The organism is Paenarthrobacter sp. NPDC057981 (genome assembly GCF_042886835.1).
Classification (GTDB): domain Bacteria; phylum Actinomycetota; class Actinomycetes; order Actinomycetales; family Micrococcaceae; genus Arthrobacter.
Window position 1 is genome coordinate 1 of sequence record NZ_JBHVQI010000015.1, and the last position, 57,478, is coordinate 57,478.

The 57,478-nt window shown below is 63.3% G+C and carries 49 protein-coding genes and 3 tRNA genes (1 of these 52 cut by a window edge); 27 read left to right on the top strand and 25 right to left on the bottom strand.

The window, feature by feature from the left end:
- Positions 1 to 50 precede the first annotated feature (50 nt).
- The gene (locus tag ACFVSI_RS14150; protein WP_144659948.1) at positions 51 to 1,163 is read right to left on the bottom strand and encodes a branched-chain amino acid aminotransferase; all 1,113 of its coding nucleotides are present in this window, start codon (positions 1,161 to 1,163) and stop codon (positions 51 to 53) included.
- 117 nt (positions 1,164 to 1,280) lie between these two features.
- The gene (locus tag ACFVSI_RS14155) at positions 1,281 to 2,333 is read right to left on the bottom strand and encodes a 3-isopropylmalate dehydrogenase (RefSeq protein WP_387824674.1); all 1,053 of its coding nucleotides are present in this window, start codon (positions 2,331 to 2,333) and stop codon (positions 1,281 to 1,283) included.
- Positions 2,334 to 2,456: 123 nt separating this feature from the next.
- Here ACFVSI_RS14155 and ACFVSI_RS14160 point away from each other — a divergent pair, with 123 nt between their 5' ends.
- The 4 genes from ACFVSI_RS14160 (at position 2,457) to ACFVSI_RS14175 (ending at position 7,699) form a co-directional block, all read left to right on the top strand.
- Positions 2,457 to 3,641 (top strand): sensor histidine kinase, encoded by a 1,185-nt coding sequence (locus ACFVSI_RS14160; RefSeq protein WP_387824677.1) that lies wholly within the window; start codon positions 2,457 to 2,459, stop codon positions 3,639 to 3,641.
- A 2-nt stretch (positions 3,642 to 3,643) separates the two neighbouring features.
- On the top strand, positions 3,644 to 4,357 hold the full coding sequence (locus ACFVSI_RS14165) for a response regulator (RefSeq protein ID WP_387824679.1): 714 nt from the start codon (positions 3,644 to 3,646) through the stop codon (positions 4,355 to 4,357).
- A gap of 90 nt (positions 4,358 to 4,447) precedes the next feature.
- A complete protein-coding gene (locus ACFVSI_RS14170) occupies positions 4,448 to 5,236 on the top strand; it encodes an ABC transporter ATP-binding protein (protein ID WP_387824681.1) in 789 nt (262 codons plus the stop codon).
- Positions 5,237 to 5,239: 3 nt separating this feature from the next.
- Entirely contained in the window at positions 5,240 to 7,699 is a 2,460-nt protein-coding gene (locus ACFVSI_RS14175) for an ABC transporter permease (RefSeq protein ID WP_387824684.1), read from the top strand.
- A gap of 118 nt (positions 7,700 to 7,817) precedes the next feature.
- On the opposite strand, the gene metG is transcribed toward ACFVSI_RS14175, so the two are convergent.
- From metG to ACFVSI_RS14220, 9 genes are all read right to left on the bottom strand, one after another.
- Positions 7,818 to 9,377 (bottom strand): methionine--tRNA ligase, encoded by a 1,560-nt coding sequence (gene metG, locus ACFVSI_RS14180; protein ID WP_387824687.1) that lies wholly within the window; start codon positions 9,375 to 9,377, stop codon positions 7,818 to 7,820.
- 34 nt (positions 9,378 to 9,411) lie between these two features.
- Positions 9,412 to 10,167 carry an ABC transporter ATP-binding protein gene (locus ACFVSI_RS14185; protein WP_144659941.1) on the bottom strand — a complete coding sequence of 252 codons (756 nt, stop codon included), beginning with the start codon at positions 10,165 to 10,167 and terminating at the stop codon, positions 9,412 to 9,414.
- Entirely contained in the window at positions 10,164 to 12,974 is a 2,811-nt protein-coding gene (locus tag ACFVSI_RS14190) for an FtsX-like permease family protein (protein WP_387824691.1), read from the bottom strand. Before ACFVSI_RS14190 ends, ACFVSI_RS14185 begins: the two co-directional genes overlap by 4 nt.
- Positions 12,975 to 13,179: 205 nt before the next feature.
- Positions 13,180 to 14,775: a phosphoglycerate dehydrogenase gene (gene serA / locus ACFVSI_RS14195; protein ID WP_387824694.1), complete on the bottom strand. Its 1,596-nt coding sequence runs from the start codon at positions 14,773 to 14,775 to the stop codon at positions 13,180 to 13,182.
- 291 nt (positions 14,776 to 15,066) lie between these two features.
- On the bottom strand, positions 15,067 to 16,092 hold the full coding sequence (ilvC, locus tag ACFVSI_RS14200) for a ketol-acid reductoisomerase (RefSeq protein WP_144659938.1): 1,026 nt from the start codon (positions 16,090 to 16,092) through the stop codon (positions 15,067 to 15,069).
- An 80-nt stretch (positions 16,093 to 16,172) separates the two neighbouring features.
- Positions 16,173 to 16,685, bottom strand: coding sequence for an acetolactate synthase small subunit (gene ilvN, locus ACFVSI_RS14205; RefSeq protein ID WP_021470923.1), 513 nt, complete (start codon positions 16,683 to 16,685; stop codon positions 16,173 to 16,175).
- Between the two features lie 2 nt (positions 16,686 to 16,687).
- Positions 16,688 to 18,592, bottom strand: coding sequence for an acetolactate synthase large subunit (locus ACFVSI_RS14210; protein ID WP_387824699.1), 1,905 nt, complete (start codon positions 18,590 to 18,592; stop codon positions 16,688 to 16,690).
- A 287-nt stretch (positions 18,593 to 18,879) separates the two neighbouring features.
- Positions 18,880 to 20,598 carry a dihydroxy-acid dehydratase gene (gene ilvD, locus ACFVSI_RS14215; RefSeq protein WP_387824702.1) on the bottom strand — a complete coding sequence of 573 codons (1,719 nt, stop codon included), beginning with the start codon at positions 20,596 to 20,598 and terminating at the stop codon, positions 18,880 to 18,882.
- Between the two features lie 107 nt (positions 20,599 to 20,705).
- On the bottom strand, positions 20,706 to 21,638 hold the full coding sequence (locus ACFVSI_RS14220) for a LysR family transcriptional regulator (protein ID WP_387824705.1): 933 nt from the start codon (positions 21,636 to 21,638) through the stop codon (positions 20,706 to 20,708).
- Positions 21,639 to 21,815: 177 nt separating this feature from the next.
- Here ACFVSI_RS14220 and ACFVSI_RS14225 point away from each other — a divergent pair, with 177 nt between their 5' ends.
- From ACFVSI_RS14225 to ACFVSI_RS14240, 4 genes are all read left to right on the top strand, one after another.
- Positions 21,816 to 22,787, top strand: a complete 972-nt coding sequence (locus ACFVSI_RS14225) for a hypothetical protein (RefSeq protein WP_387824708.1) — start codon at positions 21,816 to 21,818, stop codon at positions 22,785 to 22,787.
- Between the two features lie 38 nt (positions 22,788 to 22,825).
- The gene (locus ACFVSI_RS14230; protein WP_387824711.1) at positions 22,826 to 23,980 is read left to right on the top strand and encodes a PQQ-dependent sugar dehydrogenase; all 1,155 of its coding nucleotides are present in this window, start codon (positions 22,826 to 22,828) and stop codon (positions 23,978 to 23,980) included.
- Between the two features lie 117 nt (positions 23,981 to 24,097).
- Positions 24,098 to 24,173 (top strand) — tRNA-Lys (locus ACFVSI_RS14235).
- A gap of 172 nt (positions 24,174 to 24,345) precedes the next feature.
- Positions 24,346 to 24,421: transfer RNA gene (locus tag ACFVSI_RS14240), tRNA-Lys, on the top strand.
- 97 nt (positions 24,422 to 24,518) lie between these two features.
- Here ACFVSI_RS14240 and ACFVSI_RS14245 read toward each other — a convergent pair.
- Positions 24,519 to 24,986, bottom strand: coding sequence for a MarR family winged helix-turn-helix transcriptional regulator (locus ACFVSI_RS14245; RefSeq protein ID WP_387824714.1), 468 nt, complete (start codon positions 24,984 to 24,986; stop codon positions 24,519 to 24,521).
- A gap of 85 nt (positions 24,987 to 25,071) precedes the next feature.
- Between ACFVSI_RS14245 and bcp the strand changes: the two genes are divergently transcribed.
- The 7 genes from bcp (at position 25,072) to ACFVSI_RS14280 (ending at position 34,148) form a co-directional block, all read left to right on the top strand.
- On the top strand, positions 25,072 to 25,545 hold the full coding sequence (gene bcp / locus ACFVSI_RS14250; RefSeq protein ID WP_387824717.1) for a thioredoxin-dependent thiol peroxidase: 474 nt from the start codon (positions 25,072 to 25,074) through the stop codon (positions 25,543 to 25,545).
- Positions 25,546 to 25,599: 54 nt separating this feature from the next.
- Positions 25,600 to 25,681, top strand: a tRNA-Leu gene (locus ACFVSI_RS14255).
- Positions 25,682 to 25,891: 210 nt separating this feature from the next.
- Positions 25,892 to 27,553, top strand: a complete 1,662-nt coding sequence (locus ACFVSI_RS14260; RefSeq protein WP_387824921.1) for an ABC transporter substrate-binding protein — start codon at positions 25,892 to 25,894, stop codon at positions 27,551 to 27,553.
- 79 nt (positions 27,554 to 27,632) lie between these two features.
- Positions 27,633 to 29,138, top strand: a complete 1,506-nt coding sequence (locus ACFVSI_RS14265; protein WP_387824720.1) for a malate:quinone oxidoreductase — start codon at positions 27,633 to 27,635, stop codon at positions 29,136 to 29,138.
- A 66-nt stretch (positions 29,139 to 29,204) separates the two neighbouring features.
- Positions 29,205 to 32,423 carry an efflux RND transporter permease subunit gene (locus tag ACFVSI_RS14270; protein ID WP_387824723.1) on the top strand — a complete coding sequence of 1,073 codons (3,219 nt, stop codon included), beginning with the start codon at positions 29,205 to 29,207 and terminating at the stop codon, positions 32,421 to 32,423.
- Between the two features lie 139 nt (positions 32,424 to 32,562).
- The gene (locus ACFVSI_RS14275) at positions 32,563 to 33,687 is read left to right on the top strand and encodes an LLM class flavin-dependent oxidoreductase (protein WP_144659928.1); all 1,125 of its coding nucleotides are present in this window, start codon (positions 32,563 to 32,565) and stop codon (positions 33,685 to 33,687) included.
- Complete coding sequence (locus tag ACFVSI_RS14280; protein ID WP_387824727.1) at positions 33,687 to 34,148, top strand: MarR family winged helix-turn-helix transcriptional regulator; 462 nt, start codon at positions 33,687 to 33,689, stop codon at positions 34,146 to 34,148. The genes ACFVSI_RS14275 and ACFVSI_RS14280 overlap by 1 nt, the downstream gene beginning before the upstream one ends.
- Here the strand turns inward: ACFVSI_RS14280 and ACFVSI_RS14285 are convergent.
- Together ACFVSI_RS14285 and ACFVSI_RS14290 are read right to left on the bottom strand one after the other, a co-directional pair.
- A complete protein-coding gene (locus tag ACFVSI_RS14285; protein WP_387824730.1) occupies positions 34,145 to 34,951 on the bottom strand; it encodes a transglutaminase family protein in 807 nt (268 codons plus the stop codon). The genes ACFVSI_RS14280 and ACFVSI_RS14285 overlap by 4 nt on opposite strands.
- A 72-nt stretch (positions 34,952 to 35,023) precedes the next feature.
- Entirely contained in the window at positions 35,024 to 35,890 is an 867-nt protein-coding gene (locus ACFVSI_RS14290) for a hypothetical protein (RefSeq protein ID WP_387824733.1), read from the bottom strand.
- A gap of 54 nt (positions 35,891 to 35,944) precedes the next feature.
- Here ACFVSI_RS14290 and ACFVSI_RS14295 point away from each other — a divergent pair, with 54 nt between their 5' ends.
- A complete protein-coding gene (locus ACFVSI_RS14295; protein WP_387824736.1) occupies positions 35,945 to 36,613 on the top strand; it encodes a DUF1684 domain-containing protein in 669 nt (222 codons plus the stop codon).
- On the opposite strand, the gene ACFVSI_RS14300 is transcribed toward ACFVSI_RS14295, so the two are convergent.
- Positions 36,610 to 37,803 carry an SLC13 family permease gene (locus tag ACFVSI_RS14300; RefSeq protein ID WP_387824739.1) on the bottom strand — a complete coding sequence of 398 codons (1,194 nt, stop codon included), beginning with the start codon at positions 37,801 to 37,803 and terminating at the stop codon, positions 36,610 to 36,612. The genes ACFVSI_RS14295 and ACFVSI_RS14300 overlap by 4 nt on opposite strands.
- Before the next feature lie 115 nt (positions 37,804 to 37,918).
- On the opposite strand from ACFVSI_RS14300, the gene ACFVSI_RS14305 reads away from it, so the two are divergent.
- The 3 genes from ACFVSI_RS14305 (at position 37,919) to ACFVSI_RS14315 (ending at position 39,948) form a co-directional block, all read left to right on the top strand.
- A complete protein-coding gene (locus ACFVSI_RS14305) occupies positions 37,919 to 38,506 on the top strand; it encodes a DM13 domain-containing protein (protein WP_387824742.1) in 588 nt (195 codons plus the stop codon).
- A gap of 89 nt (positions 38,507 to 38,595) precedes the next feature.
- Positions 38,596 to 39,444 (top strand): fumarylacetoacetate hydrolase family protein, encoded by an 849-nt coding sequence (locus tag ACFVSI_RS14310; protein ID WP_387824745.1) that lies wholly within the window; start codon positions 38,596 to 38,598, stop codon positions 39,442 to 39,444.
- A gap of 18 nt (positions 39,445 to 39,462) precedes the next feature.
- On the top strand, positions 39,463 to 39,948 hold the full coding sequence (locus ACFVSI_RS14315) for a GtrA family protein (protein WP_387824748.1): 486 nt from the start codon (positions 39,463 to 39,465) through the stop codon (positions 39,946 to 39,948).
- Between the two features lie 10 nt (positions 39,949 to 39,958).
- Here the strand turns inward: ACFVSI_RS14315 and ACFVSI_RS14320 are convergent, their stop codons facing one another.
- The 6 genes from ACFVSI_RS14320 to ACFVSI_RS14345 form a co-directional block, all read right to left on the bottom strand.
- Entirely contained in the window at positions 39,959 to 41,125 is a 1,167-nt protein-coding gene (locus tag ACFVSI_RS14320) for a cysteine desulfurase family protein (RefSeq protein WP_387824751.1), read from the bottom strand.
- 14 nt (positions 41,126 to 41,139) lie between these two features.
- Complete coding sequence (gene nadC, locus ACFVSI_RS14325) at positions 41,140 to 42,018, bottom strand: carboxylating nicotinate-nucleotide diphosphorylase (RefSeq protein WP_387824754.1); 879 nt, start codon at positions 42,016 to 42,018, stop codon at positions 41,140 to 41,142.
- On the bottom strand, positions 42,011 to 43,777 hold the full coding sequence (gene nadB / locus ACFVSI_RS14330) for an L-aspartate oxidase (RefSeq protein WP_387824757.1): 1,767 nt from the start codon (positions 43,775 to 43,777) through the stop codon (positions 42,011 to 42,013). Before nadB ends, nadC begins: the two co-directional genes overlap by 8 nt.
- A 38-nt stretch (positions 43,778 to 43,815) precedes the next feature.
- Positions 43,816 to 45,123 carry a quinolinate synthase NadA gene (nadA, locus tag ACFVSI_RS14335; RefSeq protein ID WP_387824760.1) on the bottom strand — a complete coding sequence of 436 codons (1,308 nt, stop codon included), beginning with the start codon at positions 45,121 to 45,123 and terminating at the stop codon, positions 43,816 to 43,818.
- A complete protein-coding gene (locus ACFVSI_RS14340; RefSeq protein WP_144659915.1) occupies positions 45,120 to 45,839 on the bottom strand; it encodes an NUDIX domain-containing protein in 720 nt (239 codons plus the stop codon). The genes nadA and ACFVSI_RS14340 overlap by 4 nt, the downstream gene beginning before the upstream one ends.
- Before the next feature lie 112 nt (positions 45,840 to 45,951).
- Positions 45,952 to 46,425: an Lrp/AsnC family transcriptional regulator gene (locus tag ACFVSI_RS14345; RefSeq protein WP_141282652.1), complete on the bottom strand. Its 474-nt coding sequence runs from the start codon at positions 46,423 to 46,425 to the stop codon at positions 45,952 to 45,954.
- A 173-nt stretch (positions 46,426 to 46,598) separates the two neighbouring features.
- Between ACFVSI_RS14345 and ACFVSI_RS14350 the strand changes: the two genes are divergently transcribed.
- The 5 genes from ACFVSI_RS14350 (at position 46,599) to ACFVSI_RS14370 (ending at position 51,356) form a co-directional block, all read left to right on the top strand.
- Positions 46,599 to 47,984 (top strand): amino acid permease, encoded by a 1,386-nt coding sequence (locus ACFVSI_RS14350; RefSeq protein ID WP_387824765.1) that lies wholly within the window; start codon positions 46,599 to 46,601, stop codon positions 47,982 to 47,984.
- 138 nt (positions 47,985 to 48,122) lie between these two features.
- Complete coding sequence (locus ACFVSI_RS14355; protein ID WP_387824768.1) at positions 48,123 to 49,175, top strand: thiamine pyrophosphate-dependent enzyme; 1,053 nt, start codon at positions 48,123 to 48,125, stop codon at positions 49,173 to 49,175.
- Positions 49,168 to 50,202, top strand: coding sequence for an alpha-ketoacid dehydrogenase subunit beta (locus tag ACFVSI_RS14360; protein WP_387824771.1), 1,035 nt, complete (start codon positions 49,168 to 49,170; stop codon positions 50,200 to 50,202). The genes ACFVSI_RS14355 and ACFVSI_RS14360 overlap by 8 nt, the downstream gene beginning before the upstream one ends.
- A complete protein-coding gene (locus tag ACFVSI_RS14365; protein ID WP_018776287.1) occupies positions 50,195 to 50,524 on the top strand; it encodes a biotin/lipoyl-containing protein in 330 nt (109 codons plus the stop codon). Before ACFVSI_RS14360 ends, ACFVSI_RS14365 begins: the two co-directional genes overlap by 8 nt.
- 1 nt (position 50,525) lies before the next feature.
- Entirely contained in the window at positions 50,526 to 51,356 is an 831-nt protein-coding gene (locus tag ACFVSI_RS14370) for an alpha/beta fold hydrolase (RefSeq protein WP_387824775.1), read from the top strand.
- A 26-nt stretch (positions 51,357 to 51,382) separates the two neighbouring features.
- Here the strand turns inward: ACFVSI_RS14370 and ACFVSI_RS14375 are convergent, their stop codons facing one another.
- Entirely contained in the window at positions 51,383 to 51,796 is a 414-nt protein-coding gene (locus ACFVSI_RS14375) for a MarR family transcriptional regulator (protein WP_387824778.1), read from the bottom strand.
- Between the two features lie 71 nt (positions 51,797 to 51,867).
- Here ACFVSI_RS14375 and ACFVSI_RS14380 point away from each other — a divergent pair, with 71 nt between their 5' ends.
- On the top strand, positions 51,868 to 52,554 hold the full coding sequence (locus ACFVSI_RS14380; RefSeq protein ID WP_387824781.1) for a phosphoribosyltransferase: 687 nt from the start codon (positions 51,868 to 51,870) through the stop codon (positions 52,552 to 52,554).
- A gap of 58 nt (positions 52,555 to 52,612) precedes the next feature.
- Here the strand turns inward: ACFVSI_RS14380 and ACFVSI_RS14385 are convergent, their stop codons facing one another.
- Positions 52,613 to 52,981 (bottom strand): hypothetical protein, encoded by a 369-nt coding sequence (locus tag ACFVSI_RS14385; RefSeq protein WP_387824784.1) that lies wholly within the window; start codon positions 52,979 to 52,981, stop codon positions 52,613 to 52,615.
- Positions 52,982 to 53,008: 27 nt separating this feature from the next.
- Complete coding sequence (locus tag ACFVSI_RS14390; RefSeq protein ID WP_387824787.1) at positions 53,009 to 54,343, bottom strand: MFS transporter; 1,335 nt, start codon at positions 54,341 to 54,343, stop codon at positions 53,009 to 53,011.
- 122 nt (positions 54,344 to 54,465) lie between these two features.
- On the opposite strand from ACFVSI_RS14390, the gene ACFVSI_RS14395 reads away from it, so the two are divergent.
- Both ACFVSI_RS14395 and ACFVSI_RS14400 read left to right on the top strand, forming a co-directional pair.
- Entirely contained in the window at positions 54,466 to 55,212 is a 747-nt protein-coding gene (locus ACFVSI_RS14395; RefSeq protein WP_387824925.1) for an IclR family transcriptional regulator, read from the top strand.
- A 125-nt stretch (positions 55,213 to 55,337) separates the two neighbouring features.
- On the top strand, positions 55,338 to 56,132 hold the full coding sequence (locus tag ACFVSI_RS14400; protein ID WP_387824790.1) for a MoaF C-terminal domain-containing protein: 795 nt from the start codon (positions 55,338 to 55,340) through the stop codon (positions 56,130 to 56,132).
- Positions 56,133 to 56,195: 63 nt separating this feature from the next.
- Here ACFVSI_RS14400 and ACFVSI_RS14405 read toward each other — a convergent pair whose 3' ends face one another.
- On the bottom strand, positions 56,196 to 57,478 hold the 3' portion of the coding sequence (locus ACFVSI_RS14405) for an APC family permease (protein ID WP_387824793.1). The gene runs 193 nt beyond the window's last position; the window shows 1,283 of its 1,476 coding nt (coding positions 194-1,476); its start codon lies beyond the right edge, outside the window; it ends in the stop codon at positions 56,196 to 56,198.

A 57,478-nucleotide genomic window follows, 5' to 3' on the forward strand; every position in this document is an offset into this window, starting at 1 on the left:
GTCACCTTTGCGAATCAAAGGTGACCGGCCGCCGTCGTGGGTTCGGTGTGCTAGACCAGGCGGGTCAGCCAGCCGTGGGTGTCCTCGACCGTTCCGGTCTGGATACCCAGAAGCTTCTCGCGGATGGCCATGGTGGTTTCTCCAGCCTTGGCATCTTCGGCGCCGATGAATTCGGTTGCATCCTTGAGGACACCGATCGGCGTGATCACGGCTGCAGTACCGCAGGCGAACACTTCAGTGATCTCACCGGAAGCGACACCGTCGCGCCATTCGTCCAAGGTGATCTTGCGCTCGGAAACCTCGCGGCCCATATCCTTGGCCACCTGGATCACCGACATGCGGGTCACGCCTTCGAGAATCGTGCCGCTGAGGGCGGGAGTCACCAAGGAGCCGTCCTTCATGACGAAGAAGACGTTCATGCCGCCGAGCTCTTCCACGGCGTCGTCGTTGAAGTGGTCCAGGAACAAAACCTGCTTGCAGCCGTTGGCTTCGGCTTCCTGCTGCGCGATCAGCGAAGCGGCGTAGTTGCCGCCGCACTTGGCCGCTCCCGTTCCGCCACGGCCGGCACGGGCGTATTCGCGGGAGATCCAGATGGAGACCGGTTTGAGCTCGCCGCCGAAGTAGTTGCCGGCAGGCGATGCGATGACGCGGAAGGACACTTCGCGTGCGGCCCGAACACCCAGGAAGGCCTCCGTGGCGATCATGAACGGACGAAGATAAAGAGCCTCGCCGTCGCCGGAGGGAACCCACTCCTGGTCCGCCTGCACGAGTTCGCGAATGGCGCCCAGGAAGTACTCTTCCGGCAGTTCCGGAAGGGCAAGCCGGCGGGCCGACTTGTTCAGGCGTGCCGCGTTGGCCTCGGGGCGGAATGTCCACACGGAACCATCGGCGTGACGGTAGGCCTTGAGGCCCTCGAAGATCTCCTGGCCGTAGTGCAGGACCGCTGCCGAAGGATCCAGGGAGATGGGGCCGTAGGGCTCGATCCTGGCATTCTGCCAACCGCCATTGCCATCGGCGTCGACTTTGTAGTCGACGACGGCGGTGTGGTCGGTGAAGTAGTCGCCAAAGCCTGGGTTCGCCAGGATGGCTGCACGCTCCTCAGCAGACTTCGGGTTTTCCGAGAGCTGCTGGCTGAATTCGACGCCATGGGCAGTCTGAGTCATGTTTCCTCCACAGTCAGCTACCTGGCATGGCGAACCGGGCCCAAAAGGGTGTGGTTCAGCGATGGACCAGGGAAGCAGATAAATAATTCAAGACAAGCTTACGCCTGCGTAATGGGCCTAAAGTGCGGCCGCGATGGCGTCACCGATGGCAGCGGTGCTGCGCGGTTCGCCGGTGCGGTTCTCGACGTCGGCAACAACTGCCGCTTCGATCTTTCGGGCCGCCGTGGTGTAGCCAAGGTGGTCCAAAAGGAGCACTGCGGAGAGGATGGCCGCGGTGGGATCGGCTTTCTGCTGTCCGGCGATATCCGGAGCTGAGCCGTGGACGGGTTCGAACATGGACGGTGCCGTGCGGTCCATGTTGATGTTCCCGGAGGCCGCCAAGCCGATACCGCCCGTGACGGCAGCAGCGAGGTCGGTGAGGATGTCGCCAAAAAGGTTATCGGTGACGATCACATCGAAGCGCGAAGGGTTGGTCACCATGAAGATGGTGGCCGCGTCGATGTGCAGGTAATCGTGGGTGACGTCAGGGAACTCCTGCGCCACGGCTTCCACCGTGCGCTTCCACAAATGCCCTGCGAAAACCAGAACATTGTGCTTGTGCACGAGGGTCACGTGCTTGCGCGGGCGTTCGTCGGCGCGACGGAAGGCGTCCCGGACCACACGCTCCACTCCATGGGCGGTGTTGAGCGAAACTTCGGTAGCTACCTCGTGCGGCGTTCCGCCACGCAAGGTTCCGCCGTTGCCAACGTAGGGCCCTTCGGTTCCCTCGCGGACCACAATGAAGTCAATGGTTCCGGGGTCGGCCAAGGGGCTGCCTACAGTTCCGTACAGGCGGGAGGGACGCAGGTTCACATAGTGGTCCAGGCTGAAGCGGAGCTTGAGCAGCATCTCGCGTTCGATGATGCCTGAGGGAATGCGGGTATCACCCGGTGCTGCGCCCACGGCGCCGAAGAGGATGGCATCGCGCGTCCGGAGATCTTCAAGAACTTCGTCGGGCAGGGTCTCGCCTGTCTCAAGCCAGTGCTGGGCACCGAGCTTGTAGTGGGTCTGCTCAAGGGTGACGCCTTCGGCGGCGACAGCCTTTTCAAGGACCTTGACGGCTTCGGCGATGACCTCCGGGCCGATGCCGTCGCCGGGGATGACAGCGAGATTGATGGACGATGCACTCATAGGTCTATCTAGCCAAGCAATCCACATGCTGGTCAAAATCGTCTCACTCCTTGAACAGCCTGGTCCTGGATGTCCGACCACGGCATGATGCCAGGGCCAGGACACAACGAATAGAGTCTTAGCGTGGACAGACGGCACGCAGTATATGAATGGTTCCGGATCAACCGCTTCACAGTGGACTTGACGGCAACATGCCTTCTCATCCTGCTCTTCGGTCCCGTCTACCTGCTCGCCGACCGGCCGTGGCTGTTCTTCCTGTCCTGCGCCCTTCTGTTGCCGCTCGCTTGGCGACGGACGCGCCCGGCAGTGGCGGCCGGCGTCGTCATCCTCGTGTGCCTTATCCAGTGGGCCGTCGGCGCTGAACCTGTAGCCGGCCAAATTGCCGTTCCGCTCATCATCTACGCCACGGCGGCCTATGGTCCGACGTGGGCCAGCCGCACGGTCCTGGTGGCAGGCCTGGTGGGTGGCGTGATGCTCACGACGCGAGAGTACACAGGCAACGTGGAGTCGGGCATCATGGGCCTCACCATCGGGGCGCTCTACACGGTGCTGATCTGGATGCTGGTCCTTGTGAGCTGGACACTGGGCGACCTCACCCGCGTACGCAGGCTCCAACTCCAAGCCCTCGAGGACCGTACCCGGCGCATGGAGGTGGAGCAATCCCAGGAGCGGAAACTGGCGGCTGCCGACGAACGTTCCCACATCGCCCGCGAGATGCACGACATCGTGGCGCACTCGCTGTCCGTCATCATCACGCAGGCAGACGGTGCACGGTACGCCGCCGCGGCGAAACCCGAACTTGCCACCGAAGCCCTGGCCACCATCGCCGCCACGGGAAGGGATTCGCTGGGCGAGATGCGGCGTTTGCTGGGCATCCTGCGCTCGGACGAAGACTCTCCCACGCGTCCGCAACCCAGGCTTTCCGACCTGGATGAGCTGCTCCTGGGCTTCCGCGCGGCAACTCTCCAAGTGGGCTACCAGCTCGTCGGAACACCTCGACGGCCTCTTCCCGCCGGCGCGGAACTCACTGCGTACCGCATCATCCAAGAGGCCCTCACCAACGTCATGAAGCACGCAGGGCCCAAGGCAACAGCCAACCTGGCGCTGAGCTGGCAGGGCCGGGGTCTGCAGCTGGATATCGTCGACGACGGCCGGGGCGCCGCCGCCGATCCGCCGGCGGCAGGTGGCGGCAACGGGCTGCGGGGAATGGCTGAGCGGGTCTCGCTCTACGATGGTTCCTTGACAGCCGGCCCAGAACAAGGCGGCGGCTTTCGCGTGTCCGCATTCATTCCCTATTCGGAGGCCTAGCAATGCCTGAACTGCCCGCACCCATTCGGGTTGCCCTCGTCGATGACCAGCAGCTGGTCCGTTCGGGCCTTGGCATGCTCATCAACTCGCAACCCGATCTCGATGTCGTGGCAGAGGCGGGCAACGGGATCGAAGCCATCCAAGCGTTGGGTGTCACCACTGCGGACGTGGTCCTCATGGATGTCCGGATGCCCGGCATGGACGGCATCGAGGCCACCCGGCGCATCCTGGAACAGGCAGCAGCCCAACCCGCGGGTTCGCAACGTGCGGACATCAAGATCGTGGTCCTCACAACCTTCGACCTTGATGAGTACGCGCTGGCTGCCATCCAGGCCGGTGCCAGCGGGTTTCTCCTGAAGGATGCCCCGCCGGAGGAGCTGCTCGAAGCCATCCGCACCGTCTACCGGGGCGACGCGGTCATCGCACCATCGACCACCCGCCGCTTGCTGGACCACGTGGCACCCCTGCTCCGGACGCAGACCCCCGAACAGGGCGAGCACGCGGCCGCCGTCGAAACCCTCACGAACCGCGAGCGCGAAGTGTTCCAGCTCATCGCCCAAGGGAAGTCCAATCCGGAAATCGCGGCTGGGCTTTTCCTGTCCGAAGCCACAGTGAAAACGCATGTGGGACATATCCTGGCCAAGCTGGGAGCCCGGGACCGTGTCCAGGTGGTGGTCATCGCCTACGAGACGGGCGTTGTGGCCCCGGGGACCTAGCCCGGCTCAGACCAGGGTATGAGCACTGGCCAGTGACAATGGGTCCACAGCCCGATCCCGCAGGCCCGGGCCCGACAATAGCGTGGAACCATGACGACATTCACGCCTCTCCCCCACCCTCCCGGAACCGGCCATCATGCGGGATCGGACACCGCCCGTCCCGCCGTCGAGGCTTTCAAACTGACCAAGAGCTACGGTCGCGCCGACACCAGCGTGACCGCCTTGAACGAAGTCTCGGTGAGTTTCGACGCCGGGAAATTCACGGCCATCATGGGTCCCTCAGGTTCGGGCAAGTCCACGCTGATGCACTGCCTGGCGGGCCTGGATACCGCTGACTCGGGCCGCATCCTCCTGGGTGGAACCGAGCTCACCGGACTCAGTGACCGCCAGCTCACAGCTCTCCGGCGGGAACGGATCGGCTTCGTGTTCCAGGCCTTCAACCTGGTCCCTACCCTCACGGCCGAGCAGAACGTCACGCTGCCGCTCGCCTTGGCGGGAACATCGGCCGACGCCGGTTGGCTGGATACCGTCGTAACCACCCTTGGGTTGAAGGACAGGTTGAAGCACCGCCCCCACGAGCTCTCCGGCGGCCAACAGCAACGCGTGGCAGTAGCCCGTGCGCTGCTGACGCGTCCCGACGTCGTATTCGGTGACGAACCCACAGGCAACCTGGACTCCAAAGCCGGCGGCGAGGTTCTGGCGCTGCTGCGCCGCAGCAGCCTGGAGATGGGCCAGACCATCATCATGGTCACCCACGATCCGGTGGCGGCCAGTTACGCAGACCGTGTGGTCTTGATGAGCGACGGCGGCCTGGTGGGCGAGATCCACCAGCCCACGGCGGACTCCGTCCTTACTGCCCTTGGCAAGCTGGGGGCCTGAAGCATGTTGCGGGTTGCCCTGTCCCAGTTGACGACGCATTACCGGCGGTTCATAGCCATAGGGCTTGCCGTGATGCTGTCCGTCATGTTCCTTTCCTCAACGCTCATGGTGGGGGCGAGCACCAATGCTTCGTTGGGCGCCAGCATCGGGGAGGCTTATCGAAACGCCGATCTGGTGGCTACGTCGAAGAACGGCGAAGCCTTTTCCCAGGCCGCAGTGGATGCTGCAGCTTCCTCCCCGGCCGTTGAGGCCAGTTACGCCGAGCGCTCAACATACGTGACGTTTGAGGCCGGTGGCGGTGAGCAACACGGAAAGCTGCGGAATGCGGCGCCGGCATCCTTGGAAAGTGCTGTGCTGGCCTCGGGCTCCATGCCCGGCAACGCCTTGGAAGCAGCTATTGACGTCAAGTCCGCCGAGCACCTCGGCCTGGCAGTAGGCAGCACACTGGAATTGCATGGCGGAGGTCCGGTCAAGAACGCCAAGGTTACTATCTCGGGCTTGATCCAGGCCACCAACGACCCCTTCTCTTCCTCGGCGGCCCAGCTGCTTTCTTCAGAGTCCGTACTGAACGCAGTCCAGGACGCGGGGGCGGGATACTCCGGCCTGCAGTTTGCCCTCAAGTCCGGTGAAGATGTTGCCGCTGCCAAGGACTACATCAGCCACCGCATGGAGGCCGCCGGAGCCGTGGCGCCCGTACTGGAGACAGCCCAGGAGAAAGTCACTTCGACAGTGGCCATGCTGAGCGCCGGGCAAGACCAGTTGACGATTGTCCTCCTTGCCTTCGCCGGGATCGCCATCCTGGTCTCCACCTTGGTGGTTGCCAATACGTTTTCTGTCCTGGTGGCGCAGCGGACCAGGGAGTTGGCTCTCCTGCGGTGCCTTGGCGCAGGGCGCGGCCAGATCCGTGGCTCGGTGATGCTGGAGGCGCTGGTTGTCGGAGTCGTCTCCTCGGTATTGGGCGTCCTGGCCGCCACAGGCTTGATGACTGCCCTGATCGCCTGGGCCAAGTCGCAGCCCGAGCAGGCCTTCGCTACGTTGGCCGTTCCGCCGTCGGCCATTATTGCCGGTTTGGTGGCCGGAACGTTGCTGACAGTCGTGGCGGCGTTGGTCCCTGCGAAGGCGGCCACCGCCGTCGCGCCTCTTGCCGCCTTGCGGCCTGCGGACGACGCGTCAGTGCGGAACCGTCGCGGCAGGGTGAGGCTGTTCGTAGGCCTGCTGGCCTTGGTGGGCGGAGCCGGGCTGCTGGTATACGGCAGCATCAACGTGGTCCTTGGGGTTGCCCTGCTGGGCGGTGCGGTCTCCTTCGTCGGCATCCTGCTGTGTTCCACCCTGTTCATTCCCGGAGTGGTTGCCCTGGCCGGGCGTCTCGCGGCACCGGCCGGTGTTCCGGGCAAGCTCGCAGCGGTGAACGCCACCCGCAATCCGGCCCGCACCTCGGCGACTGCTGCCGCGCTGCTGATCGGCGTCACGCTGGTGTCCCTCATGATGACCGGCGCAGCTACCTCCCGTCAGGCGTTCAACGACACGCTTGCTGAGAACTACCCCGTGGATCTCGCCGCACAGACGGCCGGATCGGCAGATACCGCGCAGGCGGTCGCCCGGATCAAAGGGCTCGACGGCGTCAGCGCAGCGGTCCTGCTTCAGCCGGTCGGGACAATCCATGACGACACGAGCGGTGGTGCCGCCACGGTTTATGGTCTGTCCGCCGGCGATGCCGCGTCAGTACTGCGCGATAACAACCTCAAGCCGGTTCCCGGTACGCTCTACCTGCCCGAAGATTCACCGGAGGGTGCAGCAAGCTTGACGACGGCGGGCGGCAACGTCACGCTCGACTCGAAGGTCCTGCGGACGCGGCATGTTCCGGCATTCGTCGAGTCCTCCAGCATCAGTTCCGGTCCCCTGCCGGAATCCCCCGGGATGGTGTGGGTGAAGCTGGACGATTCCGTCTCCGGTGACCGTGTCCAAGCCATCCAGAAGGACATCGCTTCGGCCTTGGGAGTCCACGAAAGGACCGTCAGCGGTGCGGCCATCGAGCGCGTGACGTTCAACAGCATCATCGATGTCCTGCTGTTGGTGGTCACAGGCCTGCTGGGTGTCGCCGTCGTGATTGCGTTGATCGGCGTAGCCAACACCTTGTCCCTTTCGGTCCTGGAGCGGACGCGCGAGAACTCGCTGTTGCGTGCCCTCGGCCTGACGACAGGACAGCTGCGCGGGATGTTGGCCATTGAGGCCGTACTTGTTGCAGGCGTTGCGGCCGTCATGGGCGCTGGCATGGGGATTGTGTACGGATGGCTCGGCGCGCAGGCAACCCTGGGCGACTTGGCCAGCGTGGTTCCCACAGTTCCATGGCTGCAGTTGGCTGCCGTGTTTGGCGTGGCGGTCGTGGCAGGGCTCCTGGCATCGGTGCTCCCGGCGCGGCGCGCGGCACGCTTGTCGCCCGTGGAGGGCCTCGCCACGGCCTGATCGCTCGCTCACATTCCCGGGTCTTACGAGAAACGCTCTCTCACTTAGCCGCCGATATCCTGCGGAAGTGAGAGAGCGTTTCTTTTTTGTTGGTATTACGTGAGAGAACGTGCGGAGCTTATGCTTCGGCGGGTTCTTCGTAGCGCGGGAAGACCGGTGCCGGCGCCGGCAGTTCGGTCCCCGCCACCAGGGGCGTGGCAATGGCGGAGAACTGGCGTGCCTCACCTTCGGGCTGTCCCAGCACGTCCAGCAGCTTGGCGGACGACGACGGCATCACGGGTTGGGCGAGGATCGCAATGATCCGCACGACCTCCAGCGTGACGTACAGGACCGTGTTCATGCGCTCGAGGTCGGTCTTCCGCAGTACCCACGGAGCTTGCTCGGCGAAGTAGGCGTTCGTGTCACCCAACACCGTCCACATGGCTTCGAGCGCCCGGCTGAACTCCTGCTTCTCAAAGGCACTGCGCGCGGTCTCCAGCAAGGCTCCTGCCTGTGCCAGGAGTGCTTCGTCCTCGGCCGTGAAGGCACCCGGCTGCGGGACCTTTCCATCGCAATTCTTCGCCACCATGGACAAGGAACGCTGGGCAAGGTTGCCGAAGTTGTTGGCAAGGTCGGCATTCATCCGGCCCACGATGGCTTCGTGGTTGTAGTTACCGTCAGCACCAAACGGAACTTCGCGGAGGAAGAAGTAACGGCACTGGTCCAGTCCGTACTGTGCCACGAAGTCCTGGGGTGCCACGACGTTGCCCAACGACTTGGACATCTTCACGCCGTTGTTGGTCAGGAAGCCGTGGATCATGACTCGCTGGGGAAGTTGCAGCCCCGCACTCATCAGGAACGCGGGCCAGTAGATCGCGTGGAACCGCGAAATGTCCTTGCCGATCACGTGCACATCCGCAGGCCAGAACTTCTTGAAGGACTCAGACTCGATGTCCGGGTAGCCAACGCCCGTGAGGTAGTTGGTCAGGGCATCAACCCACACGTACATGACGTGCTTCGCATCGCCCGGAACCGGAACACCCCAGTCGAAGGTCGTGCGGCTGATGGACAGGTCTTCCAGTCCGCGCCTGACAAAGCTGATGACCTCGTTGAAGCGCGACTGCGGTGCGCCGAACTCCGGCTGTTCTTCGTAAAGCGCCAGGAGCTTTTCCTGGTAGTTGGAGAGCCGGAAGAAGTAGCTTTCCTCCGCGGTCCAGCTGACCAGCGTGTCGGTTTCCTTGGAGTAGCGGAGACCGTCCTCCTTCACCACAGTGTCGTCCTCGACGTAGTAAGCCTCGTCGCGGACCGAGTACCAGCCTTCGTACTTGGAAAGGTAGATGTCGCCGTTGGCTTCCATCTTTTTCCAGATGGCCTGCGAGGCCGCGTAGTGGTCCTGGTCGGTGGTGCGGATGAAGCGGTCGTAGGAGATGCCCAGGTCCTGGCTCATCTGCTTGAACGCTGCGGAGTTGCGGTCTGCCAGCTCCTTGGCGGAGATGCCTTCCTTCTCCGCCGACTGCTGCATCTTGAGGCCGTGCTCGTCCGTCCCCGTCATGAAGAACACTTCATGGCCGTCGAGGCGCTTGAAGCGTGCCATGGCATCAGTGGCAATGACCTCATAGGCGTGGCCGATGTGCGGCACACCATTGGGGTAACTGATGGCGGTGGTGATGTAGAACGGGGATTTCTCTGGAGACGTCACTCTAAGAAGTTACCTTTTTTTCGAATGAAATAGCTTAGTTAAGTTCCGTCAGCGTATCGCTGAGGCGGACCAGCTCGTGGTCGTGTGACGCGACGAGTACAGCGATGCCATCGCTGGTGGTGTCCTTGAGGATGCCAATGATGCGGTTTGCTGCTGCCCGGTCAAGGCTTGCCGTGGGTTCGTCCACCACCAGCACACGGGTCCCGAGGATCAAGGCACGCGCGATCGCCACACGCTGGCGCTCACCACCGGAGAGCTGGGCCGGGCGGTGGCGCATGCGGCGCCCGAGGCCCACCAGGTCAAGGAGGTCCTTTGCCATTTCGGTGCGCTGTTCAACTTCGCCGTCCGGGACAGCCGGAAGCAGCACGTTCTCCAGGGCGCTCATGCCATCGATCAAGGCACCGCCCTGGTCCACGTAGCCGATCAGTGCCCGGCGGCGGTCGGCGATTTCGTCGTCGCCCATGCCGTCCAGCGGCTGGCCCTCCCAGAAGACCTTGCCCGACGTCGGCAGCGTCAGTCCGGCGCTGACCGTCAGGATACTGGTCTTGCCGGAGCCGCTTCGGCCGGCGACACAGTGCATCTCGCCTGCGTGCAGGGTGAGGTTGAAGTCATCGACGACGTCGACTTCCTCCGCACCGCCCTTGTCGCCGCCGTAGTGGATGGTGACCCGGCTCAGTTCCAGGGGGGTTGCGTGGTCGGCAGCCCTGACGATGGTGTTGGCGCGGGTCTGCAGCGACTCTTCCGTTGTTTCCGGGGTGGCCTTCAGCTCGGGGTTGAGGTTGTCAGTCATTTGACTACTTTCGTTGCAATGGGAATCCAGCAAATTACGGCCAGCAGACCGGCGAGCCCGGCCCACAGCGCTGCGTAGGGGGCAAGGAGCAACCCGAGCCCCAGGGCACCGAGGACACCCAGGGGAAGTGCCACTGTGCCGACAAGTGCGTTTTCGAAGAAGCGGACCTGGCCCAGCATGTCGGGGTTCCAGCCCATGGCCCGCAGCGTACCCAGGTACTCGCGCTTGGCGTGGAGCTCGAACCTTCCGGTGACCAGGGTCAGCAGAAGGCCGACGACGACGCCGAAGACCGCAAGGGTCACGCTCGGGAGGGCGATGCTGGCTGCGGCCAGGCCACTGAGGGCGCTGGCTCCTGCCGCCCGGGGGATGTCGATCAGCAAGGCGATCAGGGCACCGACTGCAGCGCCGAACACGCCGACTGCCACAGCCAGGGAAATGGAGTTGAACCGGTTGGTGGTCAGCTGCCTGTTGGCGAACGTCAGGGGTGAGTCCACCGTGACCAAACGTTCATCGTGCTGGGGTTCCTGGTCGATCACCACGCGGTGCCGAAGCTGCTGGGCTGCGAGCAGGGCAGCGGCGCTGTAGATGACCAGCATGGTCACCGAGACGATGACGGTGGCGATGTTCCAGCTCAGCAAGCTCAAGACGACACCCGCCGCGGCCATTGCGGCAGCACCAACGGCGAACTCTTCCAGTACCCAGGACCGGATCCGCTTTTGCGTCCAGCCCATGGCGCGAAGGATTCCGGCCTCGCTTCGGCGCTGTCGGATGTAACTGACGGTGGACGCTCCGGTCAGGAGCGTGGCGCCGAGCAGAGTCAGGAAGAGCAACGTGATGTTGGTTCCGGTCAGCGATCCGGACACGGCGTCGGCTGCGTTCTGCCGCACCCAGGACTGCTGGACTGTGCCCAGAGCAGACTCCTTGCCGGCGTCGTCCTTGCTGTATCCCGGCACGAAGATGTTGGCGTCTTCACGCGCGGAACCGGCCACGACCGTAGCTTCCAAGCCGAGGTCGCGGATCTGGGATGCCAGCTTCTCGACCTCGGGCTGTGCCGTCTTCCAGTTGCCTGCGGCGTTCGCACGGACCCGCACGGCGTCGATGACGTTGGCGTTGGAATCGTAGCCACGGGCCGCGGCAAGGCCGTAGTAGTCAGTGATGGCACCGGCGGACTGGCTGACCAGACCCGTTGCACTGAGCGATGGCTTGAGCCCGGCGCTGGCGACGTCCTTGCCTTCGGCGTCTTTGGTCAGTGTCATGGGCGTGGGATCGTAACCGCCCAACGGCAACTTGTTGACGTCGCCGGCAGCGGCCTGAACCGCGGAAGGATCGAAGGTGCCGTACACCATGGGCAAAGGCGCGGCAGGCTTTTTGCCCGTCTCGAGGTCTTCCCGGTACGAACGCTCGTCCACGGGCTTGCGCTGGGTCTGGTCCACTGCAGCGCCGAAGGAAGACTTCTCAGGCAGGCGGTTGACGGTAACCCAGTCCCCCGGCGTCGCGCTCTTGTCGGAAGCGCCGTTGGCAGCTTCGTCGCCGTCCTTGTACTGCGGCGCAGCCGCGAACGCCGTGCTCCATGTTGCCGGGTTGTACAAGCCCTGGCCGAAGGCGGCCGTGCTGCCCAGCAGCTGGCTGTGGTCAGTGGAGCCGGGCCATTCGAGGGCGAACGGAGACTTGGAGACGAAAGGCAGGTAATCCTTGTCCAGGGAACGGGTGACGGTACCCACGTCCTTGACCACTTTGCCGCTGGAATCAAGTTCCTCGATTTTCACCGAGTACTTCAGGTCCAGCGAGGTGCCCGTGCGGACAATCAGCGGGATGGCTTTCGAATCAGCGGTCAGCAGTCCGTCGCGCTTGGCTTGCTGGTACTGCGTCATCAGCGGTGCCCAATACTTGAGCTTCACGCCGAGGAAATCGGGGCCCTCTTCCAGCTGCTGCATGCTCAGGCCCGTGGTGAAGAGGCTTTCGAAGTGGCGGCCGATCGCACCGGCGTCGCGGGCGTCTGCCGGCGGAGCCTTCTCCAACGGCGCAAGGAAGTCTCCCGCGGAACCCAGCAACGCCCTTTCGGCGGCGGGATCGACGGCGACGACGGACTCGGTCACCTCAGGCGCCATGGGAAGCGCCACGGAGAGATTGAAAAGGTTGTGCTCTGAGCCCAGGGCGGGAGCCGGGAACTTGATGCCGGTTTCGCCGTCCGGACCGGCAATCCGGACGTTGCTGCCACCGGCTGCCTGCTCCTGCACGAGACGTCCCTTGCCCAGGGTGCCTTCGGCGCTGGTCTTGAAGAGCGTCTGCTCCTTGACTCCGTCGGAGCTGGTGGCCGATGCGGTCAAGCGGTACTTCTTGGGAGAATCCGAGAACACCGACTCCGCTGCCGGCCATTTGCTGGAGTCCATGGCGGACGGGTCGCCGGCGGTAACAGCCCCGGCGAGGCCCGCGTTGTAGCCCAGGTAGTCCATCGCGTTCAGGCGCGGAGCTTCAAGGTTTTGCGATACCCGCGAGACCAGGCTGATGGGCGCTGCCACGGCAGTCTGGCCCATTCCGCGGATCTTCTCCAGCTGGTCAAAGCTGATCCCGCCCTGGCCGTTGGCGATTTCCGGCTGGATCAGCGAACCGCCGTCGCCATTCTGTGACTGGTCCGGCTTCGCCTGGACCAGGATGTCGTAGAGTCCCCGCGAGTTCTCGTCCACTGTCCTGTTCAGAGCCGCCTGCGACTGGCTCTGGACGAGGACGGACAAGCACATGGCGACGATCAAAATGGCCGCGGTCAGCAGCAGCACACGGCTTCTGATGAACCTTTGGACGGCGTTCATTGGGCTCCCTGGGACCTTGATAGCGGGCGCGCACACGTTGTCCGGGATTCCTGAAAAAACACAGCGGAATACCGGGCTGAATGTGCTGAAAGTAGTGGCCGGCCTGCTGCCGGGTCCGAATCCCGGACCCAGCCATTGTAAGCAGACCGGCCACTTCTGCGTGCCATGGGTGTGTCGCCGGCACGCGATCTTCAGCTGATGTCGATCAGTCTTCCAGGTCCACTTCGCGGACCATGTCGGCACCGATACCGGCCTTGATGGCCTCCAGTACCTGCTGCGGAACAGAGCTGTCGATGGTCAGGAGCGCCAGGACCTGGCCGCCCTCAGTTTGGCGGGCAACCTGCATGCCACCAATGTTGATGTTGTTCATGCCGAGGATGTGGCCGATGGTACCGATCACGCCGGGGCGGTCGGAGTAAGCCACCACAACCAGGTGCTCGCTGATCGGAATTTCAACGTCGTAGCCATTGACGCCCACCAGCTTCTCCACCTGCTTGGGACCTGTGAGGGTACCGGCCACGGAGATCTGCGAACCGTCACTGAGAGCACCACGGATGGTCAGGACGTTCCGGTAGTCCTCGGCGTCAGGAGTGGTGATAAGCCGGGTGTTGATGCCGCGCTGCTCGGCGATGACGGGCGCGTTCACGTAGGAAACCTGCTCAGTGACGACATCGGCGAAGACACCCTTCAGGGCTGCCAACTCGAGCACCTTAACATCCAGGGCGGCGATCTCACCGGCAACTTCGACGTCGATCTGCGTCAGCGATGCGTGGGTGAGCGCGGTGAAGATCCTGCCCAGCTTTTCGATCAGCGGGATGCCCGGACGGACGTCGGGGGCGATGACGCCGCCTGCCACGTTTACGGCATCCGGCACCAGTTCGCCGGCAAGGGCCAGGCGGACCGACTTGGCCACGGACACACCGGCCTTTTCCTGGGCCTCGTCGGTGGAGGCACCAAGGTGCGGGGTAACGACGACGTTGTCCAGCTCGAAGAACGGCAGGTCGGTGCTGGGCTCCTTGACGAAGACATCCACGCCTGCACCGGCGATCTGGCCTTCCTTCAGGGCAACGTAGAGTGCTTCTTCGTCCACCAGGCCGCCACGGGCGACGTTGATGACGTAGGCGGATTCCTTCATCTTGCGGAAGGCGTCAGCCCCCAGCATGCCAACCGTTTCCGGGGTTTTCGGCATGTGGATGGTGATGAAGTCGGAGTTCTCCAGGAGTTCATCGAGCGTGACCAGCTTGACGCCAAGCTGCGCTGCCCGGGCCGAGGTGATGTAGGGATCGTAGGCCAGGATTTCGGTTTCGAAGCCCTGCAGGCGTGCCGCCACCAAAGCGCCAATGCGACCCAGGCCAATGATGCCGATCTTCTTCTCGAAGAGTTCGATGCCGGTGTACTTGGATCGCTTCCATTCGCCGTTCTTCAACGCCGAGCTGGCCTGCGGGATGTGGCGGGCGAGGCTGAGGATATGTCCCACGGTGAGCTCAGCGGCCGAGACGATGTTGGAGGTCGGTGCGTTGACCACCATGACACCGGCCTGCGTGGCGGACTTGATGTCCACGTTGTCCAGGCCGACGCCTGCACGGGCGATGACTTTGAGGTTCTTGGCCGCAGCGATGGCTTCGGCGTCAACCTGGGTGGCGGAGCGGACCAGGATGGCGTCGACGTCGGCGATGGCAGACAGCAGCTGGGAACGGTCGGCGCCGTCGGTCTGGCGGATTTCGAAATCCGGGCCCAGTGCCTCGACTGTTGCGGGCGAAAGTTCCTCAGCGAGGAGGACTACGGGTTTGCTGGCTGACACGGGGTGGCACCTTACTTTGGAGAACGTGGGACAGAACTGGACAAGGAGCGGATGCGTGGCCCGGGGCACGGCGCCGGGACCAGCCCAGAATATCGAATCCGGGCGGTGTTTCCGCCAGCCGGGGGGCGATGTTACGCCCGGACCGGAGGGGATGTGAAGAAGTTCACAGCAGCAGCGTGCCGGCAATTCGGTGGAGGAATGCGTTGGGAAACAGCGGCGCCCGCCCGGCTGTAACCTGCCGGGCGGGCGTCGTTGCTTAGTGCTGGTGCATCACTGCTGGGCAGTGGTTAATCAGCGGGCTGCTGAGCCTTCGACGTAGTCGGCGTCCTGCTGCTGCCAGGAGAAGAGGGAGCGCAGTTCGCGGCCAACTTCTTCGATCGGGTGCTTCTCAGCCTTGGCACGGAGTTCCTTGAACTCGGTTGCGCCGTTGTCCTGGTCGTCAATGAAGCGCTTGGCGAAAGCACCGTTCTGGATGTCCGCGAGGACAGCCTTCATGTTTTCCTTCACCTCGGGGGTGATGACGCGGGGGCCGGAGACGTAGTCGCCGTACTCAGCGGTGTCGGAAACGCTCCAGCGCTGCTTGGCGATGCCGCCCTCCCACATGAGGTCAACGATGAGCTTGAGCTCGTGAAGAACCTCGAAGTAGGCGATCTGCGGCTGGTAGCCGGCCTCGGTCAGGGTCTCGAAGCCGTACTGGACAAGCTGGGAGACACCGCCGCAGAGGACGGACTGCTCGCCGAAGAGGTCCGTTTCGGTCTCTTCGGTGAAGGTGGTCTTGATGACGCCGGCGCGGGTGCCACCGATGGCCTTGGCGTAGGACTTGGCCAGATCCCAAGCGGAGCCGGAAGCGTCCTGCTCAACAGCGATGATGTCCGGAATGCCACGGCCGGCTTCGAATTCGCGGCGCACGGTGTGACCCGGTGCCTTCGGAGCGATCAGGATGACGTCGACGCCGGCCGGAGCCTCGATGTAACCGAAGCGGATGTTGAAGCCGTGTGCGAAGGCCAGGGCCTTGCCCTCGGTCAGCTTGTCCTTGATGGAGTCGTTGTAGATCGAGCGCTGGTGCTGGTCCGGTGCCAGGATCATGATGACGTCTGCCCATTCGGCAGCGTCGGCAACGTTCTTGACCGTGAAGCCTGCGTCTTCGGCCTTTGCGGCCGACTTCGAGCCGTCCTTGAGCGCGATGACAACCTCGACGCCGGAATCGCGCAGGTTGAGCGCGTGGGCGTGGCCCTGGGAACCGTAGCCAACGATGGCTACCTTGCGGCCCTGGATGATCGACAGGTCTGCGTCGTCGTCGTAGAACATTTCAGTCACTTGCGTAACTCCTCTTGAGTGGATTTCTTAGATATTGATTGTGGTGCTGCGGTACTGGGCACTGCCCGCGTAGGCATTGCTCACGCGGAGCGAAGCGCCCTGTCACTCATGGAGCGGGATCCCCGTCCAACGGCCAAGGTGCCGGACTGCACGATTTCACGGATGCCGAATGGCTCGAGCACTGACAGGAGTGCGGCGAGCTTCTCGGGGGTACCGGTTGCCTCGATCACCAACGAGTCTGTGGACACGTCGACGACGGCGGCACGGAACAGGTCTGCAGCCTGGGTAACCTGCAGACGTGTCGCGGCATCCGCACGTACCTTGACCAGGATGTGGTCGCGTTGTACGGAAGATTCAGAAGTCAGTTCAACAATCTTGATCACGTTGACCAACTTGTTGAGCTGCTTGGTGACCTGCTCGATCAAGTCGCCGTCGGCGTCGACGACCACTGTCATGCGGGACATGCCGGGGACCTCGGTAGGTCCCACAGCCAGGGAGTTGATGTTGAACGCACGCCGGGCAAAGAGGCTGGCCACGCGGGTCAGCACGCCGGGCTTGTCTTCTACCAGAACGGACAGTGTGTGACGGGTCATGCCTAGTCCTCTTCTTCCCATTCCGGGGTCATGTTGCGGGCAACCTGGATCTGGTCATTACTGACGCCTGCGGGCACCATCGGCCAAACCATCGAGTTGGGGCTCACCACGAAGTCGATCACCACGGGGCGGTCGTTGATTTCGAGGGCCTTCTGGATGGTGGCGTCGATGTCTTCGTCACGCTCGCACCGCAACGCAGCGCAGCCGTAGGCATCTGCCAGCTTGACGAAGTCCGGAATGCGGATGGTGTCATGGCCGGTGTTCAGGTCCGTGTTGGAGTAGCGGCCTTCATAGAACAGGGTCTGCCATTGGCGGACCATGCCCAACGAAGAGTTGTTGATGATGGCTACCTTGATGGGGATGTTGTTGATGGCGCAGGTGGCCAGTTCCTGGTTGGTCATCTGGAAACAGCCGTCACCATCAATGGCCCAGACCACGCGGTCCGGCTCGCCGACCTTGGCGCCCATGGCGGCAGGTACGGAATAACCCATGGTGCCTGCTCCACCCGAGTTCAGCCAGGCGTGGGGGCGCTCGTACTTGATGAACTGGGCAGCCCACATCTGGTGCTGGCCCACTCCCGCAACGTAGATGCCTTCAGGTCCGGTCAGCTCACCGATGCGCTTGATCACGCGCTGGGGGGCGCTCAGGCCGTCTTCAGGCTCGGTCCAGCCCAGCGGGTAGGTGTCCCGCAGGTTACCCAGGAAGGCCCACCAGGAGTCGAGGTCCGGTGCACCGCTCAGTTCGAACTGCGTCTTTACGGCCTCGGTGAGTTCCGGGATGATTTCCTTGACCGATCCCACAATGGGGACATCCGCCGTCCGGTTCTTGGAGATTTCGGCGGGGTCGATGTCAGCGTGGATGACCTTTGCAAAGGGCGCGAAGGTCTTCAGGACACCGGTGACGCGGTCATCGAACCGGGCGCCGAGAGTGATCAACAGATCAGCCTGCTGAAGGGCGGTAACGGCCGAAACCGACCCATGCATGCCGGGCATGCCAACGTGCTGCGGGTGGGAGTCGGGGAACGCACCACGGGCCATGAGCGTGGTGACCACAGGAGCACCGGTTGCCAGAGCGAGCTCCATGAGCTCTGCGGATGCGTGGCCCTTGACGACGCCGCCACCAACGTACAGGACAGGCTTGCTGGAGGCAGCGATCAGCTTGGCTGCCTCACGTACCTGCTTGTTGTGGCCGCGGACCACGGGTCGGTATCCAGGCAGGTCCACTTTCGGGGGCCAGGAAAACGTCATCTGGCCCACCTGGGCGTCCTTGGCGATGTCCACCAGGACGGGGCCGGGCCGGCCGGTGGAGGCCAGGTGGAAGGCCTCGGCCATGACATGCGGGATGTCGTTGGGGTCGGTCACCAGGAACGAGTGCTTGGTGATGGGCATGGTGATACCCACGATGTCGGCTTCCTGGAAGGCATCGGTGCCGATGACTCCACTGGATACCTGGCCGGTGATGGCCACCATCGGCACAGAGTCCATGTGGGCATCCATGATGGCGGTAACGAGGTTGGTGGCACCGGGACCCGAGGTGGCGATGCAAACGCCAACCCGTCCGGTAACCATGGCGTAGCCTTGCGCGGCGTGGCCGGCTCCCTGTTCGTGACGGACCAGGATGTGATTCATGCTGGAGGCCATCAAGGGGTCGTAGGTGGGCAGGATCGCGCCACCGGGCAAACCGAAAATATCGTCGACGCCGAGTTCTTCGAGCGAACGGACAATTGCTTGCGAGCCGGTCATCACCGTTGGGGGTACAACGTTGTTCGGCCCAAGTACAGGAGAGAGAGGTGCAGCAGCGTCGACGACGACGGCCTCAGCCGTACGGTCGACCTTTTCCGGAGCCTTGGGGGCTCCAGCGGACTTTGCAGCCATCAGCGAGGGGCTGATCGGCGATCCTTTGCTCATCGGACTCTTCCTTAGTGGATCTACAAATGGTGGGTCTTGCAAATAAAAAAACCCCTCAGCCTTCCGGCTCTTCGAGGGGTTTGCGCGTGACGGTTCGTTACCAGTCGGGCTAAGCCACGCGCTTGGTAAGGACGACGACGCCGACGGTAACGAATGTGATCATGCGTTCAGTGTTCCCTCAAAGTGAGATACGTGTCAATTGAGCACCATCGTATCTCACTATTTGGACAGCGATGTCCGCCTGCCGGACTCCGCCCCTCTGGCAGGGCGGAGTCACTGACAGGAAATTATCCGCAGTAGGCCCCCGTGGAGGCACTGTGGACGAGCTTTGCGTACTTGGCCAGGACGCCCTTGGTGAACTTTGCCGGCAGCGGCTGCCAGCCCTCTTTGCGGGACTCGAGTTCGGCTTCATCCACCAGGAGGTCGAACGAACGGGCAGCGATGTCGACGCGGATGCGGTCACCGTCCCGCACAAAGGCGATGGGACCGCCGTCGACCGCTTCGGGCGCGACGTGACCGATGCACAAACCTGTGGTGCCCCCGGAGAAGCGGCCGTCGGTCAGAAGCAGGACATCCTTTCCAAGCCCGGCACCCTTGATGGCGCCGGTGATGGCAAGCATCTCGCGCATGCCCGGTCCGCCCTTGGGTCCTTCGTAACGGATAACCACCACATCGCCCTTGTGGATCTCGCCATTGTCCAGGGCATCCAGGGCACCCTGCTCGCGCTCGAACACGCGGGCGGTGCCCTCAAAGACGTCGGCGTCGAAGCCGGCAGTCTTCACGACGGCGCCTTCCGGAGCCATGGAACCGTGAAGGATGGTGATGCCGCCGGTCTTGTGGATCGGGTTGTCCAGAGCACGGAGGATCTTGCCGTCCAGGTCCGGCGGGTTGATGGACGCGAGGTTCTCAGCGAGGGTCTTTCCCGTCACGGTGAGGCAGTCGCCATGCAGCAGGCCGGCGTCGAGCAGTGCCTTCATGATGACCGGCACGCCACCGATCTTGTCGACGTCGGTCATGACGTAGCGGCCGAAAGGCTTCAGGTCGCCCAGGTGCGGGATCCTGTCGCCGATGCGGTTGAAGTCGTCCAGCGTCAGTTCCACGTTCGCCTCGCGGGCGATGGCCAGAAGGTGGAGCACTGCGTTGGTGGAGCCACCGAAGGCCATGGTGACCGCAATGGCATTCTCGAAGGCCTTCTTGGTCATGATGTCGCGGGCCGTGATGCCCAGGCGGAGCAGGTTCACCACCGCTTCGCCGGACTTGCGTGCGAAATCATCACGACGGCGGTCTGCCGACGGCGGCGCGGCAGACCCGGGAAGGGACATGCCAAGTGCCTCTCCGATGCAGGCCATGGTGTTGGCGGTGTACATGCCGCCGCAGGCACCTTCACCCGGACAGATGGCCTTTTCGATGCGGGTGAGGTCCTCCATGCTCATTTTGCCCGCTGCACAGGCTCCGACCGCTTCGAAAGCGTCAATGAGGGTGACCTCCTTTTCCGAGCCGTCCTCAAGCTTGACCCAACCGGGCATGATCGATCCGGCGTAGAGAAAGACCGAAGCGAGGTCCAGGCGGGCAGCGGCCATGAGCATCCCCGGAAGGGACTTGTCACAGCCGGCCAACAGCACGGAGCCGTCAATGCGTTCTGCCTGCATGACGGTTTCCACGGAGTCGGCAATGACTTCGCGGGAGACGAGCGAGAAGTGCATGCCCTCGTGGCCCATGGAAATTCCGTCGGACACGGAGATGGTGCCGAACTGCATCGGGAAGCCGCCGCCTGCGTGAACGCCTTCCTTGGCGCCCTGCGCAAGACGGTTAAGTGAGAGGTTGCAGGGGGTGATTTCATTCCACGAACTCGCCACGCCGATTTGGGGTTTGGCAAAGTCGTCATCGCCCATGCCGACGGCCCTGAACATGCCGCGGGCAGGAGCGGCGTGGATGCCATCGGTGACGGCCCGGCTGCGGGGTTTGATGTCCGGCGCGTTCTCTGGAGCAGTGCTGGTGTCGGTCATGGTCCAAAGTCTATGTGCACGAGGCGCCCCCAGGCCTTGTTCCCCGCCGGGTTAAGCAGCATCGGCCCAATATTGCGGGATGGCGGCGGGAGTTTCGCCCTGCGGGCTCACTTCCGGGCGGGCGCGTCATCCAACTCCCTGGCAATCCCGGCGGCCTCTGCTTTGAGCATCTCCAGGACTGCGGCGATGGTGGACCGGGCAGCAACCTCCTGCCGCGCCAGGGCAACGATGCTCCTGCTCGCCTTCACGCCTGTCAAAGGCCGAAGGACAAGCCCCCTGCGGGCATTGGCCCGCGCCGTATAGCGGGGCAGAAGGCAGATTCCGTGACCAGCCACCACAAGCGCTTCAAGCACCCTCAGGTCCGGGTACCGTTGGCCCCGCGAGGCCTGCCTTCCCGCGTGGACTTCTATTTGGCGAAGAACGGCGTCGAAAGGAAATCCCTCCGGAACGCCGATCCACGGATGGCCCACCACGTCCTCAGGAGTCAGCCGCTCTTTGGCTGCCAGAGGATGTCCGGCAGGCATGGCGACGTCGAGGGCTTCCTCCAACAGCGGTATTACCGCGAGTGAGCGCTTGGCGAAAACCCCGGGCCCGTCGACGCTGTGCGCCAGCACGATGTCGTAGTCGGCCACCAACGGAGCGAAGTGCGCCGTGCCCGGATCCTCGAAATGGGCATCGAAGCCCAGCCCCTGAACGGCAGCGACGCGACGCAGCATTCCCGGCAGCAGCATCTCGGCGGCACTGGGAAAGAAGGCCGCTGAAACTTGGGTCTGCCAGCCCTGCCGATAGCTGTCCACTGTGGACTCTGCCCGGGCCATGGCCGCGGCGATTTCCGCCGCAGCGGCCGCCATGGCCTGCCCGGCTTCGGTGAGTTGCACTCCCCTGCCGACCTTCTCCACCAGGCTCACGCCCAATTCCGCCTGCAGGGTCTTCAACTGCTGCGAAACGGCGGAGGCAGTGACATTCAAGGCATCTGCGGTGGCACCCACACTTTGGCGGTCCGCCAACTCGCGCAGAATCTGCAGCCTTTTGAAGTCCATGCAGCCAGAGTAGGTGACTCGACGAAAATTCCCTCCAAAGTAATTTCCACCCGCCCCTTTACTAAGCAGTCTGACAAATTTCGGGACCGGCCGCCCAAACGCTGGACAGCCCATTAGCAGGCACGTAACGTCGGAAATACCACGTACTGCACCCCTGTGAGCAGAAGGGCATCCGCCATGGATTGGTTAATTTGGGTCATTGTCATTGTTTTGATCGTCGCGATTGTTTGGTGGCTCATGAGTCGCAACAAAGCCTCGAATTCCGCCGGAAGCCAAGCTCCCGCTGCAATGGAGCCAACCAATACCGGGACAGTACCGGATCCGGGTGCGGTGACCGCAGGGGTAGCAGGACTCGCCGGAGTGACCAACCTGGGCAAAGCGGCCGCTGAGGGCAGCGGCCCCACCGGCGACGAACCTGCCCGCGAGGAAGCGGCCGTTCCTGAGCCAGCACGGGACGAACGGGACGTTGAGCCGGAGCCGGCTGCCGATCCAGTTCCGCAGTCCGGGGCGTCCTCGACTCCAGGCCTGACGGTCGAGGAACCCGTCGTTGCTCCCCCCGTTGTCGAGGAACCAGTGGTCGCTGAACCGGTGGTGGACACGGAGGCGAAACTGCACTCAGCCGACGCCGGCGACGTTGATGCCGGCGATGTGGACGACTGGCAAGCCGCTCCTACCGCGGATGACGTCACGCGGGCTGAGGACACCAGGACCGACGACGCCGCTGCCGACACCAGGGCGGCCGACACCGCAAAGGCAAACGAGGCGGCCGACAAGGCCGAATGGGAATCCTCGTGGACGGACTCTGCAGGCGCTCCCGTCCACCATCATGAATACACCGATCCGCACTCCCCCACCCTGCCCGGCGCCGAGACGGCCGCAGCAGAGGACTCAGACCCCTCCGGTGACCCTGCGGCTTCCTCCGGCGACCCTGCGGCACTGTCCGGACACCTCGCAGCCGAAGAACCCTACGGAACAGGCTCCTCCAGCACCCCGCGCGACAACCACCCCGTCAAGGCGACTGCGGCCACCATGACGTATCACGATGAGGACGCCACGGATTACGACGACGTCGAAGCGGACGTATGGTTCATCTCGGCGGCACACGCTGAGGCAGCCGGTTTCCGGCCGCCGCGGCGAAGCAGGCACTGAGCCGGGTTACAGGTCACGCCAGCCGCACGCGCAAGGTTATGGGCAAGCAGACGCTCCCGGGCGGACACGGGGTAGCGGGAAAGCTGATGGCCGCCTTCGCGGTTGCCGTGACGATAGCACTGTCCGGATGCACAGGAAGTCCTTCGTCCCCCGGCACTGCTGCGACTCCAAACCCGGCCGCTTCCGGGACCGTCAGTCCCGCAAGCGGTCAGGCGTCGCAGGCATCTCCGGGGTCGCTCGAACTTATCGAAAAGCTCGACGCCGGCCTGCAGCTGCCATGGTCCGTTGTGTTCCTGCCGGACGGCACTGCCTTGGTATCGGAGCGCGATTCGGCGAACGTCGTGGCGATCAGGGACGGCAAGGCAGTTGTACTCGGCAAGGTGTCCGACGTCGTTCCCGGCGGAGAAGGCGGCTTGCTGGGCCTGGCATTGTCACCATCCTTCGCCGTTGACCGGCAACTGTATGCCTACTTCACGGCGGCAAATGACAATCGGGTTGCAAGGATGCAGGTCACCGATGGCGCATCAGGAGTGCTCGTCCTCGGTGCACCGGAGGTCATCTTCCAAGGCATCCCGAAGGCATCCACCCACAACGGCGGACGCATCCGTTTCGGGCCGGACGGAATGCTCTATGTCGGCACCGGAGACTCCCAGCGGCGTGAGCAACCGCAGGACAAGGGAGCCTTGGGCGGCAAGATCCTCCGCCTCACCCCGGAAGGAAGGCCGGCGCCCGGCAACCCCTTCGGGAATAACCCCGTGTACAGCTACGGACACAGGAACGTCCAAGGACTGGCATGGGACAGCGCAGGCAGGCTCTGGGCGAGTGAGTTTGGACCGGATGTTGATGATGAGCTGAATCTGATCACGCCGGGAGGCAACTATGGATGGCCCCAGGTGACAGGGGCGCCCGGCAGGGACGGCCTCATCGATGCGAAAGTCGTTTGGCCATCGACGTCCCAGTCCTCCCCGAGCGGACTGGAAATCGTGGACGGAGTGGCTTATACGGGCGCCCTGCGCGGGCAGCGTCTCTGGTCGGTACCCTTGAAAGACGAAACAGCCGGCACTCCTGTGGCTTATTTCACAGGCGAATACGGTCGCCTGCGGGACGTGGCCCGGGCCCCGAATGGTGATCTATGGGTGCTCAGCAACAACCAAAACCCTGACTTTGCGCTGATTTTGCGGGTCGGGTCCTGAGACGGGACCGCCACGCCGGGCCGATTTCACACTTCGGACCAAGTCGTGTAGAGTTACATGTCGTTGCGGAGATCGCCGGGGAAAGAAAAGCCCCACGGTGGATCGAAATCAACAGCTGCACCTCTAGCTCAACTGGCAGAGCAATTGACTCTTAATCAATGGGTTCCGGGTTCGAGTCCCGGGGGGTGCACCATTGAAAGGCCCTGGAGTGATCACACTCCAGGGCCTTTTGTTTTCCCCAAGGAATGAAATCCCTGGCAGTCCACTGGGTGTGGTTTTGAACCAGCGAATTGTGGTGTAGAGTTATTTGTCGTTGCGGAGGTCAACAAGGAATACGAATTCCCTGAAAGACCGAAACAATAGCTGCACCTCTAGCTCAACTGGCAGAGCAATTGACTCTTAATCAATGGGTTCCGGGTTCGAGTCCCGGGGGGTGCACCACCGCAAAAGGCTCCGGATCGTAACCACGATCCGGAGCCTTTTGGCTTTTGCCCGGCAGGAATTCCCGGACGGGAAACCTGCCAGGCTGCCTTCTACATCACGCTTGCTGAATGTCGGTTTCGACCCCGGAAGATTCCTTTTCCGGGGCGGGCAAGCCAGCAAGCCCCCGGACAACAATCCTGAGTTCCTCACGCAACCTGGCCGTGTCCACAGCGACGGGCGACAACACTTCCTGTTCAAGCTTCACAGCTTCAGCAAGGGCTGCACTGCCTGCCTCCGTCAAGGTAACAACGTGGCTCCTGCGATCGGAGTCGCTGCGCTGGCGGGTAACATGCCCGTGCAGCTCAAGCCGCGCAAGGGTGGTTCCCATGGTTTGGGCCTTAACCCGTGCAACCTCGGCCAAAGCCGCCTGCGTAATTGCACCCTTGGCTGCAAGTACTTGCATGGCAATGACACCGGCGTGCGTAAGGCCGATGGACTTCAATTTTTCGTTCCACGAGATTTCCACCAAGCGCGCAGCTGTCGAAAGCAATCGGGTAGTGGGCCATCTCTCCATATCTGGCATGCCGACAGTATATGCGCGCAAGGGCCGCAGACGCGGCTTCTGCGGTCTAAAATGGGAAACCGCGACTGAAACCAAGGAGCATATTTTGGCTGAACGACTTATCCCGGGCGACGCCGCACCGGACTTCACCCTGCAGGACGCCACGGGCAAAGGCGTCAGTTTGTCCGACTTCCGTGGCCGTAAAACCATCGTCTATTTCTACCCGGCGGCCTCAACGCCTGGCTGCACGAAGGAAGCATGCGACTTCCGCGACACGTTGGGCTCCTTGCAGGCGGCCGGCTATGAAGTAGTAGGGATCTCACCCGATCCCGTGGAGGCCCTGGCCAAGTTCGCATCGGAGGAAGAACTCACCTTCCCGCTGTTGTCCGACGAAGAACACGCCGTGGCCGATGCCTTCGGGGCATGGGGGGAAAAGAAGAATTACGGCCGGACCTACCAGGGACTGATCCGTTCCACCATTGTGGTTGACCCTGACGGAAAGGTCTCCTTGGCCCAGTACAACGTCCGCGCCACCGGCCATGTGGCCAAGCTGCGCCGGGACCTCAAGCTGGACAAGTAGCGGGTACACTTGAGGCCGTATACGGCACCGGCTGCATAAGCCGCGTGCCAGCCAGCGCGAGTGGTGAAATTGGCAGACACGCAGGATTTAGGTTCCTGTGCCTTCGGGCGTGGGGGTTCAAGTCCCCCCTTGCGCACAGCATGAAACACCGTGGCTTTGAGCCATAAGGAGCCCCCGGCTGCGCACCTGCAGATCCGGGGGTTTTCCGTGTCGGCTGGGTGCTTGGTTAGCTGGAAAAGCGCTGGGAGGCGCATTCAGGACGTTCAACTAGACTGGAACGCGGTCTGGCCTAAGTCGGCCACGGCATTCACACCGGCTTGAGGGGACAAGAGTGGCAAGCAGCACAATGCGGAGCCTGACCGTGCAGTGGCTCAGGGCAGGTTCCGTCTTTGCCGTTTTGGCGTTGACGGCCTGCACCGGAACGCCTGGTCCGGCTCCGTCGTCGTCGGCCAGCAGCACTCCTGCCGCCGAGCCCACTGCCACGTTCAACTTCGGCACCGGCTCGATGCCCTTGGGCCTGGACCCGGCCATGACGGCCGACTCCGAGTCCTACCGCGTCACCCGCCAGGTCCTCGAAGGGCTGGTCGGCGTTGACGGATCAACCGGTGAAACAACTCCCCTGCTGGCCACCGAGTGGAAGGACAGCAACAACGGGCTGACCTATGACTTCACGCTCCGGCCCAAAGTCACCTTCCACGACGGAACACCCTTCGACTCCGCCGCAGTCTGTGCCAACTTCAACCGCTGGTTCAGCTTCCCTGCCGACCTCCGCAAGCAGGCGCCGGGGATCTCGTTCCAGGGCGTCTTCAAGGCCTACTCGGATGAACCGGTCTTTTCCATCTTCAAGGACTGCAAAGTGGTTTCGCCCACGGATGTGCAGATTAACCTGACGCGGCCGTTCACGGGTTTCCTGCAGGCCCTGACGCTCCCGGCCTTCGCCATGTCCTCGCCCGCGGCCCTCGAATCCCAGCGCGCCAACGTCCTTGACCAGACACGGAACGGGTTGGCTGTTTCGGCCTACGCCAGCCACCCGGTCGGGACCGGCCCGTACCAGTTTGGAACCTGGGACGAGAACAAGATCACCCTTCAAAGCTACAAAGGCTACTGGGGCAACAGGGGCCAGATAGCCACCATCAACTTCATTCCGTTTGATCACGCCGAAACGCGGCAACAGGCCCTCCTGGACGGAAAAATCGACGCTTATGACCTGGTGACGCCTGCCACTTTCGACCAGCTGGTCAAAAAGGGTGTCCAGATCATCCAGCGGGACCCGTTCTCGGTCATGTACTTGGGAATCAACCAGGCTGTAGCCCCCCTGGACAAGCTTGAGGTCCGCCAGGCCATTGAGATGGCTGTGGATAAGGAATCATTGATCCGCAAGTTCTTCATCGACAACACGGCCCAGGCTTCCCAGTTCGTGCCGCCAAAGCTCAGTGGCTTCAACAACAACGCTCCTTCGCTGGGCTACAACCCCGACAAAGCCAAGCAGCTGCTGGAAAAGGCCGGGTATAAAGGCGAGGAGCTGAAGTTCTACTACCCGCTCAATGGCACGCGGGCGTACATGCCAACTCCGGAGAAGATCTACGCCGAAATCAGCCGCCAGCTAGTGGCAGTGGGCTTCAACATCAAACCAGTGCCCATCGACTGGGAAAACGGCTACCTGCAAAAGGTCCAGTCCGCCGGTGACCGTGGCCTGCACCTGCTCGGATGGAACGGCTCGTATGCCGATGCCGACAACTTCCTGGGGCCGCTGTTCGGCGAAACCCGGGCCGAGTTCGGCTATACGGACTCGGAAGTCTTCCACAAAATCGAGCGGGCCCGCGCCATGCCCAACGGCGATGAGCGCAATGCCCAGTACCAGGCCATCAATGCCGAGATCGCGGCCTCCGTCCCGGCAGTACCCATTGCCTTTCCCATCTCGGCCCTGGCGTTGTCCAACAAGGTGGAAAGGTACCCGGCCTCACCGGTCCTCAACGAAGTTTTCACGAACGTCCGCTTAAAGTCTTGACGAACCCCCACAATTTCAGTATTGGGTCTGCGCGGGGATATTCTGTGACAGCCAGTGCCGCCGCTAACGGAGATTGATCGTGACCTTCATTTCCAAGACTCAACATGCCGACGTCGTCCTTATTGGCGGCGGAATCATGAGTGCCACCCTTGGTGCGTTCATCAAGCAACTTGAACCCACCTGGACCATCTCCCTGTTCGAACGACTCGACGAAGCAGGGCTCGAGAGCTCTGGACCGTGGAACAACGCCGGCACCGGACACGCTGCCCTGTGTGAGCTTAACTACTCCCCCGCAGCCAAGGACGGCTCCGTGGACCCTTCAAAGGCGCTCCACATCAACGAGCAGTTCCAGCTCTCCCGCCAGTTCTGGTCCCACTTGGTGGACAGCAACGTAATCGGCTCCCCCAAGGGCTTCATCAACACCGTTCCGCACATGAGCTTCGTCATTGGCGATGACCACGCGAAATTCCTCAAAACCCGGTACGAGGCCCTCAAGCCCAACACGCTCTTCCGCAGCATGGAGTACACCGAGGACCAGGACCAGATCGCAAAGTGGGCGCCCCTGATCGTCAAGGGCCGCGACCGTAAGCAGCGCGTTGCCGCCACCCGCGCAGCGGAAGGCACCGACGTCGACTTCGGCGCCCTGACCCGTGAGCTGACCGGCTACCTGCAAAGCAGCGGCGCCGAGGTCAACTACGGCCACGACGTCACCAATATCAACCGTGCGGCCGGCGGCGGCTGGGACCTGAACATCAAGCACGCCAAGTCCGGCGAACACGGCCGCATCCATGCCAAGTTCGTTTTCGTTGGCGCCGGCGGCGGCGCGCTCCACCTCCTGCAGGCCTCAGGCATCCCGGAAAGCAAGGGCTACGGCGGCTTCCCGGTCTCGGGCCAGTTCTTCCGCTGCACCGATGAAGCCATCACGTCCCAGCACAGCGCCAAGGTCTACGGCCAGGCTTCCGTGGGCGCTCCGCCCATGTCCGTCCCCCACCTGGACACCAGGTTTGTTGACGGCAAGCGTTCGCTCCTCTTTGGCCCGTACGCCGGATTCTCCACCAACTTCCTGAAGACCTCCAGCTACCTGGACCTTCCCTTGTCCATTCGGCCGAGCAACATCATCCCAATGCTGGCAGTGGCCAAGGACAACATGGACCTCACGGCCTACCTCATCAAGGAGGTTGCCAAGCGGCACGAGGCCAAGGTGGAGTCCCTGCGCGAGTACTACCCAGAGGCTGTGGGCAGCAACTGGGAACTCATCACCGCCGGGCAGCGCGTGCAAATTATCAAGAAGCACCCGCAAAAGGGTGGCGTCCTGCAGTTCGGCACCGAAGTCATCGCGTCCCGCGACGGCTCCATCGGTGCCCTGCTGGGTGCTTCGCCCGGAGCATCCACGGCTGTGCCGATCATGATCGAACTCCTGCAGAAGTCCTTCCCCAAGAACTTCAAGGGCTGGCAATCCAAGCTCAAGGACATGATGCCGGGCTATGGAGTCAAGCTCAACGAGAATCCGGACCTTGCTGCCGAACTGGAAGCCAGCACAGCCAGGTCCCTTCAACTGGAAGTGGCCAGCGCCGTCCAAAGCTAGGCCATACCGGGGCTGCGGCCGGTTCCCGTCAGACGAATCGTTTCGTAGACCACAGGAGTCGATGCAATGTTCCGCCTGGCCAAGCTCTCCCTGGGAAACCGGGCTCTGATCGCGCTGATCACCGTCTTTGCGGCGGTGTTCGGCGTGATCACCATGGGGTCTTTGAAGCAGGAACTCATTCCATCCATCGAGTTCCCCCAGATCACCGTTGTCACCTCCATGCCAGGCGCCTCCCCCGAGGTGGTGGACAAGCAGCTGAGCCGGCCCCTTGAGACCGCGCTGAACAGTGTGGAAGGACTTGAATCAACCTCGTCCACTTCACGCAACGGCGTCTCGCAGATCACCATGGTGTTCACCTATGGTTCCAATCTTGACCGGGCACGCAACCAGATCGACCGGGCCATTTCCAACGCCAAACGCCTGTTGCCCGCCAACGTCGAACCGCAGTCGATCGCGGGAAACATCAGTGACTTCCCGATCGTCTACCTGGCCGTATCTTCGGACAAGCCACTGAGCGAACTCAACGCGGACCTCCTGCGGCTCAGCGTTCCCCGCCTCCAAAAGATCGACGGCGTTCGTGGCGCCGATGTGACCGGCGGCGCCAGCCAGCACATCCTCATCAAGCCCCGCCAGGCAGATCTCGCAGCGACTGGCGCCTCCGTCCAATCCATCAGTGGCGCCCTGAAGAACAACGGAACCCTGGTTCCCGTTGGCACCATTGAGGACCAGGGCAAGACGTTGTCCCTGCAGCTTGGCAGTCCCGTGGACTCCCTGGACGTCATCAAGGGACTGCCTCTGGCGGGAACCAGCAAAGCGGCCACCATCGGAGCCGTGGCCGAGGTCAGCATCCAGGACGACGCCGCCACCTCCATCACGCGCACCAACGGAAAACCGACGCTGGCGCTGTCCGTCACCAAGAAGCCCGACGGCGACACTGTCGCGATCTCCCATGCTGTCCGTGATGCCATCGGACCGATGCAGGAGGAACTGGGCAACAACGCGACTTTCACGCCTGTTTTCGACCAGGCCCCCTTCATTGAGAAATCCATCAAGGACCTCACCACTGAAGGCCTCCTCGGTTTGGGTTTCGCAGTGGCCGTCATCCTGGTTTTCCTCATGTCCGTCCGCTCCACCTTGGTCACGGCCGTGTCCATCCCGTTGTCCCTGCTGATAACGTTCATCGGCATCTCGGCTACAGGCTATTCGTTGAATATCCTGACCCTGGGAGCCCTCACCATAGCCATCGGCCGCGTGGTGGACGATTCGATCGTGGTCATCGAGAACATCAAGCGGCACCTCAGTTACGGCGAAGCCAAGCTGACGGCCATCCTGACGTCCATCCGTGAGGTCGCAGGAGCCATCACTGCCTCGACGCTTACAACTGTGGCCGTGTTCCTGCCGATCGCGTTCGTAGGCGACCTCGCAGGTGAACTCTTCCGTCCCTTCGCGTTGACGGTGACCATAGCGCTGTTGTCCTCGCTCCTGGTTTCCCTGACCATCGTCCCGGTCCTGGCCTATTGGTTCCTGTCGTCCCCCGCCAAGGGTGCTGTTTCGGCTGCCTCCGTCGGGGAAACAGCGGAAAAGGCCCGTGAGGCGGAGCAACGGAGCCGACTCCAGCGCGGCTACCTTCCCATCCTGACAAAAACGCAAAAGCATCCGGTCATCACGTTGTCCGCAGCGGCCGTGATCCTCGTGGCCACCGTCGCCGTTGCCCCGCTGCTGAACACGGACCTCCTTGGCCGCTCGGGTGAGAACAGCATGACTGTCCGGCAGGTCCTTCCTGCCGGCACCAGCCTGCAGGCCACCAGCGACGAGGCAACAAAGGTGGAGGACTCCCTGAAGGGAATCCAGGGCATCAAGGATGTCCAGGTCACCTCCGGCAACGCCCAGACCGGCTTTGCGGCCCTGACATCGACCGGTTCATCAAACTCCACCTTCACGATCGTCACTGACGAGAAGGTCAACCAAGGCAAGCTCCAGGACGAAGTCCGCAGCAAGCTGTCAGGGGCTGCCGGCAAGATTACGGTTGGCTCCCAGCAAGGTGGCTTCGGTACGTCCTCAACAGTGGACATCACCATCAAGGCCGCCAACTCGTCCGACCTCAAAACCGCCAGCGATGCCATGGTCAAGGCCATGGACGGTGTTCCCGGCAGCACGGAGGTCGCGACGAACCTGGCGTCCACGCAGTCCGTGGTCCAGGTGCGCGTCGACCGCGCCAAAGCTGTAGCCGCGGGCTTGACGGAAGATCAAGTGGGTGCGTTCCTGGCCTCCACCGTCAGCCCGATCCCAGCTGGTACCGTCCGGATCGACACCGACGACTATCCTGTCCAGATCGGCGAAGGAACCCGTTTCACCAGCATCGCTGCCGTCAAAGCGCTCCAGCTTCCCACGGCCAGGGGCGGGGTCGCGCTCGAGACCATTGCAGCCGTCGAACAAGTGGACGTTCCTGTTTCCATCACGAGCAGCAACGGCCAGCGCACAGCGCGGGTGACCGTCACGCCGTCGGGCTCCAACCTCGGCAGTGTCAGCAGCGCCGTGCAGGAGCGACTGAAGTCCGTACAGTTGCCTGCCGGAGTCACCGCAACCATTGGCGGGGCCACCACCCAGCAGGCGGAGTCCTTCCGCCAGCTGGGCCTGGCCCTCCTGGCGGCGATCGCCATCGTTTACGTGATCATGGTGGCTGCTTTTAAGTCCCTCATCCAGCCCCTGATCCTGTTGGTCTCGGTGCCCTTTGCAGCGACCGGCGCCGTCGGCCTCCTCCTGCTGACCGGCGTTCCGCTGGGCCTCCCGTCGCTGATCGGCATGCTGATGTTGGTGGGTATCGTCGTCACCAACGCCATCGTCCTGATCGATCTCATCAACCAGTACAGGAAGCCGCACGAGGGCCGCCCGGGCATGAGCGTCTCCGATGCCATCACCCACGGCGCCCGGCAGCGTCTGCGCCCCATCCTGATGACCGCCCTGGCCACGGTATTTGCCCTGACGCCCATGGCGTTGGGACTGACCGGTGGTGGCGGCTTCATTTCGCAGCCGCTGGCGATCGTGGTGATCGGCGGGCTGGTCTCTTCCACCGCCCTGACGTTGGTGCTGGTTCCCGTGCTCTACAAACTCGTGGAAGGGCGCCGGGAGAAGAAACAGCTCCTGAAGGACTTGCAGGAAAAGCCAACACCGGCCCCGGGGAGCAATGGCCAGGGATCCAGTGGCGCTGAGGAGTTCCAGGACTGGACCACAGGCATGATTCCTCGGGTCAAGGGCCGCCGCGCCGCCCACAATCCGGGCGAGTAGACACACAACAAACCTCGAAGCAGGGCCGGGAACATTTCCCGGCCCTGCTCTGTTGCAGGCACTGATACATGCAAATGCATCTAGTTTGAGGTACACTGTTTACAGAGCCCGGCACCACGGGCAGGGAGAAAGGCACATCATGCAGATCGGCGTATTCAGCGTCAGCGATATCACGACTGACCCCACAACGGGCCGCACGCCCACCGAGAACGAACGCATCAAGGCGTCCGTTGCCATCGCCAAGAAGGTCGAAGAGATCGGCATGGATGTCTACGCTTTGGGCGAGCACCACAACCGGCCGTTCTTCTCTTCCTCCCCCACCACCACGCTGGCCTACATCGCGGCGCAGACCGAGCGCATCACGCTCTCCACTGCCACTACGCTGATCACCACGAACGACCCCGTCAAGATCGCCGAAGACTTCGCCATGCTTCAGCACCTCTCGGACGGCCGCGTTGACCTGGTCCTCGGACGAGGCAACACAGCCCCCGTATACCCCTGGTTCGGCAAGAACATCCAGGACGGCATCGAACTGGCGATCGAAAACTACAGTTTGCTCCGCAAGCTGTGGGACGAGGACACGGTCAACTGGTCGGGCAAGTTCCGCACGCCGCTGCAGAACTTCACGTCCACGCCGAGGCCGCTCGACGACGTCGCGCCTTTTGTCTGGCACGGTTCCATCCGCACTCCGCAGATCGCCGAAGTGGCTGCGTACTACGGTGACGGTTTCTTCGCCAACAACATCTTCTGGCCGAAGGAGCACTACCAGCAGCTGATCGGCCTCTACCGCGAGCGCTACGAGCACTACGGACACGGCAAGGCCGACCAAGCGATCGTGGGCCTCGGTGGTCAGTTCTTCATGAGGAAGAACTCACAGGACGCCGTGAAGGAATTCCGCCCCTACTTCGACAATGCCCCGGTGTACGGCCACGGCCCGTCACTCGAGGACTTTACCTCGCAGACGCCACTGACCGTTGGCAGCCCGCAGGAGGTTATCGAGAAGACCCTCACCTTCCGTGAGTTTTTCGGCGACTACCAGCGCCAGTTGTTCCTGATCGACCACGCCGGGCTTCCCCTGAAGACCGTCCTGGAGCAGCTGGACCTCTTCGGCGAGGAAGTCCTGCCCGTCCTGCGCAAGGAATACGCCGCCATGAAGCCCGCCCACGTGCCGGACGCCCCCACCCACGCTTCCCGCGTGGCAGCCGCACTGGAGGCCAAGGTCAGCGAATCAGCAGCGGCAGGTGCTGCGGGCCAGGACGCCTGATGTCCACGCCATCGGCCTCATCTGCCGTTCGCCTCGCCGCCGAAACCTGGGAGTCCTTGTTCCGCTCCCAGGTGGCGGTGATGCGGAAGCTTCAGTCCGGGCCGGCCTTCAAAGCACTGCCCGTCAAGGAGTACGACGTCCTGTTCACCTTGTCCCGGTGCCCTTCCGGACAGCTTCGCCTGAACGAGATCAACGACAAGGTACTGCTGAGCCAGTCCAGCCTGAGCCGTTTGGTTGACCGTCTGGAGAAGCGCGGACTGGTGGAGCGCACAACCGCTCCCGACGACGGTCGCGGGGTCCTGCTGGCCCTCACCGAAGCCGGAAGCGAACTGCAGAAAACCATCGGGCGCGAACATGTTCGCGACATCGCCACGCTGGTGGCACCCGCCCTCACGGCGGACGAGCAGCGGGAGCTGCTGCGCCTGACGGAGAAGCTCCGCGCGTCCGTGGCCGGACACTAGCGCAGGGTGACGAGCTCCCGGTGGTTCTCCGCCGGGAGCTCTCCATTGACTGAAGCACTGACCTTGAGGGTCTTCAGCGAGAGGCTTCCGCCCACTGTGGAGAGGAACGCCGTATCGGAAGAATCCCGCCCGGTGGTGATGCGGACCATGGATTCGCGGGGCGCCAGGCCGGTGGGGTCGATGATCCGCCATGAACCGTCAACGTACGCCTCGGCGACGGCATGGAAGTCCATGGGGGTCAGTCCCGGCGCATAAACGGCCGCCAGGCGTGCAGGGACATCCTTTGATCTCAGCAGCGCAATGGCGAGGTGGGCAAAATCCCTGCATACTCCCCTGCGGTGGAGCAGCGTTTCCACGGCTCCGTCCGTTCCCCGCGAGGAACCGCTGACGTAACGGAGTTCACCATGGACCCAGTCACGGACGGCGTGGAGCAGCTCTTCACCGTTAAGGGTGCCGAACTCGGCGTAGGAGGTGGGCAACAGCCGATCGGATTCGGCATAGCGGCTGGGCCTGACGCACCGGATTAGTTCCATCGGGGTAGATGTATCGGGCAACGCGTGGCCGTGGATGGTTGCCGCGTACTCCACAGTCACCTCGCTGGGCTCGGCAAACTCAAGATAGTGGAACCGACCCCCGTGATGGTCACTGAGTTCAGCTACGGGAAGCTCCTCCCCCGCCACCGTGACCGACAGGTTCTCGGTGACCGAGTCATAGCCGGGGTTGTTGGCCACGGCAATGGCCATGGCCACCTTGGTGTTGGCTGCGGTCTTGAAAACGAGCGAGGCAGCAACGTTGCGTTCCATTGATCTCCGACACTGGGTTTGCGGCGGTCAGCCCCCATCGCCGCCAAATGTGTGAGTGAGCCAATCCGAGGACTACAGATTGACCTTCAGAGACAGTAGCATCCGCTGGACGTTGGCGAATTCAGAATCGTGGGCCACGTACTTTGCAGCGAGGTCCAAAGTGTCAAAGGATTTTGCCGGGGCGACTTTTTCGTCGGCGGCGAAGGCATGCAGAGCAAGGACGTCCCCAAAAGCAAAGTCGCCTTTTCCTGCCGGCCCCTGCACGCGGTTTGCCAGTTCACACGACTGGCCGTCGGCACCGGCCACCTTGTTGGTGATGCCGTAGGAGCCGAAGAACTTGTAGCCCTGGACTACCCGGAAGACGACGCGCGGAGCGATGGTGTCTGGTCCTTCCGAGTGCGGTACATCCAAGGGCGTGCTGCTGATCACGACGTAGGGCTTTCCTTGTCCGGCCGGGCAAGGCGCCGCAGTGGCCGGGGCCAATCCCGTCTGGAGCGTGGCGATGTACTTCCCTGCCCCGTCCTTGACCTCCACTTTCACTGCCCCGGCCAAAGAACCAGCGTCCGGGGCGGCAGACTGGGCTATCCAATCCTTGGGAAGCTCGAAGCTGACGCTCTTGGCCGGATCCGTAAAGGTTTTCCAGGAAGGGGCGGTGGGTACCGGTTCCGGGCCCTCACTTGAAGATCCCGAAGAGGCGTCCGTTCCGCTCGAAGCAGCCGAAGATGAGGGCTGACCAGTGTCGCTGCCGGGACTCGTCGTCGTGATTTCCGGGGTGCCTGTCCCCGATTCGGAACTGTTGGGACTCGACGACGCCGTGGAGGTCACCTGGGGACCTTTGTTCTCCGACGAGCAGCCCGCCGTGCCGGTCACCAGGCAACCCGCCAAGACAGCCACAGCAAGTTTCAGCGGTATACCTTCGAGGTTCCTCGTGCCGGCCATGAGCACAGCCTAGCGGTGGGGAGGCCACGACACGCACAGGACTAGGCTAGCTGTATGGCCCCCACCGAGCACGACGAATTCGAGGACACCCTCCCCACGATGTCCGCGGTAGATATCGCTGACTGGCGCCTGAAGACCTTCGCCCTGTACGACAGGGTGCGTCAACTCGCAGAGACGAGTCCACAGGAGGCCCACGACTACTGGCGCCAGAAGCGGGATCTTATGTTTGCCTCACATCCTGCGTCCGCCTTAACGCCGGACATGAAGGCTTCTTTTTCCGGCCTGCGGACCGCCGCGTACGATCCCGCCTACCGCTTCCACGCCGAGTTGCTCCCCGAGGGCGTGGGCCAGGAGATGAATGTCCAGACCGGCACCGACGGCGTGGTTCCCTTCACGCGGCTCGGCACCTTTGAACTGCCCGGGCTGGGTTCCCTGGCTGTGTGGCGGCTGAGGAGCTACGGCGGCGGCATCTTTGTACCCTTTCGTGACGCCACGGCAGGGAAGCCCGGCGGCAGCTACGGAGCCGGCAGGTACTTGCTGGATACGGTCAAGGGCTCGTTCCATGGCACCAGGGAAAGTGGCAGTGGACAGGAGTTCATCCTGGACTTCAACTTCGCCTACAACCCGTCCTGCGCCTACAACGAGGCCTGGGCATGCCCGCTTGCCGGACCAGCCAACCGGCTGGCCGCAGACGTTCCTGTCGGCGAGCTGTACGCAGGCTAGCCGAACAACCCGCCCGGCCCGAAGGCTGCGAGCGCCGCGACTGCGGCGACGATGGTCAGTGGTGCCACCAGCAGGCCCATCACCGCATAACCTTGCCATTTCACCAGCACGTTCATGCGCACCAGCCGGTCATGCCAGAGCAAAGTGGCCAACGACGCCCACGGCGCAATCAACGGACCGGCGTTGACCCCCACCAGCAGTGCAGCCATTCTTTCCGGCGTTCCTGCCAGCGGCTCAGCCAGGAGATAGGCCGGCAGGTTATTGACAACGTTGGATCCCAGAGCCCCGGTCAGCGCGAGCCTCAGGAGTTCGAAGAAGCCATCGCCTTGGCCTGCCACCTGGCCGAGCAACGCCGACGCGCCCAGATATTGGGTGGCCTCGACCACCAGGAAAAGCCCACAGGTGAACAGCAGAAGCGACCAGGGAATCAGCGTGATCTTCAGGACGGCCGGGCGGCGGATGATGAACAGGACGGCCAGGGCCACAGCGGCGAGGGCTGCCGGAATCCAGATGGCGATTCCCGACACCAGTGCCGGCAGCAGCAGCACCAGGACTGCTGCGCTGCCTGTCAGCAGCAGCCGGTCGGGAGCCTTTGTCTCCGTTATTGCTGCGGGACGGGAAGCATCCAGGCCGTAGCTCTTTCGCAGCTCGCGCCGGAACACCACGGCAATAAACGCCAAGGGCACCAGGATGGCCGCCAGCGAGGGTGCCCACATCAATTGCGCAAATTGTGCTGGGGTGATGCCACCCAGATTGTGCTGGGCAAGGAGGTTGGTGAGATTGGAGATCGGTAGCAGCAGACTGGCCGTGTTGGCCAGCCATACCGTTGTCAGCGCAAAGGGCAGGACCGGGAGCCCCGCCTGGCGGGCCACTGTGACAACCACCGGGGTGAGGAGGACCGCCGTCGTGTCCAGGGACAGGAAGATCGTGCTCAGGGTCGCAAACAATGCCAGCAGCAACCACAGCAGGACGCTCCGCCCGCGGCCCCAGCGGCGCAGACGGCGGGCGATCCACTGGAAGGTGCCGGCTTCACTGACGAGCTCGGTCACCACGGTCATCGCGACGACGAACGCCAAAATTGGTGCGACGCGATCTACGAGGACCATGACTTCGTGCCATGGCAGCACACCCGTAGCTACGGTCACCCCACCCGCTACAAGGAGAACCAGCCCAATTATCGCCAGACGCATGAGCAGGATTCTAAGCCCCGCACCTGACGGGATTCCCGCGCGGCGCGGGGATAGCGTCACGGTATCGTAAGCAATGGCCCTCCCCTTGGGTTTCCGCGATGCCTAGCCTTGAATCATGAACAGACTCCGGAGGTCGATCCGGTCCCACAAGGCCGTCGCTGCCGCGGCGGGAGTGATGGTCCTCGCGTCTCTTGTGCTTGGGGCCTTCCTGTTTCAGCCGTGGCGGCTTTTTACCAGCAGCAGCCTGGACGAAGCCCTGCCGGTTGCCACGGCGTCGAGGGTTACCACGCCGGGGGTCACCACGCCGGGGCAAGCATCACCTGATTCAACCGCGCCACGCAGCGGACCCACCTTGGTGGACGGGCCGCTTGTTGTGCGAACGGGCATGTTCCAGTCACAGGAACACCCGACCACCGGTACGGCACAGGTGCTCAAACTCCCGGATGGAAGCCATGTGCTCCGCCTGGAAGATCTGGCCAGCAGTGACGGTCCCGACGTCAAAGTGTGGCTGAGCAGTTTGGAGGCCGGTGGCGATTGGTACAAGTACCGCTCCGGACGCTACGTGGACCTGGGGGCCGTTAAGGCCACACACGGCAACCAGAACTACGCCATCCCGGCGGGAACGGACCTCACAGACCTGGCCTCGGTGGTCCTGTGGTGTGATCGCTTCAGCGTGGCATTCGGATCGGCCCCACTCGCCTAGTGCCTTGCGCGGCCCGCTCTGCGCGTCATGGACGAACCATGGGACGTAAAGCGGGCCTCGCAAGGCGTGGGAGGACGTAGGATGTCATCATGACTTCCCCGCTTCCCCATCGTATCGCCCGCGTCCGCCCCCTCACTCCGACCTCCCCGAACGAGCACTTTTTCGTGGCGAACGACGCCGCAGACTTCACTTCGGACGAAGGAAAGCGGTGGACGGTCATCGACTCCCCTTTCCCTTCTTCCCGTGCCAACGCCCCCAGCCCTGGGCGCGAGGGGTGGGAGCGGGGCGCAACAGTTACCGAGGACGCCTTCACGTTCCTCGCGCCATCGGTGCCGGTCAATGTCCTTGGCATGGCGCACAACACTGGACAGCCTGGCCGCGAGCTGCCGCCGCAGGCGTTCCACAAAGCGGCATCGAGCGTGGTGGGTCCGGGCGAGGCGATCGAACTCCAGGCGAACGTGGGCCATGTGGACCCCGAGGCGGAACTGACGATCGTCATAGGCCGGGCGGCGCGCGCGTTGACCCTGGAGACGGCAGCCTCGGCGATTCTCGGCTACACGATCGGCAATGATGTTTCGGCACGCGATCTCCAGAAAACCGACGAACTCTGGATCAGCGCCAAGAGCCAGGACACCTTCACCCCCGCAGGACCTTGGATCGTCACTCAGCTGGACCCCAAGGATCTGAAAATCGGCATCGTCCACAACGGCCGCGAGCTGGAGTCTGCGGGTTCGGCGGACCTCGGATGGAAAGTGGACGAGATCCTGGTCTACCTCACGTCGTTCATGACCCTCCAGCCCGGTGATCTGATCCTCACCGGATTCCCGGCCGGGACCGCCCGCATCCAGCCCGGTGACACCGTGACGTGCCGTGTGGAGGGAATCGGCGAACTCACCAACCCCGTGCGCGGCGCTGCATGGGAGGAGCTGCCTGCGTAGTGTGTCAGGCTTAAGACCATGGAGATAGCTGCGGACGCCACAGGCCTACTGCCATCTCCCCCTCAAAAACCACCCCGCAAACGGCATCGCGGCATCCTGAAGTACCCCGTAGTGAGGCAATTGATCCGCTTCAGCGGTGTCGGAGTCATCTGCACGGGAAGCTCGCTGGCCATCTACGCGCTGCTGCGTCCCTTGATCGACCCCCAATTGGCAAACGCCGTGGCCTTGATTTTGACCTCGTTGATGAACACGGCACTGAATCGGCGACTGACGTTCAAAATCACTGGAAGCAGGAAACGCACCCGGGACCACCTCAGCGGAGTCATCGTGATCGGTATCGCACTGCTCATCACCGGTGGCAGCCTGGGTGTGCTGCATCTGTTCAAGCCGGACGCCAGCGTCGCTGAGGAACTCTGGACAACAACGTTGTCCGGTTTCGTAGCCACCGCTGTCCGCTTCACCTTGCTGCGTCACTGGATTTTCCGCCGCGCGCGGCACGTTTAGCCCCTGCCGGTCAGCCCGCCTGCGGTGCGGCAAGGCTCCTGACACGCCCGACGGCGGTTTTCACAGCGACGGCGGCAGCCTCCAGGTCGGTGTCGGAAATGGTGGAGGTGAAACTGAACCGGACGGCCGTCTGGGCCGTTTCCGGAGCGATACCCAAGGCCACCAACACCGGAGACGGGGCGTCGGAGCCTGCAGCGCACGCCGATCCGCTGGAGCACACAACGCCCAGCCTTTCTAGTTCGAGCAAGACGGATTCGCCGCTGGTTCCCGGGAAGCAGAAGGACGCGACCGACGGCAGGCGTTGGCTGCGATGGCCCGTGAGCAAAGCGTCCGGCACCGTGTCCAGGACCCGGTCAATGAAGCGGTCCCGCAACTGCGCGACGCGTTGGGCCTGAGCCGGCTGTTCAGCATGGGCGAGTGCCAACGCCGTGGACAACGCGACGGCTCCGGCCACATTTTCGGTCCCGGAGCGCTTTCCGCGTTCCTGCCCACCCCCATGGATGAGCGGTTCAACCCGCAGTCGCCCTTTGAGGAAAACGGCACCGGATCCTTTAGGCGCCCCCAGTTTGTGTGCCGAAATGCTCATGGCGTCCACACCGAGAACCTTGACATCCAGCGGACACCACCCGGCGGCCTGGACCGCGTCGGTGTGGAAAGGGACCCCTTGAGCGTGGGCCACTGCAGCGAGCTCGGCAATGGGTTGAACGGTGCCGATTTCGTTGTTGGCGTACATGATGCTCACCAGGGCCGTCTCCGGCCGAAGAACCCTGCGCAGCGCATCCACAGTGACGAGTCCGTCGCCGTCGACCGGAACGATGTCCACAGCGAAGCCGTGGACGCGTTCGAGGTAACGGGCTGATTCCTCCACGGCGGGATGCTCGACGGCGCTGATCACCACGCGGTTGAGCGCCGGATCGGCGGCCTGCCGGGCGAGGGCGATGCCCTTGACGGCCAGGTTGTCGGACTCCGTGCCGCCCGAGTTGAACGTCACCTCACCAGAGCGGCAATTGAACACTTTCGCGACGCCGGAACGCGCTTCTGCGAGCGCCGTCGCGGCTGCCTCGCCCAGGGTGTGGTGGCTTGAGGGATTGCCGAATTCACCGCTCAGGTAGGGCCACATGGCCTCAAGTACCTCACGGCGGACGGGAGTGGTGGCCGCAGCATCCAGGAAGATCATGTCGGGAACGGCTTTCAGTTCCGGCCCGAAGTCAGTTCGATGTCCAGGCCAAGGTCAAGGGCGTTCACGCTGTGGGTCAGCCCGCCGATGGAGATCACGTCGACTCCGGCTGCGGCAATACCGGTGACCGTATCGAGGTTGACGTTGCCGCTGGCTTCCACGATCGCCCTGCCGTCCACTTGCTTGACTCCGGCGCGCAGCTCCTCCAGGGAGAAGTTGTCCAGCATGATGGTGTCCACCCCCGCAGCCAGCACGGGTTCGATCTGTTCGGCACTGTCCACTTCGACCTCGAAGTGCGTGGTGTGGCCAAGCTGGGCTTTGGCTGCGATCAGCAGTTCTGTCAGTTTGGTGGTGTCGCCCCCGGTCATGACGGCCAGGTGGTTGTCCTTGGCCAGTACGGCGTCGGAAAGGCTGTAACGGTGGTTCGCTCCCCCACCGCAGCGGACCGCATACCGTTCCAGCGCCCGCAGCCCCGGGGTGGTCTTGCGCGTATCAGTGATCCGGGCACGCGTTCCTTCCACCAAGCGGACGAATTCCGCGGTCTTGGTGGCAATGGCGCTCATGCGCTGAACCAGGTTCAGGCCTACACGTTCGGCCATCAGCACGGAACGTGCACTGCCGCTGACGCGCGCCAGGTGCGTTCCGGCGTCGAACGCTTCACCGTCGGCGAGCAGCAATTCGACCTCGGTGTCGGGGTCCACGATCTTCATGGCGTCGCGGAAAACGGTGCCGCCGCTGAAGACGCCAGGGACCCGGGCGTTGAGGACAGCGACTGCGCGTGCCTCGGCCGGGATGAGCAGCTGGGACGTGATGTCGCCGCTGGGCGCGTCCTCAGCGAATGCCCGCTCCAGGATGTCCCGCACGGGGGCGGCAGGAAGGGTCAGGTTAGTCATGGACGAGGCTCGCTTTCGGGCTCATGGTGTAACGCTTGTCAAAATCGACGACGGCGGCTGCTTGGGTCGCGGTGTCGCTGCGGTAGTGCGCCCCCAAGGACCCGGGCCGCTCCCGGGCCGCACGCACGAGTAATTGGGCCGCCAACAGCAGATTGGCATCCTCATGCACCCGCACCTCCAAGGAACCAGGAACATCCATGGGCAACAGTTCCTCAGCCCACGCCTCAAGCGCAGCCTCAGCCTCGGCCAGCAACACTCCACTCCGAAGCACCCCGGCCTTGGCGGTCATAAGCCGCTGCAACGCGGCCCGCGAGAATCCATCACGAGCACCCGGCCCAGCGGATAGGTCCTCCATCGCACCGAGCGGCGCCGGAGTCCCCGACAGCGCCGTGCTCGCGACGGGGACGTCCTGGCCGCCTGGCGGGGTCCCGGCAGCGTGCGTAAAAGCGAGGCCGCCCGCGGCCGAGTTAGCACGCAGAGGGAGGCCGCCTGGCGTACCCAGGAACGCCTCAACAGCCCGCCGCCCGAACACGAGACCTTCAAGCAACGAGTTACTGGCCAGCCGGTTGGCCCCCTGAACGCCTGTGCAGGCAACCTCGCCGGCCGCGTACAGGCCCGGAACAGTGGTCCGGCCGTGGAGGTCGGTCACCACCCCACCCATCCAGTAGTGCGCCGCCGGTGCTACGGGCACCAGGTCCTTGGTCCAGTCCAAGCCTGCCTGCCGGGTGTGGCGGCTCAACGTTGGGAAGCGCTTGTCCAGGAAACCTCCGCCGCGCAGTTGCTCAATGACGGTGGCATCGAGGTAGACCTGGCCATTGGGGTCGCCCAGGGATGCAAGGTGCAGGGCAATACTGCGGGAGACCACGTCCCGTGGTGCGAGCTCGGCGTCGGGGTGGTACCCGGGCATGAAGCGATATCCGTTGGCATCGACGAGGAGTGCGCCTTCACCGCGGACGGCTTCGGAAATGAGCAAGGGGTGCGCATCGCCGCTGGCTGCGGCTGCTGATCTGTGGGAGACCATGCAGGTGGGGTGGAATTGGAAGAATTCGAGGTCGGCCACGGCGGCTCCGGCCCGCCAGGCCAGTGCCAGGCCGTCTGCGGTTGCCACCGAGGGGTTGGTGGTTTGGGCGAACAGTTGTCCGGCCCCACCGGTGGCAAGGAGCACGGCGTCGCCCCGGAGGCTTTGGGGTAGTCCTCCTTGCAGGAACTCGACGCCAACCACGTGCCCGTCGTCGTGGGCAAGGGAGGTGACCTGGGCGTTCCCGAACATCGTGATCCGGCCCTGTGCCTGGAAGTCCAGCACGGACGCTATCAGCGCCGCTGCCACCCCCGCCCCGGTGGCGTCCCCTCCGGTGTGGAGGATGCGTGGAGCTGAATGCGCGGCTTCGAGTCCCAGCGCCGGGCCGCCGTCGTCGTCAAGGTCGAAACGGACGCCGAACCGCTCCAGCCCGGCGATGTCCCACCGTGCTTCGGTGCACAGTATCCGCACCGCCTCTTCGTTGCAGTGTCCGGCGCCTGCGCGCAGCGTGTCAGCGATGTGGGCGGCCACGGTGTCACCGGGCGCGGGTTCGTCCAGTACGGCGGAAATACCGCCCTGCGCGTAGTACGTGTTGCTGTCTGCGAGCGCACCTTTGGTCAGCAGCACCACCTCCGCGCCGGACTCCGCGGCGAGCAAGGCAGAATACAGGCCGGCGATGCCGCTTCCGACGACGATCAACCGTCCGGGCGCGGGCCTTGCGGCCGGGTTCTCTGTAGTCATGTGGGGCTCGATTCGAACTAGGTGGAGTGCCTGTTGGGCTAGGCCGGCTTGGCGGCCAGCATGCGCTCCAGGGCAATCTTGGCGTTGTCCTGGACGGTGTCGTCCACAGTGATGCGGTTGACGATGCGGCCCTCGACGAGCTCCTCAAGCACCCAGGCAAGGTAGCCAGGGTGGATCCGGTACATGGTGGAGCACGGGCAGATGACCGGATCCAGGCAGAAGATGGTGTGCTGCGGGTTTTCCGCGGCGAGCCTGTTCACCATGTTGATCTCGGTACCGATGGCGAAAGTGGTGGGCTCGGTGGCCGCGGCAATCGCCTTCTTGATGAAGTCGGTGGAGCCCGCTGAGTCCGCTGCGTCCACAACCTCCATCGGGCATTCCGGGTGCACGATGACGTTGACGCCGGGGAAGTCCTGGCGGGCCTTCTCGATCTGGGCTACGTTGAAGCGCTTGTGGACGGAGCAGAAGCCGTGCCAGAGGATGACCCGTGAGTCCAGCAGCGTCTGTTCGTCGTTTCCGCCCAGTTCCTTGCGCGGGTTCCACATCGGCATCTGTTCCAGGGGTACGCCGAGGGCCTTGGCGGTGTTGCGGCCAAGGTGCTGGTCGGGGAAGAACAGGACGCGCTGGCCGCGTTCGAAGGCCCATTCGAGGACCACTTTGGCGTTGGACGAGGTGCAGACGATTCCGCCGTTGCGTCCGCAGAAAGCTTTCAGGGCGGCGGAAGAGTTCATGTAGGTGACGGGAATGACCGGCACACGGCCATGTCCGTCAACGTCGGTGCCGAAGATTTCCTCAAGCTGCTCCCAACACTCTTCCACGGAGTCCTCATCGGCCATGTCTGCCATGGAGCATCCGGCGGCGAGGTTGGGCAGGATGACTGCCTGCTCCGGGGTGGAGAGGATGTCGGCGGTTTCGGCCATGAAGTGCACGCCGCAGAAGATGATCGCTTCGGCGTCCGGCTTGGTCAGCGCAGCGTTGGCCAGCTGGAATGAGTCACCGACGAAGTCCGCGTACTGGATGACCTCGTCACGCTGGTAGAAGTGGCCGAGGATGACGGCACGGTCGCCGAGTGCCGCTTTGGCGGCCCGGATGCGGGCGTCAAGTTCGGCGTCGCTGGCTTTTTTGTACTCTTCCGGCAGCTGGCCTTGGCGAGGCGTTGCCGGCGGGGCGACGTCGTCACTGGAAGCACCCGGACCGTAGGCGGGTGCACCGGAGAGAGCTTCGGTGAGGTCGTATTCCCATGGGCCCCTGGCCAAGGCCGGGCTGCAGGTTGATCCCGCCCGTGAGAGGCCTTTCTCGGCTTCCTCGCGGGTGATCAGCTGGACGGCGGTGTTGACGCTGCTCATGGTGTACTCCTGTTGTCTGGCCCGAGGCCGGGTGTTCCGGTGAAGCGGTAGAGGCGTGGGGGACGGTGTTTGCCGCCCTGGAGATATTCACCGGTTTCTTCTATTTCCGGCGTGGCTTTGATGTGGCGGCGGAAGTTCGCGGGATCGAGCTGGCGGTCCAGGACCGCTTCATAGACTTCACGGACCTGCGCCAAGGTGAAGTACTCCCCCAGCAGGTGGTAGGCAATGGATCCGTAGGCCATCTTGTTGCGCAGGCGCCAGAGGGCGTAGTCCACGATTGCCTTGTGGTCGAACGCGAGGTCTCCGACCTTGTCCGCCCGGAACCACCGCACATTCTCGGACTCGTCGGCGAGCGCTGCTTCTGTCGGCTGCACCAGGGCCCAATAAACGATCGAGACAACGCGCTGGCTGGGCGAGCGGTGCAGGCCGCCGAAGGCGTACAGCTGTTCCAGGTAGTGCGGCGTGAGGCCGGTGGTCTCGCGGAGGTTGCGGGAGGCGGCATCCTGCAGTGATTCATCGTGGGCCAGAGGACCTCCGGGGAGGGCCCACATGTCTTTATATGGTTCCCGGATCCGGCGGACCAACGGGAGCCAGAGGGTGGGCCTTCCGGATTTTTCGCTGGGGCGGAGGGCAAAAATTACCGTGGAAATAGCCAACGACGGCGGCGCGAGTCGCCTTTCGGCGACGTTGGCGGAGCTTGGATTCACGGCGTTCACCTCGCTTCATCGCCGCTTGGGGCAGTCCTTGCGGTGAGGACTGCGCTAGTTAAAGTCACTTTGACTAGAACTAATGGTACGACTCCGCGGCCCTCCAGCAAAATGCCTTGCGTCACACTGACTTGGCGGCGGCTTCCATCAAAGGCAGTGTCCGGCCCTGGATATGGCTGTTCAGCACTATCACCGACGAACACCGGACCACGGATTTGGTGGCGATCATGGCGTCCAGGACCCGCTGCATGTCCGGATTGGACCGGGCCGCGATGCGCACCATAAGGTCCGAGTTGCCCGTCACGGTGTGGACTTCGATGATCTCCGGGATGGCACTCAGGCTCTCGATGATGGCGTCGTGGCCGATCTCCTGGGTAATGGTGACCGAGCAGAACGCCACTACCGGGAATCCGAAGTTGGCCGGATCCGGCTGCGGCACCCAAGAGCCGATGACCCCGTTTTCGATCATCCTGTCGATCCGGGACTGCACCGTGGCACGCGCGACCCTGAGCACCCGGGATGCCTCCAGCACGGAAGATCGCGGCGAATCAGTGAAAAAACGTACAATTTTTGCATCAAGTGCATCGACCAGCATCAAAGTTCCTGTCCCCGGGGATCCCTACCCATCACATCGCCTAAGCAAAAAGTGATGTATCTTACAAACTGCGAGAATTATTCCATGCTCTTGCTGCGTCGTCGACGCCCGCTTGCCCAGCCCACGAGGCGGGCACGCCAAACCCGTTTGCAATCCATAGAAGGTAGACACGTATGACAACGAAGTCCATCGCGGCTCCTGCCCCAACCTCCGGCCTCGGGCATTCGCTCAAACCGCGGCAACTGACCATGATGGGGCTCGGCAGCGCAATTGGCGCAGGCCTGTTCCTTGGTTCCGGCGCGGGCGTACAGGCCGCGGGGCCGGCGGTCCTTATCTCCTATCTCATTGCCGGAACACTGATCATCCTGGTGATGTGGGCCCTGGGCGAAATGGCAGCAGCCAACCCCAACAGCGGCGCCTTCTCCGTCTACGCAGAGAAAGCCATGGGCAAAACCGCTGGTGGGACCATCGGCTGGCTGTGGTGGTTGCAACTGGTGGTGGTGATAGCCGCTGAGGCCCTGGGAGCCGCAGGGCTGCTCTTCTCCGTGTGGCCGGTCATCCCCGTGTGGATCCTGGCACTGGTCTTCATGGTGGTCTTCACCGGAATCAACCTGGTGGGAGTACGGAACTTCGGTGAATTCGAATTCTGGTTCGCCATCCTCAAGGTCGCAGCAATTGTCATTTTCCTGCTCATCGGAGCCGCCCTGCTGTTCGGCTGGCTTCCGAACGTCCCCTCCCCCGGACTCTCGGCCTTCGGCGACTTCGCGCCCCACGGCATCGGCGGCATGGCCGCTGCCCTCTTCGTTGTGATCTTCGCTTTCGGCGGCACGGAAATCGTCAGTGTGGCAGCAGCAGAAACCGAAAACCCGGCGCACAGCGTGGGTAAGGCGATCCGCACAGTGGTCTGGCGCATCCTGGTCTTCTACATCGGTTCCGTCTTCGTCATCGCGGCAATCCTGCCCGTTGGCTCGGACGGGCTGAAGTCCCCCTTCGCCGGCGTCCTCGACATCGCCGGGATTCCCGGTGCCGGAACCGCCATCACCTTGGTGGCCGTTGTAGCGCTGCTTTCGGCCTTGAACGCCAACCTTTACGGCGCATCCCGCATGATCTTCTCACTCTCCGAGCGTGGCGAAGCACCGCGGCTCCTGTCCACGCTGAGCGGCGCCAAGGTGCCCGTAGCCGCCGTCGGAATCTCGGTGGCTTTTGGCTTCGTCGCCACGATCCTGGAACTGCTTTTCCCGGAGAAGATCCTGCCCGCCCTGCTGAACCTCGTGGGTTCCACCTGCCTGGTGGTGTGGGGAACGGCACTGGTCTCACAGTTCATCCTGCGCCGCCGGGCAGACCGCGCAGGCGTTGAGCTGCCCCTGCGCATGAAGGGCTTCCCCTACCTCACCATCGTGGGACTCGTCCTGCTGGGCATCATTTTCGTGGTGGGCTTCGCCAACCCGGAGAGCGCCGGCCAGCTTATTGGCACCTTCATCCTTATTCTGGTCATTGCCGCCGGATGCTTCCTCAACGCCAAGGCAAAGGCTGGCAAGGAAACGCACAACATCCGCTGACTTCATGCCAGCAACACCCAAGAAGCCCTGGACAGTTTGCACTGTGCAGGGCTTCTTTGCTTATTCAACTTGTACAAAGTGTTTGCTTGATACTGAGCTTATTGCGAAGAAGCATCGCCGGTGACTAGGGTCACAGCCATGACGACCAAACCCGCGCTGGCCGCCGTCGACGACGACGCCGCCGCCCCGCTCACCCACCACCAACTCCGCGAGCTGTACACGCTGATGGCAGTGGTCCGGCACCTGGACACCTCAGCTGTGGCATGGCAACGCCAAGGCATTATCCCCGGCTACGCACCCGAGCTCGGGCAGGAAGCAGCCCAGGTGGGCAGCGGATACGCCGTGGACCGGAGCCGGGACTTCGTGTTCCCCACCTACCGTGAAATGGGCGTGGCACGGGCCATGGAGTTGGACATGGTGGGCTACATGTCCACCCACAAAGCCACGTGGCACGGCGGGATGTACAACCCCATGGAGTCCAGGTTCGCGCCCATCCAGGCAGTTGTGGCCGGCTCCGTCCTGCACGCTGTCGGCTGGGCCCATGGCCAAACGCTGTCCCACCCTGACGGGGAGACCGGCGTAGCCATGACCTACTTCGGCGACGGCGCTTCCTCCCAGGGAGACGTCCACGAAGCCATGAACTTCGCGGCTGTCATGAAGGCGCCAGTGGTGTTCTTCATCCAGAACAACGGCTGGGCCATCTCCGTTCCCACCGAACGCCAGGTAGCAGGAGGATCCGTGGCAGCCCGGGCGGCCGGCTACGGCATTCCGGCACTGCAGGTCGATGGCAACGATGTCGTCGCCGTGTACGAGGCCACCCGGTCTGCCTTCGCCCACTGCCGGAACGGCAACGGTCCGGTGGTGATCGAGGCCATGACGTATCGGCGCGGACCACACTCCACCGCAGATGACCCCGGCCGCTACCGCAGCCTCGAGGAGGAACGCCTGGATGCCGGCGAGGACCCCCTGGCGCGGTTCAAGCAGCGGTTGCTCCGCGACGGCGTGGCAGACGAGGCCTTCTTTGCCGAGGCCCAACGCCAGGCCGAGAAAGAAGTGGAAACCATCCGCGCAGGAATCCAGGACCTCGGCCCCCGCCCGGGCGCCGAAATGTTCGGCCTGGTTTTCCAGGAGCCAACTCCCGCCCTTCAATCCCAGGCCACCGCGTGGCGCCAGGAGTCAGAACATGTCTGAGACCATCACCGCAATGCCCTCCACGAACACTGGAGCCCCAGGCATCCAGCAACTGTCCATGCAGCAGGCGCTGAACCTGGCGCTCGATGAGGTGCTGGCTGAAAACCCCAAGTCCCTCATCTTTGGAGAGGACTGCGGCCGCCTCGGCGGCGTCTTCCGCATCACCGACGGTCTTCAGGCCAAGCATGGCGAGGACCGCGTCTTCGACACCCCGCTTGCTGAATCGGGCATCCTGGGCATGTCCGTGGGACTGGCCATGGCGGGTTTCCACCCCATTCCCGAAGTCCAGTTCGACGGTTTCGCCTATCCGGCCATCAACCAGATCATCTGCCAGATCGCCCGGATGAACTACCGAAGCCGGGGCACCATGCCCATGCCCATCACCCTGCGCGTGCCCAGCTTCGGCGGCATCCGCGCTCCCGAGCACCACGGCGAGAGCCTGGAAGCCCTCTTTGCGCACGTACCTGGCCTCAAAGTGGTTTCGCCGTCGAACCCGCACGATGCCTACCATCTGCTCAAGTACGCGGCCACGCGGCCGGATCCGGTCATCTTCATGGAACCGAAGTCCCGCTACTGGCAGAAGGGAGCGGTGGATACGACGTCCGACGACGGCCGGCCCACCGGAGCCCGCGTGGCGCGGGAAGGCCGGCACCTGACACTCGTCGCCTGGGGCGCCATGGTGTCCCGCTGCCTCCAAGTCGCGGAGCTCGCCGCAGAGGACGGGATCGACGTCGAAGTCCTCGACTTGCGCTGGCTGAAGCCGATCGATGCCGAGGCCTTGGCGAGGTCCGTGGGAAAGACGCGGCGCGCCGTCGTCGTCCATGAAGCCCCCTTGACCTCAGGCCTTGGCGCCGAAGTCGCCCAGCTCATCACCCAACAGTGCTTCGACACGTTGAAGGCCCCGGTGGAACGCGTCACCGGCTTTGACGTGCCCTACCCCTCCGGTGACCTGGAGGACGAATACATTCCCAACATCGACCGCATCCTCTTTGGGATCCAACGAGTACTGGAGTACCGCCGTGGCTGAAATTTCCTTCCCTCTTCCGGATTTGGGCGAAGGCCTCATCGAGGCTACCGTGCTGGACTGGCTGGTGGAACCGGGACAGCAGGTTGAACGCAACCAACCCATCGTTGAGCTGGAAACAAGCAAGTCCGCACTCGAATTGCCGAGTCCCCAGGCGGGTAAAGTTGTCCGTATTCACGGAGCGCCCGGGGAAACCATCAACGTAGGCGCCCCGCTGATCGTGTTCGAAGTTCCGGACGATACCGCCGGAATCGTGGGCACTGTTCCGAAGGACGAAGCACCCAAGCGCCGGGTCCGCCTGAGCGCCGTACTCGATGAGGACTGACATGATGACCGGCAGGCACACCGTGGAACAGCACAGACACACCGTGGAAGGTACGGATCCGGGACTGTTCGTGGAAGTTCATGAGCCGGCTGCCGACGCCGGGCTCCGACCCGTTCTGCTGATTCATGGCTTCTCCTCCTCCAGCAAGCTGAACTGGGCAGACAGCGGCTGGATCACCACTCTTCAGGAAGCCGGGCGCCGGATCATCACCGTGGACCTTCCGGGACACGGCCGGAGCCACTCCCCCGAAGACCTGGATTCCTACACGCCAAGCCGGATCCGCGCGGACCTCCTGCAGATAGTGACCGACGCCGGAGCCCGGCCCCTGCGCGACGGCGACCCCTCCACCGGGCTGGATGTCATCGGCTACTCCCTGGGATCCCGGCTGGCGTGGGAATTCGGAGCCACACAGCCGGACCTCGTGCACAGGATCGTCCTGGGCGGTCCAAGCTCAGCTGACCCCTTGGCCGCCTTCGACCTCGCTGCTGCCCAACGGCACCTCGCTGACGGCACTCCCATCGAGGACGAATCCACCAACGGGCTGTTGAAGATGGCCCAGCTGCTGCCCAGCAACAACCTGTTCGCCATGTTGTCCCTGATTGAGGCCATCAAGGGCGAGCCGTTCGATCCCGCCGAGGCAGCCCCGCACATGCCGCTTCTACTGGTCGCCGGTGAAAAGGACGAACGGGCAGCAACCATGCCTGAGCTGGCCACCCTGGCGGCCCAACGCGGTGGGATGGTCGAATCCCTGGTCATTCCGGGGCGCACCCACACCAACGTGATCACCAGCAGGGCCTTCAAGGAGGCCGCCATCGAATTCCTGGGAGTCTAGTCTCCAACCGCCGAACGGCTGGTCCCTTAGCGGGCCAGCCGTTCGGCGTTAAGGCTCATGCGCTCCAGGACACTGACGGCCATGGCGTATTCGTCGATGCCGATACCCATCGAGAGATCGTGCCGCGCATCTTCCACCAGCTGCTGCGCCTGGTGGTACCTTTCCCGCCCACGCTCACTCAGTGCCAGGCGGTCATCGATCATGGTGATCATTCCGTGCCCCACCAAAGCAGCAAGCTCACGCTCGCGCAAGCGGTCATCGCCACCCCACAGAGGCTTCAGCACGTCTTCAAGCTGGTCCGGAAGCATGGCACCATCGGCCAACGTAGCCAGAGTCTGCCATTGACGGCGGGTCAGCTTGATCCGAGCCAAGGTGCGATCCAACTGGACCTCCAGCGCGGCGTCCAGCCTCTTGATCCAATATCCGATGGGCTTGTTCACAAGGCCATGCTTTCAGTGGAGGGGGCGGTGGGCAAGGTGCGGAAGGTAGGCTTGGGAGAGCACTGGAAGACGTGGAAGTGGAGCAGATGGGCATGCGTTTCAAGGACCGGCCGGAAGCCGGTCGGCGCCTGGCTGAAGCACTCCCTCAGCTGAGGGAGCGTCCCGATACCATCGTCCTGGGGCTCGCCCGGGGAGGTGTCCCGGTGGCCGCCGCAGCAGCCGCTGAGCTTTACTTGCCCTTCGGCGCCGTGCTGGTGCGCAAACTGGGTATCCCGGGCAGGGATGAAACTGCTTTTGGCGCATTGGCGTGGGCCGGTGGCGACGTGCTCCGGATCATCAACAGGCCGCTCAAGGAACTCATCCTCGCCCGCGGTATCCCGCAGTCCGGGTTGGACGCCGTGGAAGCCCAGGAACGCTCGGAGCTGTTGCGCCGGGCCAAGGAGTATCCCGGGACCGGCCACGATCTCCGCGGGAAGATAGTGGTCTTGGCAGACGATGGCCTCGCGACCGGAGCCACCATGCGTGCCGCAGTGGAAGCTGTCCGGGCAGGCGGTGCGAAGACCGTGATAGCTGCCGTCCCGGTTGCCTCCCTGGAAGCGTCAACATCACTGGCACGGGTCTGCGACGTCGTCATGGCCCTCCACACTCCGGGCAAGTTTCACGCGGTGGGTGCTTTCTACCAGCACTTCGAGCAACTGACGGACGAGGACGTCACGGACTTGTTGAAGGGTGCTGCGGCCAAAGGGCAGAGTCAGTAGCCTCGTCCGCGCGGAGCGCCCACGTCGGGCGGCGGTAGTTGAAGGAACCGCGTCGATTTCATGTGTCCAGACGTTCGTTGTAAATCCTGAGGCCTCTCCACATCAAAAGCGCCAAAGCTGCTACGAGGATGCCAACACCGGCTTTCATAACCAAGGGCCCAAGGCTGCCCAGCAAGGCATACATGTCGAGTATCCAACCGACCAGGATCATCAACGGTCCGATACTCAGGCCGGCATAGCTTGTTTTCTTCATTAAGTCCCCCAAAGATTTGATGTGTTCATTCCTCACAGCACCATCTTGGAGTGCTTGCCTACGTGGAAAAATGACGCCGCTCAACTGAGATCTTTCGAACATTGCTTGATCGACTCTGCCCTGCACCATGGAGGTTCCGTTTCCAGCGCGAAGCAAGAGGGGCGCAGCCGTCACGGCTGCGCCCCTCCTTTGCCTTGGCGATTAGTGGTGGGCGCTGTAACCCAGCGGCCGGCCCCGCGTCTCCTTGGCCAGGATCACGCCGACGGCGGAAATGATGCACAGACCCATGATGTAGAGCCCCACGGACCCGGACCACTTGGTGGAGTCCAGGAGTGCCTGGGCAATCAACGGCGCAAATGCACCACCCAGGATCGCACCCAGTGCGTAACCGATGGAGATTCCCGAGTAGCGCACCTGGGCCGGGAACATCTCGGCGTACATGGCGGACATCGGACCGTAGGATAGGCCGAGGCCGATGGTGAGCACGAACAGCGCGGTTCCATAGAGCAGGATGTCCTTGCTGTCGATCAGGACGAACATCGGGATCATCCACGCGAACACCAGGGCGTAGCCGATCAGGAACGTCTTCACGCGACCGATCTTGTCGGAGAGCCAGCCACCCACCATCGTGAAGATCAGCCAACCGAAGGATGCGATGGTTGTTGCCAGCAGAACCTGTGGCGCCGGCATCTTCAGTGCCTTCGTGGCGTAGGAGATGAAGAAGGCAATGAGCAAGTAGCCCGCGGCATTGTTGGCGATGAAGATCAAAGCAGCGAGAACAACTTCCTTCTTGTTCCGGCGGAAAAGCTCACCGAGCGGTGCTTTGCTCTCGGCCTTGCGCTGGGAAAGTTCCTTGAAGACCGGGCTCTCACCAACAGCCCGGCGGATCAAGTAGCCCACCACGATCAGGACCACGGACAGCAGGAACGGCACCCGCCAACCCCAGGCCGTGAAAGCCTCCTTCGACATGCCCGACTGCAGGAAGAACAACAGCCCCGTGGCGAGGATCATGCCGATGGGCACGCCAATCTGGGGGTAGGCGCCAAAGAGCCCGCGCTTCTTGATGGGGGCGTGCTCCACGGCCATGAGGGCCGCTCCACCCCATTCACCGCCGGCGGAGAAGCCCTGGACCACGCGGAGGAAAATCAGCAGCACGGGTGCCCAGAGACCGATCGTCTCGTACGTGGGAAGGACGCCGATCAGTGCCGTAGCTGCTCCCATCATGACGAGCGTCATGACAAGAACGGCCTTTCGTCCCATCTTGTCGCCCAGGTGGCCCGCCACGAACGCGCCGAGGGGGCGGAAGAGGAAACTGATGCCGATGGTGGCGAAAGACAAGAGCTGGGCGACGCCCGGGTTGGACTTTTCCAGGGGAGAAAGGAACAACGGCGCCAACAGTGTGGCTGTGAGCTGGGCGAAGATGAAGAAGTCGTACCACTCAATGGTGGTGCCCACCAGGGTTCCCGCCAGAACCCGGCGCTCTTCGCGCTTGCTGCTTGGGCCCGTCGGCGAGTCGACAGTGGAAGTTGCGGTCATTGGAACTCCATGGGGTGAAGGTGCGATGCGAGACGTGTATAACCGACAGAACGGTCAGTTAGGAAAGAATACTACAGGCTGTGACCCAAAGCACAGCCATGCCAACACGCCGCCAACATAGGATGGTTCGCATGAATCCACGCAGCGGCGTCAACGGCCAGCAGCAAGCAGGGGCCCAAGTCCCGCCGTCGCAAACACTCTCGCGTGGCATCCGCGCCCTGGAGATCCTCGCCGCAGCCGACCGCCCCCTCAGCATCGGAGAACTTACCGAAGCCCTGGGCGTACACCGCTCCGTCGCGTACCGGATACTCAGGACCCTTGAAGACCATTCGCTGCTGGTCCGCGACGACTCCGGCCGGGTCCAGCCGGGCCCCGGCCTTTCTGTTCTGGCCAGCGGGGTTTCCAGGAACCTGCAAACCGCCGCCCTGCCGGAGCTGACTCAACTGGCCAACACCCTGCACATGACAGCCTTCATTGCTGTGTGGGACCACCAGGAATGCGTCACCCTGGTGACGGTTGAACCACGCCATACCGGCGCGGCCCTCGCGCAACATCCAGGGAGCCGCCACCCCGTCAGCACCGGCGCTCCCGGCATTGCCATTCAATCAAGCATGACCGAAGAACGGTGGCAGCAGGTAGGCGCAGGCAACCCGTACCGGCCTGAAGCCCATGAAGCCCGCCGGCTCGGCTACGCCACCAGTCACGATGAAGTAGTGGCCGGATTGTCCTCCATCGCCGCCCCCATCAAGGTTCCGGGCGGACGACCGGCCGCGATCGCCGTCGTCTATATCCGGCTTGACCAGGACGCCGACGAGGTGGGCCAGGCCTTGGCGGCCAGTGCGGCACGTATCGAAAGCCAACTGGCTTGAGGTCATTCGTTCCACGCCAAGGAGTGTGCCCCGGCACACAAGACTGAGTGCCGGCGGATCTCGAATACTCGAGGAAGGACAGGACCGCCTTGGCCTGGCCTTGTTCGAGTTTCGAAAGGAACCCCATGAGCCTGAATCTTCTTGACACCTCCAACTGGCTGCCCCTTGACGGCCTGGCGCCCGGCTTCGATGCCAACAAGGCGCCCACCGTCCAGGATTTGGCGGGCAAGGAACTGACGGTCGTCGGCGACGGCGGCCCCATGACTTTCAGCTTCGACGACGAAGAAGTCACGTGGACAGCCACAGGCTACACGGGCACCTCAACCCACGAGGTCTTCAAGGTTGCCGAGGACCTTTATTATGCGCAGTGGCACAGCAGTGTTGATGCTGGACTCGCGGTCTCGCTCATTGCGGACCTGGCCAACGGCCGCGGCCTGTACATCGGTGCGCATCTGGGCCGGGCAACCGCGGGGTCCACGGCCGTGCAGCATGACTTCCGGGTCGGCACGCTGGAGGGCTTCACAGCCACAGGTGACGCCATCGGTGAAAGCACAGCCTTGATCGGGCGCCGCGTCGAATGGATTTACAGCCCGGTCCACGCCTACGAGCACGTCTACCTCAGCCCCACCTGGTACACGTGGCAATGCCTGGCCGGTCCGGAGCGTGGCTTGGCAGACACCGATTCCAACACCGTTTTCCAGGTCAGGCCGGGCATTTTCGTGTTCACGTGGCGCGAGAAGGTGATTCCGTGCGGATCGGTGACCATTGCCGATCACCGCGATATCAAGGCCATCCGTTCTCACGGCAGCCTGTTCGGTTGGGACGAAGCCGGGGTCGATCCCGTCCACTTCACGTTCGGAGCGCATGGCCGCCTGATCAGCGTCAGCCACCACAGCCCCGCATTGAACCCCGCAAACTAAGCACCCACAACGCGGAAGCGTCCCCGGCAGAACCTGCCGGGGACGGTTCCGTTGCGGAACGGTTCAGTCTTCCGAGCCGTGGCCAATCCGTGCATACAACGCCGGCTGCGAGCGCCGCAGACGAAGGCCCCAGATGATCCCCGCCACACCCGGCAGCAGGACCAACAGGGGCAGGACAAAGCTGGCAGCCGTGGACTCCGACTGGCCCAGCAACACGTTGAAGTTCGACACAATCAGCACCAGGACGAGGGCCAGCAGGGCGAAGCCCAAGCCCGGCGCCACCACCCGTACCCATAGGCTTGCGCCGTGCCCGTTCTTTCGGAAGAAGCCGATCACGGCCACGGACACAACGGTCATCAGCAACACCAGCCCGAGGGCGCCGCTGTTGGTCAGCCACGTGAACATGGTCAGGACGGGGTACAGTTCGCCGAGTTCGGAACCGGAGCCCGCGATGGCAAAACCAATGGTTACGACGACGGCGATCACCGTCTGCGCGAGCGAACCCGCGAACGGCGCGCCACTCTCCGCACGCACCTTGGCCAGCGCTCCCGGAAGGACCCGTTCGCGGCCAAGGGAGAAGAAGTACCGCGCCACCGCGTTATGGAAGCTCACGAGGGCCGCAAAAAGGCTGGTGACAAACAGGAGTTGCGCGATGTCGCTCAGGAGCAACCCACCGTGTTCGCCGAGGAAGGCGAAAATCATGTCCGGGCCACTGGTGGCAGCGGTCTCGACCACCGCGGAGGGGCCGGTTCCCACAGTCATGGCCCAGGCTGAAACAGCATAGAAAACAGCGATGATGCCCACCGCCGCAAAGGTGGCCCGGGCGACGGTGCGTTGCGGGTCCTTGGACTCTTCGCCGTAAATTCCGGCGGATTCAAATCCCATGAAGGCGGCAATGCCGAAGGACAGGACCGCCCCAACCCCTGGAACGAACAGAGTTTCCGGGCTGAAGGTCGCCGCGCTGACACCTTCGGGAGCCACCGCCAGGCTCATGACGTCGTAAACGATGACCACCAGGAACTCCAGGGCCACCAGGACACCAAGGACCTTCGCGGACAGATCCACCCTGTTAACCCCTAGCCATCCCACGATCGCGATGCACACCAGCACCGGGATCCACCACGGCACGCTAATGCCAAGCCGCGCCGACAACAGCGACGAAACCGTGAAGCCAAACAAGCCGTAGATGCCTACCTGCATCAGGTTGTACGCCATCAGGGCTATCAACGAAGCCCCGACACCGGCCGGCCGCGAAATACCTTGGGCGATGTAGGCGTAGAAGGCGCCCGCGTTGGTGACGTACCGGCTCATCGCCGCATAACCGACGGCGAACAGCGCCAGGATGG

Coding starts and splice junctions, on each gene's coding strand:
- ACFVSI_RS14150 (WP_144659948.1), bottom strand. CDS start 1,163: ATGACTCAGACTGCCCATGGCGTCGAATTCAGCCAGCAGCTCTCGGAA.
- ACFVSI_RS14155 (WP_387824674.1), bottom strand. CDS start 2,333: ATGAGTGCATCGTCCATCAATCTCGCTGTCATCCCCGGCGACGGCATC.
- ACFVSI_RS14165 (WP_387824679.1), top strand. CDS start 3,644: ATGCCTGAACTGCCCGCACCCATTCGGGTTGCCCTCGTCGATGACCAG.
- ACFVSI_RS14170 (WP_387824681.1), top strand. CDS start 4,448: ATGACGACATTCACGCCTCTCCCCCACCCTCCCGGAACCGGCCATCAT.
- ACFVSI_RS14175 (WP_387824684.1), top strand. CDS start 5,240: ATGTTGCGGGTTGCCCTGTCCCAGTTGACGACGCATTACCGGCGGTTC.
- ACFVSI_RS14185 (WP_144659941.1), bottom strand. CDS start 10,167: ATGACTGACAACCTCAACCCCGAGCTGAAGGCCACCCCGGAAACAACG.
- ACFVSI_RS14190 (WP_387824691.1), bottom strand. CDS start 12,974: ATGAACGCCGTCCAAAGGTTCATCAGAAGCCGTGTGCTGCTGCTGACC.
- ilvN (WP_021470923.1), bottom strand. CDS start 16,685: ATGACCCGTCACACACTGTCCGTTCTGGTAGAAGACAAGCCCGGCGTG.
- ACFVSI_RS14210 (WP_387824699.1), bottom strand. CDS start 18,592: ATGAGCAAAGGATCGCCGATCAGCCCCTCGCTGATGGCTGCAAAGTCC.
- ilvD (WP_387824702.1), bottom strand. CDS start 20,598: ATGACCGACACCAGCACTGCTCCAGAGAACGCGCCGGACATCAAACCC.
- ACFVSI_RS14220 (WP_387824705.1), bottom strand. CDS start 21,638: ATGGACTTCAAAAGGCTGCAGATTCTGCGCGAGTTGGCGGACCGCCAA.
- ACFVSI_RS14225 (WP_387824708.1), top strand. CDS start 21,816: ATGGATTGGTTAATTTGGGTCATTGTCATTGTTTTGATCGTCGCGATT.
- ACFVSI_RS14230 (WP_387824711.1), top strand. CDS start 22,826: ATGGGCAAGCAGACGCTCCCGGGCGGACACGGGGTAGCGGGAAAGCTG.
- ACFVSI_RS14245 (WP_387824714.1), bottom strand. CDS start 24,986: ATGCCAGATATGGAGAGATGGCCCACTACCCGATTGCTTTCGACAGCT.
- ACFVSI_RS14260 (WP_387824921.1), top strand. CDS start 25,892: ATGCGGAGCCTGACCGTGCAGTGGCTCAGGGCAGGTTCCGTCTTTGCC.
- ACFVSI_RS14270 (WP_387824723.1), top strand. CDS start 29,205: ATGTTCCGCCTGGCCAAGCTCTCCCTGGGAAACCGGGCTCTGATCGCG.
- ACFVSI_RS14275 (WP_144659928.1), top strand. CDS start 32,563: ATGCAGATCGGCGTATTCAGCGTCAGCGATATCACGACTGACCCCACA.
- ACFVSI_RS14280 (WP_387824727.1), top strand. CDS start 33,687: ATGTCCACGCCATCGGCCTCATCTGCCGTTCGCCTCGCCGCCGAAACC.
- ACFVSI_RS14285 (WP_387824730.1), bottom strand. CDS start 34,951: ATGGAACGCAACGTTGCTGCCTCGCTCGTTTTCAAGACCGCAGCCAAC.
- ACFVSI_RS14290 (WP_387824733.1), bottom strand. CDS start 35,890: ATGGCCGGCACGAGGAACCTCGAAGGTATACCGCTGAAACTTGCTGTG.
- ACFVSI_RS14295 (WP_387824736.1), top strand. CDS start 35,945: ATGGCCCCCACCGAGCACGACGAATTCGAGGACACCCTCCCCACGATG.
- ACFVSI_RS14300 (WP_387824739.1), bottom strand. CDS start 37,803: ATGCGTCTGGCGATAATTGGGCTGGTTCTCCTTGTAGCGGGTGGGGTG.
- ACFVSI_RS14305 (WP_387824742.1), top strand. CDS start 37,919: ATGAACAGACTCCGGAGGTCGATCCGGTCCCACAAGGCCGTCGCTGCC.
- ACFVSI_RS14310 (WP_387824745.1), top strand. CDS start 38,596: ATGACTTCCCCGCTTCCCCATCGTATCGCCCGCGTCCGCCCCCTCACT.
- ACFVSI_RS14315 (WP_387824748.1), top strand. CDS start 39,463: ATGGAGATAGCTGCGGACGCCACAGGCCTACTGCCATCTCCCCCTCAA.
- ACFVSI_RS14320 (WP_387824751.1), bottom strand. CDS start 41,125: ATGATCTTCCTGGATGCTGCGGCCACCACTCCCGTCCGCCGTGAGGTA.
- nadC (WP_387824754.1), bottom strand. CDS start 42,018: ATGACTAACCTGACCCTTCCTGCCGCCCCCGTGCGGGACATCCTGGAG.
- nadB (WP_387824757.1), bottom strand. CDS start 43,777: ATGACTACAGAGAACCCGGCCGCAAGGCCCGCGCCCGGACGGTTGATC.
- nadA (WP_387824760.1), bottom strand. CDS start 45,123: ATGAGCAGCGTCAACACCGCCGTCCAGCTGATCACCCGCGAGGAAGCC.
- ACFVSI_RS14345 (WP_141282652.1), bottom strand. CDS start 46,425: ATGCTGGTCGATGCACTTGATGCAAAAATTGTACGTTTTTTCACTGAT.
- ACFVSI_RS14350 (WP_387824765.1), top strand. CDS start 46,599: ATGACAACGAAGTCCATCGCGGCTCCTGCCCCAACCTCCGGCCTCGGG.
- ACFVSI_RS14355 (WP_387824768.1), top strand. CDS start 48,123: ATGACGACCAAACCCGCGCTGGCCGCCGTCGACGACGACGCCGCCGCC.
- ACFVSI_RS14360 (WP_387824771.1), top strand. CDS start 49,168: ATGTCTGAGACCATCACCGCAATGCCCTCCACGAACACTGGAGCCCCA.
- ACFVSI_RS14370 (WP_387824775.1), top strand. CDS start 50,526: ATGATGACCGGCAGGCACACCGTGGAACAGCACAGACACACCGTGGAA.
- ACFVSI_RS14390 (WP_387824787.1), bottom strand. CDS start 54,343: ATGACCGCAACTTCCACTGTCGACTCGCCGACGGGCCCAAGCAGCAAG.
- ACFVSI_RS14395 (WP_387824925.1), top strand. CDS start 54,466: ATGGTTCGCATGAATCCACGCAGCGGCGTCAACGGCCAGCAGCAAGCA.
- ACFVSI_RS14400 (WP_387824790.1), top strand. CDS start 55,338: ATGAGCCTGAATCTTCTTGACACCTCCAACTGGCTGCCCCTTGACGGC.